At 27.1% G+C, this 57,671-nt stretch carries 53 protein-coding genes and 1 tRNA gene (1 of these 54 running past the window's edge); 14 read left to right on the top strand and 40 right to left on the bottom strand.

What is annotated here, in order from left to right:
* The 6 genes from T386_RS0100275 to T386_RS0100245 form a co-directional block, all read right to left on the bottom strand.
* Positions 1 to 602, bottom strand: the start of a protein-coding gene (locus tag T386_RS0100275; protein ID WP_029513180.1) for an ABC transporter ATP-binding protein. The gene continues 808 nt to the left of window position 1, outside the view; the window shows 602 of its 1,410 coding nt (coding positions 1–602); its start codon is at positions 600 to 602; its stop codon lies beyond the left edge, outside the window.
* Between the two features lie 250 nt (positions 603 to 852).
* Positions 853 to 1,650 carry an MAG0920 family protein gene (locus T386_RS0100270; protein WP_029513179.1) on the bottom strand — a complete coding sequence of 266 codons (798 nt, stop codon included), beginning with the start codon at positions 1,648 to 1,650 and terminating at the stop codon, positions 853 to 855.
* 281 nt (positions 1,651 to 1,931) lie between these two features.
* Entirely contained in the window at positions 1,932 to 2,645 is a 714-nt protein-coding gene (locus T386_RS0100260; protein WP_029513178.1) for an MAG0920 family protein, read from the bottom strand.
* A 111-nt stretch (positions 2,646 to 2,756) separates the two neighbouring features.
* Positions 2,757 to 4,103, bottom strand: coding sequence for a hypothetical protein (locus T386_RS0100255; RefSeq protein WP_029513177.1), 1,347 nt, complete (start codon positions 4,101 to 4,103; stop codon positions 2,757 to 2,759).
* Positions 4,104 to 4,380: 277 nt separating this feature from the next.
* Positions 4,381 to 5,781, bottom strand: a complete 1,401-nt coding sequence (locus tag T386_RS0100250; RefSeq protein ID WP_029513176.1) for an ABC-2 transporter permease — start codon at positions 5,779 to 5,781, stop codon at positions 4,381 to 4,383.
* A gap of 23 nt (positions 5,782 to 5,804) precedes the next feature.
* Positions 5,805 to 6,647, bottom strand: a complete 843-nt coding sequence (locus T386_RS0100245) for an ABC transporter ATP-binding protein (RefSeq protein ID WP_029513175.1) — start codon at positions 6,645 to 6,647, stop codon at positions 5,805 to 5,807.
* A 228-nt stretch (positions 6,648 to 6,875) separates the two neighbouring features.
* Between T386_RS0100245 and T386_RS0100240 the strand changes: the two genes are divergently transcribed.
* The 6 genes from T386_RS0100240 (at position 6,876) to T386_RS04575 (ending at position 14,175) form a co-directional block, all read left to right on the top strand.
* Complete coding sequence (locus T386_RS0100240; RefSeq protein WP_029513174.1) at positions 6,876 to 8,180, top strand: PhnD/SsuA/transferrin family substrate-binding protein; 1,305 nt, start codon at positions 6,876 to 6,878, stop codon at positions 8,178 to 8,180.
* A 17-nt stretch (positions 8,181 to 8,197) separates the two neighbouring features.
* Positions 8,198 to 9,115, top strand: a complete 918-nt coding sequence (phnC, locus tag T386_RS0100235; protein ID WP_084274139.1) for a phosphonate ABC transporter ATP-binding protein — start codon at positions 8,198 to 8,200, stop codon at positions 9,113 to 9,115.
* A complete protein-coding gene (locus T386_RS0100230) occupies positions 9,105 to 11,318 on the top strand; it encodes a PhnE/PtxC family ABC transporter permease (protein ID WP_051622752.1) in 2,214 nt (737 codons plus the stop codon). The genes phnC and T386_RS0100230 overlap by 11 nt, the downstream gene beginning before the upstream one ends.
* Positions 11,319 to 11,428: 110 nt before the next feature.
* Positions 11,429 to 12,430 (top strand): Eco57I restriction-modification methylase domain-containing protein, encoded by a 1,002-nt coding sequence (locus T386_RS0100225; protein WP_029513171.1) that lies wholly within the window; start codon positions 11,429 to 11,431, stop codon positions 12,428 to 12,430.
* A complete protein-coding gene (locus tag T386_RS0100220; protein WP_029513170.1) occupies positions 12,423 to 13,412 on the top strand; it encodes a hypothetical protein in 990 nt (329 codons plus the stop codon). Before T386_RS0100225 ends, T386_RS0100220 begins: the two co-directional genes overlap by 8 nt.
* Before the next feature lie 610 nt (positions 13,413 to 14,022).
* Positions 14,023 to 14,175: a hypothetical protein gene (locus tag T386_RS04575; protein ID WP_169734044.1), complete on the top strand. Its 153-nt coding sequence runs from the start codon at positions 14,023 to 14,025 to the stop codon at positions 14,173 to 14,175.
* Between the two features lie 320 nt (positions 14,176 to 14,495).
* Here the strand turns inward: T386_RS04575 and T386_RS0100210 are convergent, their stop codons facing one another.
* On the bottom strand, positions 14,496 to 16,886 hold the full coding sequence (locus tag T386_RS0100210) for a phosphoketolase family protein (protein WP_029513169.1): 2,391 nt from the start codon (positions 16,884 to 16,886) through the stop codon (positions 14,496 to 14,498).
* A gap of 180 nt (positions 16,887 to 17,066) precedes the next feature.
* Between T386_RS0100210 and T386_RS0100205 the strand changes: the two genes are divergently transcribed.
* On the top strand, positions 17,067 to 17,936 hold the full coding sequence (locus T386_RS0100205; protein ID WP_029513168.1) for a hypothetical protein: 870 nt from the start codon (positions 17,067 to 17,069) through the stop codon (positions 17,934 to 17,936).
* 82 nt (positions 17,937 to 18,018) lie between these two features.
* Here the strand turns inward: T386_RS0100205 and T386_RS0100200 are convergent, their stop codons facing one another.
* From T386_RS0100200 to T386_RS0100155, 10 genes are all read right to left on the bottom strand, one after another.
* Complete coding sequence (locus T386_RS0100200) at positions 18,019 to 18,702, bottom strand: LemA family protein (RefSeq protein WP_029513167.1); 684 nt, start codon at positions 18,700 to 18,702, stop codon at positions 18,019 to 18,021.
* A 33-nt stretch (positions 18,703 to 18,735) separates the two neighbouring features.
* On the bottom strand, positions 18,736 to 20,529 hold the full coding sequence (locus tag T386_RS0100195; protein ID WP_029513166.1) for an MAG1210 family protein: 1,794 nt from the start codon (positions 20,527 to 20,529) through the stop codon (positions 18,736 to 18,738).
* Between the two features lie 118 nt (positions 20,530 to 20,647).
* Positions 20,648 to 21,007: an MG284/MPN403 family protein gene (locus T386_RS0100190; protein ID WP_029513165.1), complete on the bottom strand. Its 360-nt coding sequence runs from the start codon at positions 21,005 to 21,007 to the stop codon at positions 20,648 to 20,650.
* 48 nt (positions 21,008 to 21,055) lie between these two features.
* Positions 21,056 to 22,492, bottom strand: a complete 1,437-nt coding sequence (proS, locus tag T386_RS0100185; RefSeq protein WP_029513164.1) for a proline--tRNA ligase — start codon at positions 22,490 to 22,492, stop codon at positions 21,056 to 21,058.
* A 106-nt stretch (positions 22,493 to 22,598) separates the two neighbouring features.
* A complete protein-coding gene (locus T386_RS0100180; RefSeq protein ID WP_029513163.1) occupies positions 22,599 to 23,657 on the bottom strand; it encodes an aminopeptidase P family protein in 1,059 nt (352 codons plus the stop codon).
* 38 nt (positions 23,658 to 23,695) lie between these two features.
* On the bottom strand, positions 23,696 to 24,568 hold the full coding sequence (gene era, locus T386_RS0100175; RefSeq protein WP_029513162.1) for a GTPase Era: 873 nt from the start codon (positions 24,566 to 24,568) through the stop codon (positions 23,696 to 23,698).
* Positions 24,568 to 24,960 (bottom strand): cytidine deaminase, encoded by a 393-nt coding sequence (cdd, locus tag T386_RS0100170; RefSeq protein ID WP_029513161.1) that lies wholly within the window; start codon positions 24,958 to 24,960, stop codon positions 24,568 to 24,570. Before cdd ends, era begins: the two co-directional genes overlap by 1 nt.
* A gap of 2 nt (positions 24,961 to 24,962) precedes the next feature.
* Positions 24,963 to 25,421, bottom strand: coding sequence for an rRNA maturation RNase YbeY (gene ybeY / locus T386_RS0100165; protein WP_029513160.1), 459 nt, complete (start codon positions 25,419 to 25,421; stop codon positions 24,963 to 24,965).
* Positions 25,422 to 25,464: 43 nt separating this feature from the next.
* The gene (locus T386_RS0100160; RefSeq protein ID WP_029513159.1) at positions 25,465 to 25,857 is read right to left on the bottom strand and encodes an MAG1140 family protein; all 393 of its coding nucleotides are present in this window, start codon (positions 25,855 to 25,857) and stop codon (positions 25,465 to 25,467) included.
* On the bottom strand, positions 25,835 to 27,892 hold the full coding sequence (locus T386_RS0100155) for an Mbov_0121 family peptidase domain-containing ABC transporter (RefSeq protein WP_029513158.1): 2,058 nt from the start codon (positions 27,890 to 27,892) through the stop codon (positions 25,835 to 25,837). Before T386_RS0100155 ends, T386_RS0100160 begins: the two co-directional genes overlap by 23 nt.
* A 177-nt stretch (positions 27,893 to 28,069) precedes the next feature.
* Between T386_RS0100155 and T386_RS0100150 the strand changes: the two genes are divergently transcribed.
* A complete protein-coding gene (locus T386_RS0100150) occupies positions 28,070 to 28,519 on the top strand; it encodes an RpiB/LacA/LacB family sugar-phosphate isomerase (RefSeq protein ID WP_029513157.1) in 450 nt (149 codons plus the stop codon).
* 121 nt (positions 28,520 to 28,640) lie between these two features.
* Here T386_RS0100150 and T386_RS0100145 read toward each other — a convergent pair whose 3' ends face one another.
* From T386_RS0100145 to T386_RS04520, 16 genes are all read right to left on the bottom strand, one after another.
* Positions 28,641 to 29,555: an HpyAIV family type II restriction enzyme gene (locus T386_RS0100145; protein ID WP_029513156.1), complete on the bottom strand. Its 915-nt coding sequence runs from the start codon at positions 29,553 to 29,555 to the stop codon at positions 28,641 to 28,643.
* 5 nt (positions 29,556 to 29,560) lie between these two features.
* Positions 29,561 to 30,475, bottom strand: coding sequence for an alpha/beta fold hydrolase (locus tag T386_RS0100140; RefSeq protein ID WP_235732230.1), 915 nt, complete (start codon positions 30,473 to 30,475; stop codon positions 29,561 to 29,563).
* An 85-nt stretch (positions 30,476 to 30,560) separates the two neighbouring features.
* Positions 30,561 to 31,874 carry a 23S rRNA (uracil(1939)-C(5))-methyltransferase RlmD gene (gene rlmD / locus T386_RS0100135; protein ID WP_029513154.1) on the bottom strand — a complete coding sequence of 438 codons (1,314 nt, stop codon included), beginning with the start codon at positions 31,872 to 31,874 and terminating at the stop codon, positions 30,561 to 30,563.
* A gap of 42 nt (positions 31,875 to 31,916) precedes the next feature.
* A complete protein-coding gene (locus T386_RS0100130; protein ID WP_051622753.1) occupies positions 31,917 to 32,822 on the bottom strand; it encodes an ATP-binding protein in 906 nt (301 codons plus the stop codon).
* 10 nt (positions 32,823 to 32,832) lie between these two features.
* Positions 32,833 to 33,855 (bottom strand): DnaD domain protein, encoded by a 1,023-nt coding sequence (locus tag T386_RS0100125; protein ID WP_029513152.1) that lies wholly within the window; start codon positions 33,853 to 33,855, stop codon positions 32,833 to 32,835.
* Positions 33,856 to 33,903: 48 nt separating this feature from the next.
* The gene (locus tag T386_RS0100120; RefSeq protein WP_029513151.1) at positions 33,904 to 34,476 is read right to left on the bottom strand and encodes a nucleoside/nucleotide kinase family protein; all 573 of its coding nucleotides are present in this window, start codon (positions 34,474 to 34,476) and stop codon (positions 33,904 to 33,906) included.
* Position 34,477: 1 nt separating this feature from the next.
* Complete coding sequence (locus T386_RS0100115; RefSeq protein WP_029513150.1) at positions 34,478 to 34,852, bottom strand: IMPACT family protein; 375 nt, start codon at positions 34,850 to 34,852, stop codon at positions 34,478 to 34,480.
* Between the two features lie 49 nt (positions 34,853 to 34,901).
* Positions 34,902 to 34,977: transfer RNA gene (locus tag T386_RS0100110), tRNA-His, on the bottom strand.
* A 93-nt stretch (positions 34,978 to 35,070) separates the two neighbouring features.
* Entirely contained in the window at positions 35,071 to 35,691 is a 621-nt protein-coding gene (locus tag T386_RS0100105) for a ribonuclease HII (protein WP_029513149.1), read from the bottom strand.
* Positions 35,692 to 35,720: 29 nt separating this feature from the next.
* Positions 35,721 to 36,752, bottom strand: coding sequence for a hypothetical protein (locus T386_RS0100100; protein WP_029513148.1), 1,032 nt, complete (start codon positions 36,750 to 36,752; stop codon positions 35,721 to 35,723).
* A 66-nt stretch (positions 36,753 to 36,818) separates the two neighbouring features.
* Positions 36,819 to 37,736: an RluA family pseudouridine synthase gene (locus T386_RS0100095; RefSeq protein ID WP_029513147.1), complete on the bottom strand. Its 918-nt coding sequence runs from the start codon at positions 37,734 to 37,736 to the stop codon at positions 36,819 to 36,821.
* 41 nt (positions 37,737 to 37,777) lie between these two features.
* Positions 37,778 to 38,440 (bottom strand): chromate transporter, encoded by a 663-nt coding sequence (locus T386_RS0100090; protein ID WP_029513146.1) that lies wholly within the window; start codon positions 38,438 to 38,440, stop codon positions 37,778 to 37,780.
* On the bottom strand, positions 38,440 to 39,087 hold the full coding sequence (locus T386_RS0100085) for a chromate transporter (RefSeq protein ID WP_029513145.1): 648 nt from the start codon (positions 39,085 to 39,087) through the stop codon (positions 38,440 to 38,442). Before T386_RS0100085 ends, T386_RS0100090 begins: the two co-directional genes overlap by 1 nt.
* Positions 39,088 to 39,109: 22 nt before the next feature.
* Positions 39,110 to 39,733, bottom strand: coding sequence for a tRNA (guanosine(46)-N7)-methyltransferase TrmB (gene trmB, locus T386_RS0100080; RefSeq protein ID WP_029513144.1), 624 nt, complete (start codon positions 39,731 to 39,733; stop codon positions 39,110 to 39,112).
* A 59-nt stretch (positions 39,734 to 39,792) separates the two neighbouring features.
* Entirely contained in the window at positions 39,793 to 40,008 is a 216-nt protein-coding gene (locus T386_RS0100075; protein WP_029513143.1) for an MAG6790 family protein, read from the bottom strand.
* A gap of 84 nt (positions 40,009 to 40,092) precedes the next feature.
* Positions 40,093 to 40,563: a hypothetical protein gene (locus T386_RS04520; RefSeq protein ID WP_029513142.1), complete on the bottom strand. Its 471-nt coding sequence runs from the start codon at positions 40,561 to 40,563 to the stop codon at positions 40,093 to 40,095.
* A gap of 330 nt (positions 40,564 to 40,893) precedes the next feature.
* Between T386_RS04520 and T386_RS0100065 the strand changes: the two genes are divergently transcribed.
* From T386_RS0100065 to T386_RS0100055, 3 genes are all read left to right on the top strand, one after another.
* Complete coding sequence (locus T386_RS0100065; RefSeq protein ID WP_029513141.1) at positions 40,894 to 41,475, top strand: DUF402 domain-containing protein; 582 nt, start codon at positions 40,894 to 40,896, stop codon at positions 41,473 to 41,475.
* Positions 41,476 to 41,538: 63 nt separating this feature from the next.
* On the top strand, positions 41,539 to 43,953 hold the full coding sequence (locus T386_RS0100060) for a lipoprotein 17-related variable surface protein (RefSeq protein WP_029513140.1): 2,415 nt from the start codon (positions 41,539 to 41,541) through the stop codon (positions 43,951 to 43,953).
* 50 nt (positions 43,954 to 44,003) lie between these two features.
* Positions 44,004 to 46,691 carry a hypothetical protein gene (locus T386_RS0100055; protein ID WP_029513139.1) on the top strand — a complete coding sequence of 896 codons (2,688 nt, stop codon included), beginning with the start codon at positions 44,004 to 44,006 and terminating at the stop codon, positions 46,689 to 46,691.
* A 72-nt stretch (positions 46,692 to 46,763) separates the two neighbouring features.
* Here T386_RS0100055 and T386_RS0100050 read toward each other — a convergent pair whose 3' ends face one another.
* The 7 genes from T386_RS0100050 to dnaX form a co-directional block, all read right to left on the bottom strand.
* Complete coding sequence (locus T386_RS0100050; RefSeq protein WP_029513138.1) at positions 46,764 to 48,434, bottom strand: MBL fold metallo-hydrolase RNA specificity domain-containing protein; 1,671 nt, start codon at positions 48,432 to 48,434, stop codon at positions 46,764 to 46,766.
* A 90-nt stretch (positions 48,435 to 48,524) separates the two neighbouring features.
* A complete protein-coding gene (gene rsmI / locus T386_RS0100045) occupies positions 48,525 to 49,244 on the bottom strand; it encodes a 16S rRNA (cytidine(1402)-2'-O)-methyltransferase (protein WP_029513137.1) in 720 nt (239 codons plus the stop codon).
* Positions 49,237 to 50,139, bottom strand: coding sequence for a DNA polymerase III subunit delta' (locus T386_RS0100040; RefSeq protein WP_029513136.1), 903 nt, complete (start codon positions 50,137 to 50,139; stop codon positions 49,237 to 49,239). The genes rsmI and T386_RS0100040 overlap by 8 nt, the downstream gene beginning before the upstream one ends.
* Positions 50,139 to 50,786, bottom strand: coding sequence for a dTMP kinase (gene tmk, locus T386_RS0100035; protein ID WP_029513135.1), 648 nt, complete (start codon positions 50,784 to 50,786; stop codon positions 50,139 to 50,141). Before tmk ends, T386_RS0100040 begins: the two co-directional genes overlap by 1 nt.
* Positions 50,787 to 50,801: 15 nt before the next feature.
* Positions 50,802 to 51,389, bottom strand: coding sequence for a toprim domain-containing protein (locus T386_RS0100030; RefSeq protein ID WP_029513134.1), 588 nt, complete (start codon positions 51,387 to 51,389; stop codon positions 50,802 to 50,804).
* 1 nt (position 51,390) lies between these two features.
* Positions 51,391 to 51,681, bottom strand: a complete 291-nt coding sequence (locus T386_RS0100025; RefSeq protein WP_029513133.1) for a YbaB/EbfC family nucleoid-associated protein — start codon at positions 51,679 to 51,681, stop codon at positions 51,391 to 51,393.
* 11 nt (positions 51,682 to 51,692) lie between these two features.
* Positions 51,693 to 53,531 carry a DNA polymerase III subunit gamma/tau gene (gene dnaX, locus T386_RS0100020; protein WP_029513132.1) on the bottom strand — a complete coding sequence of 613 codons (1,839 nt, stop codon included), beginning with the start codon at positions 53,529 to 53,531 and terminating at the stop codon, positions 51,693 to 51,695.
* A gap of 493 nt (positions 53,532 to 54,024) precedes the next feature.
* Here dnaX and gpmI point away from each other — a divergent pair, with 493 nt between their 5' ends.
* The 3 genes from gpmI to T386_RS0100005 form a co-directional block, all read left to right on the top strand.
* Positions 54,025 to 55,521, top strand: a complete 1,497-nt coding sequence (gpmI, locus tag T386_RS0100015; RefSeq protein WP_029513131.1) for a 2,3-bisphosphoglycerate-independent phosphoglycerate mutase — start codon at positions 54,025 to 54,027, stop codon at positions 55,519 to 55,521.
* A 1-nt stretch (position 55,522) separates the two neighbouring features.
* Entirely contained in the window at positions 55,523 to 56,431 is a 909-nt protein-coding gene (locus tag T386_RS0100010; protein ID WP_029513130.1) for a Cof-type HAD-IIB family hydrolase, read from the top strand.
* A gap of 290 nt (positions 56,432 to 56,721) precedes the next feature.
* On the top strand, positions 56,722 to 57,671 hold a 950-nt coding region (locus T386_RS0100005), incomplete at its 3' end, for a hypothetical protein (RefSeq protein ID WP_029513129.1).

The raw sequence follows: 57,671 nt of genomic DNA, 5'->3' as shown, positions 1-57,671 counted from the left end.
CTTTTTAAATATTTATTTTCAAAAGATTCGGTTTGTTGAGCCACATAATTTTCTCAATATGAATAGTTAAAGTCAGATTTATCAAGTCATTTTTGTCTTTTTCTATATGTAATCGTATTTGGCTTTAATTTCTCCATTTCAGCCATATACTTATCTTGCAAAACATCTAACTCTTCCATTTTCTTTTTTGCTAATTGTGCTCATTCTTTTTGCTTTTTAGCAAGCATCTTTTCATATTTAGGATTAACCACTTCCTTATGTACTCTTTTTAAGGGTAAGCCAAATTTAATGTTGCCTTCAACATTTAAATGTGGAAAAAGAGCATAGTCTTGAAAAATAGTTGATAAATCTCTTTTGTGTGGTGGTAAATCTTTAATGTCTAAACCATTAAATTTAATTTCACCACGTGTAGTTTTTTCAAAACCACCAATTAATCTTAATATAGTGGTTTTACCACTACCTGATGGCCCAAGCAAAGTAACAAAGTCACCTCTTTTAATATTTAAATCAATGTTAGCTAGAACAGTTTTGCCATCAAATTCTTTAACAACTTCCTTAAGTTCTACGATATAAGGAAGTTGTTCTTTTTTTTGTTCATACATAAAATCTCCTTAATAGTAAAAATTGTTAATAATTAAAATTATTAAAAAAATATTAAAGGGAGACAACATCATATAAATTTTGAGAATATTCAGTCACAAAAAAAGATAATGAAGGATACCAATCTTCATTAAAATTTAATAATATAAATTTAGCTTTTCAGTCGCTTTCAATAATACTTTTTTTGCTCATTTGAATAGTTATTTTATATTAATTATTAATAATTAATAATCGAAAAAATTATTTTTTATTTTAAAAGAAATTTTTATAAATGTTTGCTCTATTTTTTCATAGTCATGAAAAGTTTTCTTTTTTAAATCTAACACCATTTACTGAAAAATTGTTAAAATTGCTGATAACAAAAAAGTAAAATTCATCGCAAAATTCTTCATAATTTTTGCATGATTTTAATAGTTTGAAAATGAACATAAATGGAAAATTAACCATAGATTGTTCAAATTTAAAACTCTTTTTTTCAAAAATTTTAAATAATTCTTGATTTTCTTCATCAGGTGCGTTTTCTATCAATATCTCGTCTGATAATTTATTATTTTGTTCTTTTCATTTTTTAAGAACTTTTTTAATTTTAAAATATCTATATATTTTTAACATAAAACTATAATTAGCTAACATTATTATTGGAGAAAAATACACGTAAAAATAATCAGTGAAGAAGGTTGCTGTATCAGTGTTTGTATGCTTATTATCTTTTGAATCGGTGAATAAAAGAATATAACCTATAATTCAACAAAGATAAGAAGCTAACGTAAAGATAGAATATACAATGGTTTCAACTTTTCAAAATCTTAATTTCTTGTTAAACATATTAAAATAATTCTGGTTAACCTTCACTTGGTTTTCTTCGTTAATATTGTTCATTAGTAATGGATAATTATTTTTCAATAAATCGTAATATGAATTGATATTATATTTTTTAATAAATCATCACACTGATAAATAAATCGTATCAATTAGGATAAATATTAAACATAATATTGTTAAGAAAAATAATTTATCAAAAATTGTGCTTATACCATTTTCAAACAGCATACTTTATTTCCTTTCTATCCTAAATTATCAAATTTCAACTTATTAGGAAATGTTTTTATATATCGCCGTATTTACTGGTGTATACCTTCATCATATTCCAAACACTTAATTAAAAATTTGTAAATTCTAGCATTTCCTCTAATAATTTTATTTCACCGGTTTCAGTATTTTTAAAATGTAAATTTTTACCGTCAAAGCCCTTTTCTCAATAAGGCTTATCCATAGGTGTTTTTATTAACATTATTCATTTTATATTTTTCACCTAAACTTTTACTAAAAAATTATTTTTTGTTTTTAAAAAAATGTTCATAAATATGCTCTCTATTTTTTCATAACCATGAAAAGTTTTCTTTTTCAAATCTAACACCATTTACAGAAATATTTTGATAATTGCATACAACACAAAAATAAAATTCATTACAAAATTCTTCGTAACTTTTGCATGACTTTAAGATTTTAATAATAGTTTTAAAATTAAAATTATCTAAGGTTCGTTCTAATTTAAAATTATTTTTTACAAAAACTTCAAGCATTTCTTTATTCTCTACATCTGGGGTGTTTTCTATCAATAACTCATCAGGTAATTTATCGTTTTTGTCTTTTCATTCTATAAGGATTTTTTTAATACTAAAAAATGAATATATTTTAAAAATAGTCTTTAAATTATTTGTTATAGTAAAAATAGGTAAAAAACAAAAATAAAGACATGTTTCAACAAAATCATCTATATTAAAACTCGATTGTTGCAACTCTTTCCAATTAATTATAAAAATTGAGATGCAGACAATTAGTAAAATGAAAGAAGCTAAACTTAGAATACTACATATGATGATTTCTTTTTTTCAAAATTTTAATTTAGAGTCAAATATATTGAAACAAATTTTATTTACTTTTCTTTGTTGGTTTTTATTAATGTTATTCATTAATGATGAATAATTATCTTTTAATATTTTTTTATAGGTGATACTATTAACTTTTTTGGACCATAAACACATCAATGACCATAACCCGTCAGCTAGTATGAAAAGCAATCAAAATATTATGGCTATAATTAATTTGCCAAAGGCTGTGAGCGAACCATCTTGAAACAATGTTATACCTCTCTCTTAACCCAAATTATCAAATTTGACTTTGTTAGGAAATGTTTTGATATATCAACCATATTTTCTGCTATATACCTTTAGCAGTTTTCAAGAGCTTAACTCAAAATTTGTATACTTTAGCATTTCCTCTAATGATTTTATTTCGCCAGTTTCAGTATTTTTAAAATGCAAATTCTTACCACCGACGCCACCTTTTCAATAAGGCTTATCCATAGGTGTTTCATTAACTACTATTCATTTAATATTTTTCATATTGCCAATTTGAATTGATATTTGCTCTGTTGCTAACTTCAACTTATCCATTCATTCTTGGAATTTATTATATTCATTTATGCTAGCCGACAGCTTATGAGTATTTATTATTGCACCAAAACTAGATAACAGCGCACTAATACCACTAAATTTAATAGCACGCTCAGTAGTTTTATAGCTAATTGATGATAATGCTTTAAATTTAACATACCCAATTTTTACAGAAAATGAAACTGCTTTTTTTATTACTCATGATGTGGGTTTTGTCTTTCACTCTTTAAAATTATTAATTAATTTTAAAGCTAATGCCTGTTTTTCTTCAAAGCTATTTGTGATTATATCTAATATAGATGACACAGCAGTAAGGGTGGTAGCTGTTACTGTTGCTGCTGTTGCAAATGGTACTGTTGCACCAAAGGTTCAAGGTGCTAATGCATAAAGACCTGCAGCAATAGCACCTGCAGCAACAGCTCCAGCTTTGAAGGCCATTGAGGCTATTCTTAGGTTTTTGATTTTCTTTGCTAGTGGTTGAACATTTTCTTCTATATTTTTTAACAATTCTTCAAACATAGAAATTTCTTGAAAGATGTTTTTGCTATTTTCTGTTCCGTCATCATTTACAGCAAATTTATTTTTTGCATCAGTAACAATTCTTTTGTAATAGCTAGCAAATTGTTTATTTAATTCTTTTTTCTCATTTTTAGAATTTCTTTTTTCTTCTAACAGCTTATTTCTTATTTGTTCGAATAAATTTTTCTTAAAGTCCTCTTTATTTAGCTCAATATTCTTTAGGACTTCATCACTTAATAAATTTGCTTTTTTATATTTATTTATTAAAGCGTCACATAATTGATCTTTTTCTGATTCAGTTATGCTGTTCATTATTTGTTTAGTGGATGTTTTTTCTTTATTTATTTTATTTGTAAGTGAGTCAAAAAGTTCACTATTTTCATTAATAATATTATTGAAAAGCTCTGTTAATTGCTCATTGTTAACATTAGTTTCACTATTAGTGTCATTTTGAGCTTGCACAACCGAAACAGGTGTTAAACTGGTAAATGTGTTTATTTGTTTTAAAATTGAAAATACATTTTTCATATTACTCCTTTATTTAAAAATTTATTTTTATAAGTTAGTTCATATAGTATATTCTTAATTTAAGTTTTTCTGGTTGATATGGAACGTTTTAAAATATTCGCAAGTATGAGAAAATAGCTATTTGACCACATTTTTGGTTATGAAAAATTGAATGAATAATGCATATATAGGTCATACTGTGCTTAAACAAAAGAAACATACACATTATAAAATTTGTGTATGTTTCTTTTCATTTTTAATGCGTTAATCAGTAAATTAAAATCAATATTACGTAAAACTATCTTATGTTTCATCTAAATACTTTTGATGAAACACCAAATAATAAACCACTTCAAATCCATGGAAGAATGTGATTAATAATATTTTCTGTTACTGAACCGATTTTTATGATAGAGCTTTTATTAATGAAGTTAGATGATATTTTTACATAGGACGATGAATAAAAATTCTTCAAAAGTTCATTATTTTTAGCTAGATTTATAATTTCTGTTAAAGACAAATTATTAATATCTTGTGTTTTTTTAAAGTTAGCTAATGCTCTCAGTAATTTTACGTTTTCGTCTGTTTTATTGTTAAATGCGTCTGTTATCATTAGTTCCATAAATTCTTCAAATGATAAAAATTGAATCGTGCTGTATGAGAAATTTTGAGCATTAAAAATTTGGTTAACTTTAAAAATATTGTAATTGTTGTTGATAATTGAAAAACCTGATTCATAAGTACTTAAATTATTAGGCATATTTAAAAGTAATTCTTGCATTTCTTTTTCCTTGCCTTTTAAAAAGATTCCATAACTAGAATTCATAACTTGATGATATTTAACTATTCCAGTTGTATATTCTTTAATACTATTTCATGAATAAGCCATATTATTGCTTGCAGGAGTCAAATCGATTATTTGATTATCAATTGTAACTGTTAGCGAAAGCTCTGATGTACCTAAGAAAGACATAGTATTTTGAACTATTGATGATTTAAAAGGAGAAAGATATCCAATATATCACATAGGTTTAAATTTGGCTATTGATGCTAAGGGCATAACTTGACCTGTAAGAAACATAGAAATAATTAATAATGATGAACCAATGGCTTGCACCATTAATACAGATCTTGAAATTGAAACTAAAAATAATCCTACTGCAAGGCTAACAATTGAAAGTATCACAAAACTATAAATATAACCAAATCATTCAATGTTTTTGAACATTAATTTTAAAGACGGTGCTTTGATTTGCATCTGTTTGCCTAAAAACATATATGAACTTAATACTCTACCATCATTATAATAACGAGGCCCATATACTAATAAAGCTAACAAAAATGTTCACAGTCCTGACAAAATCATAATAATCAAATAATATAGTGCTATAAAAAGTAAAAAATACAGAGGTTTTATTTTTGACGTTCCTATTCTTTTAAATAATGTCGACTTTTTAAATTCAAATAAAGCAGAAGGCAACGATACACAAGCAATTGCTATGGGGCCAATAGTAATAGATGGGCCGATAATATATTCATAGCCATAAATTGTACCTATCATAAATACAAAAATCAATGGATAACCAAAAGAAAAGAAAGGCCCAACAAATGCTTTTCAAAAATGAGTGTTAATTAAAGAAAAAACACCCAAAAAAACATTTTGGTTATGATTAGGCAATTTTAAATTTTCTTTTTTCATATCACCTCCTTTTTTAAATTAAACTAAATGAAGTGTTGTAAGCATTTATTAACAGTTCCAAATTCTTTTACAACATCGTTGATTTTTTCATCATAAACTATATATCCATGGTTTAAAATCACAATTCTATCTGCTAATTCTTCAATTTCATTAATATCATGTGACACTATAATTAAGGTGCTATTGTTAAGTTTGGCAAATTGCTTAATGAATTTTATTAATCGCGATTTTATTTTAATATCTAAACCAGTAGATAATTCATCTAAAATAATAATTTTTGGTTTGTGAATTATCGCCAGCAAGGCATTTAACCTTTGATGTTGCCCACCACTTAAAGCTGATGCTTTACTATTTAAAAATTCATTTATGCCGAATATTTTAATTAATTGTTTTATGCTATTCGCATCCATTTTATTGCCAAATAATAAGTTAATTGATTTAATAATATCTTTAACTGTGAGTCCTTGAGGATAAGAAGAGTCTTGAAATTGAATCCCAACACTGTGATTATTGTTTTCTTTTTCTGAATTAGCATCATCAATCAAATATTTTATAAGTCCACTTGTAGGTTTTTGGATTCCAACTAGCATTTCAACGGCAGTGGTTTTGCCAGCACCATTAGAGCCTAAAAGTGCTATATTTTGATTTTCATAAATAGAAAGTGTTAAATCATTAACTGCTTTTAATTTATTTTTACCTGTTCTAAATTCTTTTACTAAATTCTTTATTTCAACTATTTTATGAAGGTTTTCATATTCTTTTGGCTTAATTCTTGCAAATTCCTTAATTTTTTGCTCGTGCTGAGTCAAAGAATTAGCAAAATTATCTATAAATGAACTTAGTGGATTTTGTTGATTAGTCTTCATACTTATATTATATATTATTAAATTTTGACTGCTATTTTGCAGGTATATTTGAGCTCAAAAAATAGCAATAACTTGAATTATTTTACCCAGCATTTTTTACTAAAATTCACACTAAATTTTGCTTGAAATTTTAAAAAATATGGATCGCTTCTTTTGTTATACTATAACTACATACGATGCGAGTAGAACATAGTATGTATATAAATTAAAGGAAAGAGGATTCATTTTATGACTAAAAGCAAAAAAATTTTAGTGAGTTTAAGTACATTAGTACCAGCACTCACAACTATCCCTATGGTTTTAACCAGTTGCAAGACAACAGAAGGGGGTAAAAAAGTACAAGTTCAATCATATTCAGACCAAGCTCTTAAATTACTATCAGGTGATATTACAGTTGGTGGAGCTTGATCAGATGCTAGACAATTTGCAAAGAAAGATTGAGATAAAATTGCAATAATTGGAGCAACTGACCCAATATCAAATGATGGCGTTCAAGCCAGAGCAAATTTGAAAGCTGATGATATTAGTGCTGTTCAAAATCTATTAATTGAGGCTATTACACAAGCAAATAGTGATAAAAAAACTAAAAAAGAAACTAACTTGACATACAAAGATAAAAATGGTAAATTACAAAGTATGTTTAAAATTTATAACCATGACGGTTATGCAAAAATTGGCTATGATGCTACTATCACAACCAGCGATGGCAAGCAAAAACCAGCATATACCAGTAAACCAGAGGCTGGCGGTGATTACTTTACAATAGATGTATCTAATAAAGTATCGTGAAAAGGAACCACTCCATTCAAGATTCAATTTATTCCTTCATCTGATCCAGCACTTGTTGGTTCAGTAACAAAAGGTTTACAAAAATGAATGAACGCGCAATTAAATAAAGCGGATGGAGAAGCAATCCAAATTACTGTTTCAACAGATTACGAAGCGCTAGGTCAATTCCTAAAAGTTGGAAGACAAGATGTAGGATTTTTACCTGTTGGGACCTGGGCTGATAAATGTCCAGAAACTAAATTCATTTTAACATCAGGTAGAAGAGTGCAAATTGTTGATCCATATGTATCAGTTGATAAAGCAACTACACCAGCATTCAGTGATGAAACACTTCTTGTAAATGCTATAAATAATTATCGTACTTTTAATAAATCAGAAGGTATAGCAGAATTAGATTGAGTTTATATAAATAATGATAAAAATAAAAATCCTAAGGATGTGGCTGATGGATATCCAAAAGAACTTAAGGATAAAGTTGATGAATTAGCTGCTAGTGGTAATTTACCTATTGTTGGTTATTACAGATCATATATTTATGCTAAAAAAGGTTCAGAAATTGAAAAAATAGTTTCTAAAGCATTAAAAGAACAAGGTTCAAATTGAAAATTGAAATGAGAAGAAGTTAAAAAACACATTATTTTTGGTTTCAGTGGAACTACTTCATCAGCTTCATATATTTATCCTGAAAAATGATTTGCAAAACACTTTGAGGGCTTTGAAAGTTTTGTTAAATCATTAGAATAATAGAATTTTAAAAACTTATGGAACAGAAAAATAATATTAAAAACATAGCACCTAAAACAGTGAGCTATACTGATAATTTACACAGCGAAGATTGACCTATTGAATGAATAAATGTTTCTAAGACCTATCCAAATGGAACAAAAGGCTTAATTGATGTTAATTTAAAAATTAATCAAGGCGAATTTGTTGCTATCATTGGACTCTCTGGCGCTGGTAAAACAACCTTGTTAAAAACTATAAATAAAATTAATCCAATTACTGCTGGCACTCTAAAAGTGGGACCTTATGATGTTACTAACTTAAAAGGTAAAACACTAAGAAAATTTAGAACTAAAGTGGGAATTGTTTTCCAAGGTTATAATTTAGTTGAAAATGTGTCAGTTATGCAAAATGTTTTAACTGCTCGCCTTCCACAAATGAACTGATTTAGAGCTTTTTTTGGTTTAGTCAAAAAAGAAGATATCAATATCGCTTATGAATCCTTAGCTAAGGTTAACATTTTGGAAAATGCTTATGATTTAGCTAGAGATCTAAGTGGTGGTCAAATGCAACGTGTTGCACTCGCTCGTACTCTTGCACAACGTCCAAAAATAATCTTAGCTGATGAACCTGTTGGGGCGCTTGACCCCATTATGGCTAAAAGTGTTATGGATGGATTTTTGTTAGTAAATAAATTAGACAATATTACAGTGGTAGCAAACTTACACCATGTTGATTTGGCATTGCAATATGCTGATAGAATTATTGGAGTCAAAAAAGGAAAGATTGTTTTTGATGGAACCTGAGATCGAGTAAACTATCAAGTTTTAAAAGATATATATGGTAATAATCTTGAACAATTTGATGAAGAACAATTTTCTGAAACGCATAGAAAAAGAAAACTGGTTCAGGACGAAGTACTAGAAGAAGTCAAAAAGGCAAAAAATGCAAACTAATAGCCCATCAAGTTTTGATGATAGTAAAACAACAGCTTCTATAAAAGCTAAATTAAATCTATCATTTGAAAAAATTAAAAATTACTTTAATCCCAGTTTTATAGACATAAACGGTCAAAAGGTAACCAAAAAATTTCCTTGAATTAAATTAATAAGCTTTATTTTTACACCCATTATTTTGATATTGCTAATTGTTTGAATGAAGCCTGATTTTCAATTATTTAGACCATTTATTAACTCGCTTAGACATTTTTTTAATATTAATCAAAATGTTAAAATAGGCACACAAGAAATATCACCTTTATACACTTTTAAATGAAGTTTAGAGCTGCTTTGAAAAACAATTGTTTATTCAATATTAGGAACTTTTTTTGGAATTATTATAGCGGTGCCTATATCATTGCTTTGCTCTAAAAATTTCATAAAATCTCCATGGATATATAACCCTATTAGAATGTTTATGTCAATTCTCAGAGCATTTCCCCCATTAGTGCTTGCATATATTTTGTTTTTGGTTGTATCAAAAGACTTAGCCGCAACTATTGCTATTGCACTATTTGTGTGCTCAATAATGACTAAATGATTATATGAAGATCTAGACACCTATGATGTTAGTTCATATTATTCAGCTCAATCTATTGGTAATACTAAAACTATTGCATTCAAAAGTACAATCTTCCCTTATTTAGTTAAAAGAATTGTTTCATATGGATTTTATTCATTTGAAATGGTTGTAAGATTTGCAGCAATTTTAGGTGTGGTTGGTATTACTACAATTGGTTGATTGCTTAATCAATTTACAAATATTCCAGAGAATTTTTCGCACGCATCAATTGTTATTTGAGTATTAGTTAGCTTTATGGTTTTACTAGAGATATTAAATTTTGTTATTAAAAAATATCTTCTAGAAAAGAATCCTAAACGAGCTAAATTAGATACATCAAGGTCCTTAAATAATCAAATTGAAGAAATCAAAAAACAAAAACCAAAAGATTGAATAGCTAAAGTTATTATTGGCCTTATTATTCTAACTTTAATAATAGTTGCTATGGTTCAAATTGACTGAAGTATTGCTAATTCAACAAAACAGAGTTTTTTCGGGCAAGGAGTTAAAAATCTTTTTGCTGATATTGAATGAAGTTTATTCTTTAAATGAAATACTGGCGACAATCCTATCCAATTAGGTTTTGATGCCTTAGCACTTGCTGTGCTTTCTTCTATAATCGGTTTGCTTTTTGCTTTAATTTTTGGCCTACTTGCATCAAAAAATATAGTTAGTATATGGATAGCATATCCTTTTAAATTATTTATTATATTAATCAGAGCAATTCCTGTCTTTACTTTCGGTTTTCTATTTCTTATATTATCAAAAGATTCTATTTTATTTGCTGGAACACTAGCACTAGGAATTCACTCTATTGGTATGCTTGGAAAGCTAATTAATGAGGCAATCGAAAAAATACCTAAACGCGTTTTTGATTCGTTAAATTCATTAGGTTTAAATTGGTGACAAAAAATTAAACTAGGTGTATTTAAGCAAATTATGCCATATGCTATTTCAAATTTCTTGTATCGTATTGAGCTTAATTTTAAATCAACAGTTGAGCTTGGTGTTGTTGGTGCTTGTCCATTTGGTTTTCAAATGTCAGTATATTCACAAGATTATCAACAATGAGGCCGTTTAATGCCTTACTTGATAGTAACTTTAATAATATTGCTTGTCTTAGAACAGATTTCAAATCTATTTAGAAAGAGATTATTGCAAGGCTACTGACTTAGTCAAGAAAATTGAATATTCAAAAAAATAGCTGAATGAAAACTTATAAAAGCACTTTCTGTTGCTAAAACCAATCATATTAGTTTTACTCACTCACAAAAATGAGCTGATTATGCTATTGCTAAATCTAAATTTTTAGCACTAACCACTTTAACATATGCCCAAAATAACCCGGATACTATTATCACTAATGAAATGTATAATGATTTAAAAAATAGACGTCAGCAATATTTAATCTCTATTGAGCAATATAGAGAACAAATAAGTCAAGAAATAAAATCTTTGCGTAAAAACAGTTATTTAAACGCTTTTAGAGAATCAGCTAAACACATAAACAAACTACTGATAATTAAAAGGCATAAAGTAGCTCAAAAATCTGCTTATTATGCAGTACAAAAATATTTCGACTCGTTTGTGGAGTCTTAGTGAAATACAATAGTTTAAAAGGTCTAAGACTGCAGAGTTTTGGATCTTTTTTATTCGCACATTAGTATACAATTTAATGAAACCGTCAAATAAATGCAAGGGATAAATATATGATTAATGAGAAAAAAGTAAAATTAGGTCAATTTTTTACAAAAAGCGCACTATGGCTTAAACCTCAAATTTTAGAATTCATCAATAACAGTAATTGTTCAATAGCTTACGATCCTTTTGCTGGAGCTGGAGATATTTTAAATGTGCTTACTGCTCAGTTTAAATTTAATGAATATGTTGGTTTAGATATTGATGCACACCTTAATTGAAAATTAAATGACTCGTTACTAAATATTCCTTTGGTTGATCATGCCATAATTGTTACTAACCCGCCATATATTGCTAAGCAATCAGCATCAAAGAAAAAAATAGATTTATCTTTATATTTTGGTTCTTCGCCTTATGAGGATATATATTTAATAGCACTAGAAAAAATGCTTGAAAATCATAAATTTGTTGTTGCTATTGTTCCTGAATCTTTCATTAACTCAAATTTTAAACATAAAAACTTATTATCGTCAATTACTATATTAGAAGAAAACCCATTTAATGATACAGAAATACCTGTTTGCGTGGTTTGTTTTGATTCAGTTAACAAGCCACTATCGCAAGTTAAAATTTATAAGAATAACAAGTTAATAAATAACTTTCAATCAATTATAGATGTTAAATTATTGCCCAAACACAATGTCAAAATCAAATTCAATACCTTAGATGGATGACTTGGTCTCAGGGCTGCAGACAGTTCAAATGATGTAAATTTTATTAAGTTCGACTTTAAAGAAAACTTTTCATATAATTGACAAAAGAACATAAAAATCTCATCAAGGCATTATAGTTTAATTGATGTCGATATTCCTAAGGATTTAAGAAGTAAATTCATTGATATCTGCAATCAAAAGATTCAAGAATTAAGATGGAAATCTTCTGATATTATTTTTTCTCCATTTAAAGGCAACACTAAAAATGGTATTAGAAGACGCAGATTGGATTTTAATTTAGCAAGAGCAATTATGGAAAAAGCTTATTTTAAAATTTATAAGGATAAAACACATGAATAATAAAGAATACTTTTTATATAGTCAAAATAATATAGACGGTGCAATAGATAAATTCAAGCAAAAGGGTAAGCTGGTAATATCAGAAAATGCAAATCAAGAACCAACTAGTTTAATGAAATCAAATTCTCAATTAGTTGAGTTTATTACAACTTATAAAATACTTAGCGAAAATTCAGTTAAAAGTGATGAATTAATTAACACAATAATTGATAAGATTATCAACATCATTGAAACAACGGATATGATTAATTATTCATCATTTTGCACCTATTGACAGGTTGTGGGCTATTCATATTCTACATTTGTTGATAAAAAAAGCAAGTTAACTCAAAATAAAAAAAGAGAGATAATAAGAAATCTTTTAGATCTCTATATAAAAAATAGACATAATATCTATTTATATCATGGTTATTCAGATCAGTGTCTACAAGTTCAATCTGATGCAGCAACAAGTAGAAGAAAAGGTAAAACTGGTATTGAAATGATGGAAACTTTATTAACTAAATTAAATTTCATAAAAACTAATACATATGCAGACTTTCATAATAGTCAATTTTGCTATATGCTACCTGATAAAGATGGCATTAATTTATTTAATGAATTTTTAGTTAAAAATAATATTCAATTTACATTTAGAACAAGTTGAGATAATAAAAATCCCGACATGTTAATCAAAATATTTAATGATTATTTTATTATTGAACATAAACTCACAAATGGATTTGGTGGAGCTCAAAATTCTGAAATAAATGAAATTATTCAATTTATTTCTCATAGTGAGAACAGCAATAATTTACATTATGTTTCATGCTTGCAAGGAGATTATTTTCAAAAGCTGAATAACATGGAAAAATGTAATCCAAAGGTAAAAACTCAATATGAAAATATCATTAAAAATCTAAACAAGCACAGACATAATTTTTTTGTTAATGGTGTTGGTTTTAATAAGTTAATTTTAGATTTTGTTAATAGAAAGAATTAATTGTCATATGATGAATATTTTGTAAATGATAAACACTTATCGTTTCCAAGTTTTGAATGCAAAAAATATTAATTTGCCTATAAATCAGGTCTTTTCGTCTTTTGATGTCTAAATTTTACTATCCAAGAGCGCGGTAATATATAATAGTAAAATTTAGTGAAACTAAAATGAGTGCAATTTGTTTGATAATGGAAGGTGAAAATTCTCACAAAAATTAAAAAAATAAAGATCAAATATATTTCTATGCTATTATTATATTAATTAGCTTGGAGCAATGCTTATAAGTAATCGAAAAATAGGCGCGCTTATAGGTTTATATATGTTTTAAATGTCTATTGATACCCTCCTAAGCTCTAGTTCGTCCTAAAAAGAGGTTTTCCTCTTTTTTTGTATAATTATTATAAATTTTTAGATTTGCATTAAATGTATAATATAAACACTGTTTTTTGAAGTAGATTATAAAACTGTTTAATAATTAACAATATAAGTGTAATAAATAATAAAATATTTTAGATACATAGTGTTTAAAAACAAAAAAGACCAAAAAATGGGTCAAACTCAAAAACTCGGGAAAAAATTATTATTTATTACAATAGAAAGTGAATAACATATGTACGAATATAGAATAGAAAGTTGCAGAGTTGCTAATGCAGAGGGATTAATGAATAAAATGGCAAAATATGGATGAAGAGTTATTGCGGTATCCCCAAATATTGCTATGGGTTATGGTTTAGTTATTACCTTTGAAAGATCTACACATTAGATATATAACAACAGCAGTCTAATTGTTTTAATTGTCTTAGATTTCAAAGTTGCTTATCTTTTAGGTCATTTTTTATCATATTATCTGATGTCCAAAAAAATGTTTGTTTGCTTAATATACAAATAAATATGATTTCCAAGTTTTGAATGCAAAAAATATTAATTTGCCTATAAATCAGGCTTTTCCGTCTTTTGCTATTAAATTTTACTATCTTAAATATATGCAATATGATTATCATTTTGGCCGAATAATTAGCTAATAAATGTCTTAAAATAGAATTAAAAAAATATTGACCTAAATCAATATTTTTTTAATGTTATTTATTTTTTAAATGATTCTCATTTTCATTCTTTAACTTCAAGAATATCAGTTCCGTATTCCTTAATGTAATTTTTATGATAGGTAATTTTTTCGTTCATTTTTGCTACTAATGCATCAATTTCATTGTTATTTACAACATCTCTAAGTGCATTTGCGGCATCAATAGTCATATGGAATCTGTCCATTTCACTTAATAAACGAATATCAAATGATGTTGTGATATCCCCATTTTCTCTATAACCGTGTGCGATTAAATTGTGATTATGACGAGTGAAGAAAATGTCTCTTAAAATACCTTCATAACCGTGGAAAGCAAATAAAATTGGTTTGTCTTTGGTAAAGATAGCATCAAATTCGTCATCGCTTAATCCTCTTGGATCAACACTTGGATGTCTTAATTTTAATAAGTCAAGCACATTAACAAATCTTATTTTAAGTTGTGGAAATGCTTCGCGCAAGTATGTAATAGTTGCTAAACCTTCAATAGTTGATTCTGTACCAGAAGCCGCAACTACTAAATCAGGGTCTTCATTAGCTGTTGTATTTGAAGCTCAATCAATAATTTTAAGTCCTTTGTCAACTAATTCTTGAGCCTCTTCCTTTGTAAAGAATTGGTGTCTTGGTTGTTTTGATGAAATGATAAGATTAATTACATTTCTGTCACTAAATGCTTTTTCCATTGTAGCTAATAATGTATTTGTATCAGCAGGAAGATATTCTCTAATTAATTCTGGTCTTTTGTCTGCTAAGTGGCCAATAAGACCTGGATCTTGGTGTGTATAACCGTTATGATCTTGTTGGAATGCATTAGATGTAGCAATAACATTTAATGATGGATAGTCTTTTCTTCAAGGAATGTCCATAGCTTTTTTTACTCATTTCATGTGTTGAGTAAGCATTGAATCAACTACTCTTAAAAATGATTCATATGAAGCAAAAACCCCATGACGACCAGTTAATACATAACCTTCAAGCATACCTTCTGCTTGGTGTTCTGAAAGTTGTGAGTCAATAATTCTACCAGCAGGAGCTAACGCTTCATCAAACTTTTTGTCAATTCTATCAAGTCATTGACGGTTAGTAACCTTAAACATTTCATAAAGTCTGTTTGATTTGTGTTCATCAGGTCCTCAAACTCTGAAGTTTGTTGGATTTAATTTAGATAATTCTCCTAAATATGTACCTAATGTAACCATGTCTTGATTAATAACTGTTCCTGGTGTATCAAAATCAAGTCCATGTTTTCTTCAATCGCCTAATTTAAGAACTTTTGGATTAATACCGCCATTAGTGATAGGGTTCATACCCATTCTCTTTTTGCCCTTAGGTGCGATAGCAGCAATTGCTGAATTTAATTTACCATTTTTATCAAATAATTCTTCAGGTCTGTATGATTTCAATCATTTTTCAAGCGCATCAGCATGTTCCATTTTTTCAGCTGAAACCGGAATAGGAACTTGGTGTGCTCTGAAGCTTCCTTCAATTGCTTCCTTGTTTCATGTTTTAGGCCCAGTTCAACCTTTTGGTGATTTAAGAACAATCATAGGTCATACTGGTCTTTTAGCTTTATCAGCACCTGCTTTTCTAGCTTTGGCTTGATTCTTTTGAATCATTTCAATAGCTTCATCCATAGCATCAGCCATTAGTTGATGCATTGTTTCTGGTTCGTTGCCTTCAACTATAATTGGGAATCAACCAGCTCCTGTAAAGTATTGTGTAATTTCTTCATTTGTTCTACGAGATCATATTGTTGGGTTAGAAATTTTTCCACCATTAACGTGAAGAATTGGCAATACGGCACCATCGTTAGCAGGGTTAATAAAAGAGTTAATGAATCATCCTGCTGATAATGGACCAGTTTCTGATTCACCATCACCAATAACTGCAGCAGCAATCACATCTGGATTATCTAAAATAGCACCAGCAGCATGTGAAAGTGAATATCCTAATTCACCACCTTCATGAATTGATCCTGGACATTCAGGAGCAGCATGACTTGCTGTTCCGCCTGGGAATGAGAAGTATTTAAATAAGTGAGCCATTCCTTTTTCATCTTTTGTTACGTTTGGAAATAGTTCAGTGTATGTACCATCAAGGTATGTGTTTGAGGCAATAACTTGTCCGCCGTGACCTGGGCCACTAATAAAAAACATATTTAAATCGTATTTGTTAATTGCTCTATTTAAATGTGCATAAATAAAGTTTTGGCCTGGAACAGTTCCTCAGTGTCCAATTGGATAAACTTTAACATCATCAGCAGTTAATGGTCTGTTCAACAATGGGTTATTTCTTAAATACATTTGACCAACAGACAAATAGTTGGCAGCTCTTCATCAAGCATCAACTTTTTGTAAGTATTCTTTTGTGTCAAATTCTAAGTTCTTTTTCATATTTCTCCTATCTTATAAAGTTTCTTAATCAATTAAAAAATAAATTTTAATGACATAATATTTCTATTATAAATGAAATATAAAATATAAACCTATATGAATATGTTTAATATATATAATGTGGAAATAATAACTTTAATGATTATTTAAACAAAAATTTTTTAATAATATAATAAATTTATGACGAATAATAAATTAACAATCAAATCAGTTAAAGAAATCCAAGAAATTGAGTATCCAGCAATTGAGTGAAAAAGAAAAATTGCAAGCATACAAAAAAATAGTTCTGCGTCAGTTAGTTCAAGTGTTTTAATATTAAGGGCATCGACGGAATTGCTTAGAGAAATATTTTTATCAAAGGCAGCAGATATTGCAAATTTCGAGGCTCAAAATCAAAAATTACTAACTTTTGATGTAAAAATTGTTAATGCTAAAACGAATCTTGAACAATGTTTTTATACATTATCTTATGAATATTTTGACACTAAATCTGTTGAAAATATTGCATTGCCTATTCAAAAAATACTGTCAGCTGACTTAGAAAATATTAGTGATGATGAGACCAAGGAAATAGCAATGTATTATGACAAAAATGATTGAAAAGATCTTGATATTAATACTCAAAAAGAAATTAAAAAATGATATAAAAATGATATTTTTGCTAGATTTTTTAATGACTGGTCAGAAGTTGTTTTTAACACTTTTGACATAAACGTTTCAAAAGAAGCATTTACTATTTTTGAAAATTCATCAAATTCAAAAGCCAAAATACACGGCATTAAAAACAGTCCATCAATTGTTAAAAACATCATTAAAAAATATGCATTAATAGTAAAAATGCAATCAATATTCGACAGAGCAAAAACTAATGAAGTTAATAACTTATTAAAATTCGCTGATATTCATATAAAAGCTAACTATATGATTTTTGATAATGAAGATGATAAGAAAGAATATTTAAAAGATTGAGTCTTATCTGTTATTTATGGCAAAAAATTAATAGCTAAATATAATCAAACATTATTTAAAAAAGTAATGATGTTTAGATAATTTTCACTTCATGCAAATAAAAACAAAATGTGTTTTCTATAATTCACATTTTGTTTTTTTAATAGCATAAACAAGCATTTGTCTATAGAAAGAAATTTTGTCTTGCTTGGGCTTTAACTTCTGCCGATGCTATAAATGGAATTCTAGTTGTATAGTGTGATCTAGCAGCAACAATTTTTTTCGCAGGTCATTCAAAAATTTCCGAATTTCATTTTAAAACAGCATCATTGTAAATTTCTCTTGCTGCTGTAATTTCTTTTTGCAAGTATGAATTTTGTTCCATAGCTTCAACAATAGTATCTTGTGACTTTAATTCAGGGTATCTTTCTAATTGCACTCTTAGGCCAGCAAATATAGATTGCGATGTTGCTTCAATTTGCGATGCAATTTCAGATCTATTGCTATCGTTGGTGGTAACTCCACCTCTTAAGGCAGCAACAGATTTCATTACATCTTTATCAAGTTCTATTGATTTGTTTACTAACGATGCAGCATTAGTAAGAATTTGAACTCTTTGTTCAAGATAATTATCAATTTGTGATGCACCATGTTGAACTCTTTGTTCCAATTTTTGTAAATATGATTTAGCTTTTATTTTTACAAATATAAATATAAGGCCAGGTAAAATTCCTAAAAGTCATAAAAGAACTTCGAAAAAGATTGAACCTCCGCCTACTGTAACAGGCACTTGTTTATTAATAACATTAACATCTCTGCCTTCTTTTAAAACATTATTTTGTTGTGTTTCGTCAAGTGGATTAGCCATACTGTTCTCCTTAGTATTTAATATATATTTATTTTAAAGAATTTTAACAAAAGTAGATCAGAAACTTTGGCCACTGTCACTGATACTATTTTGATTTAAAAATTCCACATCAATTTCATAATATTTTGATTTTAATATTTCAATGTTATAAGATTTTTCAACTGAAATATATTCATCTCATGGAACTGGTATCATATGAATTTTGCCATTACTGTCAGTCGCTGGTACATATTCAATTCTTGATCTAATCTTGAATCCTTGTGCTGAAATGGCCACTAATTCTTTATTATTTTGTGGCTCTCTTGAAATTATATTAGTTATAACATCAGTATCACTTCAATCAGAAATTCCTTTATTATAAATAGCATAAAATGCAAATTTTTCAAGTTCGGCAAATGATAAATTATCATTTAATTCAATATTTAGCAATTTGTGTTCTTTGTTCATATAAAGTGGAATACACATAATTGGTGCAAAAGTAAAGTAAATCGATTTAAAGAATTTTGAATAATTATTCATAAATTGTTCGTAAATCTTATTAAATAAAAATGATTCGCACGATAATTTATTTTTGAAAATTGTTTGGCTAAATTCTATATGTGCTGGTTCAATTAAATTGACTTTTCCGGCTTTTGTAAAGTCAAAATCATCGCCGTAGCCAATTTCATTGTCTAATAACAATTTAGAAAGTTTTTGTTGAGCAACAGGTGTAAAAAGCATTCTATACTCTTTTTCATCATTACGGTCTGTACAATGCCACAATGCTTCAAAATTTATATTTCCCATAGTTGTAAAACTTCCAGCATTTTTTATAGCAGCATCAGATCTTTTCTTGAATTCTTTTTCCTTCTTTTTATAAAATTTGGCCAGCTCTTTTTCATTTAATTTATTAGTAAATTGAGCATAATGTGTAAAACCTAGGTTTTCTGCATTATCATTCCCATATAATAAAAATGTATCATAAGTAAATCCTGGAAAATCTTTGGTCACTGATGCAGTAAGTGTCTCATAGACCACTCGTGCAACCATTTTACCGTTTGAGTCTCTTACCATTTTTGTAACAGCGACAACTTTTGAGCCCGTATATGTTTTTTCAGTTCAGTTTCATCCTCTTTTTTTAACTAAAATAAATGGGGAACCAAAAAATGAACCTGAGTAAAGACCTCTATATGAGTAATTTTCTATTTTTTTAATTACTGGATCGCCCCCAAAATTTGATAGAAAGTAATTTAATCAATTGTCAGATAAGTATTTATTTAATTTAATATTTGGAATTGTTTCTTGTAATAAATACTCTTTTATTCCTGATTTTGATAGTAAATAGTTTAATGCCTTAGTAGCCTGAGTTGCTTTGTATTTAATATCATAAGCAATCACTCTTTCCTTGTTAAGTATCTTTTCATAGTTTTTCATTTTTTTGTAAAAAATACCGAATGCTAAGGCAAAACTAGTAATAAAAGCAATTATGGTAACTGGACAGCCAATAATAAGTGATTTCCACTTGGAATCGGGAGCACTAATCATATTTAGATAAAAATAATCAACCAATAGAAAAATAAGAATAATAACAGCTAAAATGCCTAGTCCTATAAGGAAGAAAAACAAACCTTTATGTTTTCTCAATAATTTTGAAAAACTATCTACTTTTTTCATTGATTTAATATATTTGTTTTCTAAATCAATACATTCTTGTTTATTAATTTTTGAATTAACAACTTGATTATTAAAATAATTTTCGGCGTTTTTATGAAATTCATCTCTAAGAATTTTGAAATTATCTACTGGATCATAATTCAGAAAAATTTCTTTTGTTAATTTTTTAGTCATAATTACTCCTTACATATTTGCTCTACTTTTTATATAAAATTATAATTAAATATTTGCCTTTTAAGACTATAAAACTGTTAAATTAAAACAGGAGAGGCATCTCTCCTGCATACATTATTTACTCTTCATCTTCAAAATAATAAATTAAAAATTCATTTACAGCATTTTTACGATATTTATAGTAAGTAGTTTTCGAATAAAAATCAGTATATCAAAATGAGTCGTTATCTTTTAAAAATTCATTTTCAAGTAAATGCTTATAATTTTTACTTAATGAACTTAAAACCTTCATAAATTTGTTTGAATAAAATGACTTTATTTGATGATCAATTTTATATCGGCTAGATGTTAATAAAAAGTTCTTTTCATCTATTTTTGCTCTCGCTTGTTCTAATCTGAAAATGGCAGCAACTGCCTTATATTTTTCCAAATCCGTCATTGCGTAATTTAGAGCATTATAAGCCATGAAATTTAACATAATTTCTCCTTAAAAACTATAAAATCATAAAAGAAGTGGTTGCTTCTTTTAATATGCTTTAGCAAAAATTACGTATTTGTTTGTCTTAGATTGACATTGCTTAAAGATACACTTTTGCGGTTCGAGTGGTTTATCAAGATGTCTTGGAATACATCTTGTTGTTGCGCCCGTTTGCTCCTTGATAATTTGTTCTGCTTCATCAGAACAACAAAAAGGCGCAATAACAAATTTTTGCTCTTTAATTTTCACCTGAAAATCTTCATAATTATTAGCATACACTAAATTTTTATCTAATCTTGCTTTTGCACAATCATATAAATTATTATGAATCTTTTTAAGTAATTCAGCAATAAAACTTTTAACTTTTGCTAACTCAACTATTGTCTTTTCTAAGGTGTCTCTGCGGACAATAGTTACACAATTATTATTTATATCCTTAGGCCCAACTTCAATTCTGATTGGAACACCTTGAATTTCAGAATTAGATGCTTTATAACCTGGTGATTTATCAGATGAATCAAGTCTTACTCTAAATTTTTTTTCAAGTTGATGATAAAGATTGAGACAGAAGTTATGTACTTCTGGTTCTTTATTTGCAAATAACTCTAAGATATCTACTTGAATAGGGGCAACTTTTGGCGGAATAATAAGCCCTCTGTTATCACCATGAGTCATAATGATGGCACCTATCATTCTTGTAGAGACACCTCAAGAAGTTTGATAAACAAATTCATCTTCATTTTGAGTATTTTTAAAAATAATTTCAAATTTTTTCGAAAAATTTTGAGCTAAATAATGACTAGTTCCTGCTTGCAACGCTTTGCCGTCTTTCATCATAGCTTCAACTGTATATGTTGAACAAGCGCCAGCAAATTTTTCAAATGGCGTTTTTTTACCCATAATAGTAGGTATAGCTAAGACATTTTTTAAAAACTTAGCATAAATATTGATCATAGTTTTAGTAAATTTTCTGGCTTCAAGAGCGCTATTGTGACATGTATGTCCTTCTTGTCATAAAAATTCTCTGCTTCTTAAGAATGGATTGGTAGTTTTTTCTCAACGAACAACGTTTGCTCATTGATTATAAAGAATAGGTAAATCTTTATGAGAAGTTATAATTTTTTTGAATAAATCAGCAAATAAAACCTCAGAAGTAGGTCTAATATATATTTTTTCATCTAATGTTTTATCACCTACTTTTGTAATAGTTGCTAATTCAGGATTAAAACCAGCGATGTGATCTCTTTCCTTGGCAAATAATTTATCTGGTATAAATAAAGGAAGGTAAACGTTTTTAATTCCTAGTGGTTTAAAAGCAGCATTTAATTCCTTTTGTATGTTTTCTCAAATACCATATGAATTAGGTTTAAAAATAAGTGTCCCTTTAATTGGACCATATTCAATTAATTGTCCTTGTTTTACTACATCAGTATATCATTTTGCAAAATCTTCTTCAAGTGGAGTTATTTTTTCTAATTGTTTCATAATGTTTTTAATTATAAGAAAAATTGAAAAAAACGATGTAAAAATATGCCTAATTCAACACTTTTGAGGAATTAGACATATTTTAAATAGATATGTAAATATTATTTTAGGCCTTAATTGGATTTTCGTTTGGTCTTGAAAAAACATAATGACCTTGATTAGTTACTAGAACATCATCTTCGATTCTTGCTCCGCCAACACCTGGGATATAAATTCCTGGTTCAACAGTAACAATCATTCCTGGTTCAAGAGTGTAATTACTATTTGATCTAACATATGGAAGTTCATGAACGTCAATACCTAAACCATGGCCTGTAGAGTGAACAAAATATGGGCCATATCCTTGTTTTTGAATGTAGTCTCTACATACTTTGTCAACTTCTCATGCTTTGATACCGGGTTTAACTGCTTCACGTCCAAGGCGTGCTGCCTCTTTAACAATATTGAGGATCTTTATTTTTTCAGGATTTTTGCACTTAGACTCTCCACCTAAAATTGATGTTCTTGTTATATCAGCGCTGTAACCTTTGTATAAAGCTCCAAAGTCACATTTTAATAAATCCCCATTTTGTAATACGGCGTCTGTTGGATGATGATGTGGTTCAGCAGAGTTAGCTCCAGTAGCTATAATTTCATCAAAACTTTCTTTATCTGCTCCATTTAATTTCATTAAATAATTTAGTTTAGCAGCAACCTCTTTTTCAGTCATGCCTGGTTTTACTCATTTTAATAATTCATCATAAGCTTTTAATGAAATATTAACTACTTCTTGCATGGTAGCAATCTCTTCTTTTGATTTTTGAATTCTTAATTCCTGTCCATATATTCAACCAATTTTTTCGGGTTTAATCATTTTTGAAAGAATATCAAATTGTTCAAAAGTAATATAATCTTTTTCAAAAACAACATTATTATAGGCTTTTTGGTCAAAAAATTCAACTAATGAATTACCATTAAGCAATCTAATTTCAACATTTTTCGCTTTCTTTGAGCAATATTCAATATATCTGCTATCTACAAAAAGGTATGCAGTATCTTTTTCTATAATGGTATAACCATCTGTTGTTTGAACGCCAGCATATCATAATCTTGTTTGTGGTGCATTTGAAACAATACAATCAATTGGTTTATCTTCAAATAATTTATCTAGTCTAGTTCTATTCATATTTTCCTCATTTATTTTTTCAATAACTAATTTATATTTTAATTATAGCCAAATTTTTTTAATGTCTTTTGATCGTCTACTCATTTATTAGCTACTTTTACTTTAAGATTTAAAACTATTTTGGAATCAAATTGCTTTTGCATTTTAATTCTTGCATTAGTTCCAATTTTTTTAATCATTGATGCACCCTTGCCAATTAAAATGCCTTTTTGGGAATTCTTTTTTACATAAATAAAAGCGTTGATTTCTATTCTCTCATCTGTTTCAATAAAGTCTGAAACTTCAACAGCTATGGAATGGGGCAATTCATCAGTCAATAAATTGATAGCACTTTCTCTAATAATTTCCTTGGCAATAAATCTCATAGACTTATCAGTCACATAATCAGCATCATAAAAAGGCTCACCATCATAAGCAAATTCTTTTACGATTTCTAATAAATCATCAATTGCTTTTGGATATTTGTCAGATACAGATAATATTTTTAAAAAGTTGTATTCTTGCAAATCATCAATTTTTTGCTGAATATCAGATGGCTTCTTAGCTAAATCAATTTTTGAAATAATAGCAATTTTGTTTTTTACATTTGCAATTTTAGAAAGAATTAATTTATCACCCTCTTTAATAGATTCGTTAATTGGGGACACAAATAAAATGCAATCAGTGTCATTAATAGAGTTAAACGCTTCTTTGTTTAAAGATTCTCCCAGTAAGTTTAATGGTTTATGAATGCCAGGAGTATCAACAAACACAATTTGATACTCACTATCGCCATAAATCCCAACAATTTGGTCTCTTGTGGTTTGTGGGACATTAGTAACGATTGAAACATCATACTTCACCAAATTATTTAGCAATGTTGACTTGCCAACATTTGGCCTGCCTAATATACTAACTAAACATATTTTCATTATTGAATTTGATCATTTCTAATTGGTCTAGGAACCAAATCAATTACTTTATCAACCCTATATTTTTCACCAGTATTGTTATATTGATAAATTAGAGCATCATCTTTCATAAATTCAGTCATTACTTGACGGCAACCAGCACATGGTGATATAAAATCTTCGCTATTTGAAATGATATGAATTTCTTTAAATGTTCCAACTTTTGCGCCATATGCTACTGAACCAAATAGAGCTGATCTCTCAGCACACAAACCTGACGGAAAAGCCGCATTTTCAACATTTACGCCATAATGTTCCTTACCACTTTCATCAATAGCAATAGCAGCGACTCTAAATTTTGATCATGGGCAATATGAATATTTTAATAAATCTCTAAGTTTTTTAACATCCATAACTATTCCTCTCTTTTTATTCCAAGTGGAAGAAATATATCATCGACAATTTGATTCATTTCAGTTCTTTCGGTTTCAGTTTCGTGATCATAACCCATTAAATGAACAAGTCCGTGTGTATAAAGATAGCAGTATTCCCTTTTTAATGAATGCCCAAATTCCTTAGCTTGTTCTTCAACTTTTTCATGGCTTATAACTAACTCGCCTAATAATAAAATAGGTAAATCTTTATAAACTTCTCTGTCACCAAAGTCAAAAGATAAAATATCAGTGGCGTAATCCTTGCCTCTATATTGTTTATTTAACTTTTGAATTTTTTGGTTATCAACAATAGACACATCTACATAAACATCTTTGTTTTTTAAATGAAAATACTCTTGTAAATTAGATAGAATTTTTTCATATTCGTCTTTGAAATTGAATGATTTGCCATTTTCAACATTTATATTCACTTGAACCATATAGTTATATATTATATTAAAATTATGAAGTTTTTTTTAATAGCTAAATATTGCCAAACAATAGTTTAAATAAGGTGGTTTGTCCATAAAAAAGATTAGCATCGAGTGTCATATCTTTTTTAATCAAATCATAAAGTTCATAGTTATCAGTTGTTATATCTAACAATGCATTATTTTTCTGAATTGTTATGAAATTTATAAAGATTTCGAAGTTTTTATTGTTAATTTGGAGCATTATTTTTTGACCTTCTTTAAGTGAATAAATTAACTTATTATTGCCTATTAAATGCATCATTTTGTGCTCATCTATATAAAGTTTTATTTTTTCTGTTTTGTCTATTTTATAGATAAAAATGGAAACTAATGTGGCTATTGATATAACTAAAATAATAATTAATCACAATCAAAATCATTTAGATATTTTGGTTAACTTCATTAAAATTTACAACCTTTCCTTTGTTAATATAATTGCTGTTATGACTAATTTCAATATATCTAGCATCATTTTGATATTTTTTAATAGCCTTTCTAAAAATTAATGATGTATCGACATCAATATTTTCAAAAGCCTCATCTAAAATTATTAATTTATACTTCTGACAGAATAATCTTAGTAATAAAATGATTTGCTTTTGACCGCTGGACAAATTACCAGCGTTATTATTTACATGAATATTTAAATTAACATTAACTTTATTTAGCACATCTAACAATTTATATTTGATAATGTTTTTATTCAACTCTTCTAATTTTTCTCTGTTATTATCAGTGATAAAATCAATAATTTTTGTATTTGGAATATAGAAGTTATTACCTATATAAACTATTTTTCTTCTTAGATCTTCAAAATTTATATGTTTAACATTTATACCATTGATTTCATATGTTCCTGTGTAGTTATCAAAGTCGCCTTTTATTAATTTTGCTATTGAACTTTTGCCTGAACCATTGTCTCCTTTAATACATATATTTGAATTAATTTCGCATTTATTAATATTTAAAATATTATTGCCCTCTTCATAGCCAAATTTAATATTTTCTAATTTTATGTTGTCAATTTGATCAATAATTATTCCTTTATCAAATAATTCTTTTTTAGGTAAATTAAACACAAAATTGACTTGATTAACATAGTTTTTCATTAAAGCTTTTGAAGCAAATAGATTAGACATAGATAATAGCGGGTTAATAAAGAACGATATACTAGTTAAAAACATCATCATATCTCCGCTAGTTAATTTATTTCTAATAATTAAAAAAGTAGAAACAAATATAACTATATTCGAAATATTGTTGATAATAGAGTTGTTTAAAAGACCATTATTGTTGTTGTAATTAAATAATATTTGTTCATCCTGTTTTTGCTTTATAGTCCTATTGTATTGTAAAAAATTTAAATGTTCTGTAAAACCATAGTCACTAAAATTTTCTTTTGAGTTGATATAGTCAAGATCTATTTGAACCTTTTCAGATGATATTTGAATAGATTTCATATATCTGTTTTCAATTTTGTATTGATAAATTAAATTAGAAAACAAAATTAATATAGTGATACCAAAAACAATAGCAAATAATAAATAATTGAGTCATATTAACAATAAAGATGAAAAACATAAACTTAAAATTTCACTAATGAATGTGTATCCAAAATTAGCTTGATAATCACTTATATAATGTAGAAAACTTGCCCGTTTAAAAAACTCTGAATTGTTTAATTTAGATAGATTGTTAATAGAAGTATTTCGAAGCTTAGAGAAATACTCTTGATTCAAATTAAGATATATCCTATTGGAAATTTTATTTATCAGATAGCTTTTAAAATATAAATTAATAAATTTAATTAGTGTTAATCAAACAAATAATATAAAAATCGCTATCAGTGCTTTATTTAAAAAGTTTGGCAAAATAAAGTCAAAAACAATTTTGATAAAAAACGTTGAGCTAAATGATAAAACTAAATTTAAAAGAGCGGCAACTAACAATGGATAAATATAACCTCTGTTTGAAATTAAATCTTTAATTTTATTTTCAATTAGGAATTTACCTTTCTTATTTTCAAAACTAATTGGTTCAACAAAAATAACTACATTAGCAAATTGATTTTTTAATTCCTGCTCACTCATTTTAATAAGTGCTCCAAATTCTGAGTCCAAAATATAAAACTTGTTGTTTTTAATTTTTGTTAGTATAACATAGTGCCCAATACCATTTCTATTAAGCAAAAGCACCAGTGGTAAATTTGTTTTGTCTAGTGACAATAAGGCATCAAAATCACCAGTATAAGAATTAATTCTAAGTCCGTGATTGCTAGCAATATTTTTTAGGTTTAATAAACTGATACCATCTTTACCATATGAACAATTAAGTTTAAAATAATTTATATCTATTTCTTTGTGATGAAAAAATTGGATAAATGAATTTAATACATAAAGTCCACAGTCTTTTTGATCTTCTTGTTTTTTGATTTTCATAATTTTAAAAGTTTAATAATTATGAAGTTTAATAAAAGCGATAAAAAATGAGAATAATCGCTGAATATTTTCATTTTTTTATTTTTTATAAATAATGTGAATATTGTTGTTCTATACTGACTAAAATCTTGTTATTATTTATTGATATATTTTAATTATTTTATAAGGAGAAATATTGTGAATAAAAAAGCTACTGTAGCTGTTGCTAGCGACCATGGTGGTTGCGATTTAAAAAATGATATAAAAGACTATATAAAATCAATAGGATATGACGTAGTTGACTTGGGACCAGCTGATGGATCAAAATCTATTTCATATGCTGAACAAGGTCATAAACTAGCAAATTATTTGCTAAATCATAAAGAAGTCTCATTTGGGATCGGTTTATGTGGAACAGGCTTAGGAATTTCATACGCTCTTAATAGACACAAAGGCATTAGAGCAGCACGTGTTGTTACTGTTGAAGATGCTAATTTAGCAAAATTACACAATAATGCTAATGTTCTAGTTATGGGTGGCAGACAAGTTAAGTTAGAAGAAGCCAAAGCAATGATTGATGAATACATAAAAACAGATTATGAAGGTGGAAGACATCAATCAAGAATAGAAGAAATTGACAATTTATAATTAAATGCTTTTTAGCATTTTTTTATTGTTTTATAGGCAAATTAAGAAAATTCAGAAACAAAAAATCAAATAGATCATTTGATTTTTTAACAAAATAAAATAAAGAAAGTTGAAATATTGCCTACTGTTTGTTTCTATTTTCTAATCTCATAGATTCTAACTTAAACTCATCCTCATCAATAGCTTTAAGTTTTATTTCTCTTAAAGCAATAGCCTTAAATAAATTAGAATTTTCATTTGCCTCATTAAACACAGATTTTCTTACATTTATATATGCTGGCGTTGGTGAATTAAGCTTTTCTCATGCTGAATCACTTAATTCCACAAGGGCTTCAAGCGCCTCTTGACTTGTATCTAAATCTGGTAATTCAATAAAATCTAAATAATTTTGTCTCTTAAATTTTTCAATATGCAGCTCTATTTCATCTCAATCTTCACGATGATCAAAATCTCTAAATATTTCAGAAGCATATCTAGCACTATATTTGATGGAATCTTCCTCTTGAACGACACTATTTGAGTGATAATAACTCTCATTTTTTCTAAATTCTGATTCTACGAATCATAAGTAACCTTTAATTGTATAATCTTGATAACCTTGGGCCAAAATTAACAAATTAGATTTAAATTTATCTAATAATTTAATAGATTCTTTTGCAGAATAGACGTCTCTTTTCTTTTGTAAAATTGCATAAATTATTTTATCTTCTTCATTTTGAAATAAATGAGTAAATGAAGCCGTTTGAACAATATAGGTTTCGGGATTGTCTTCAATTGGTTTAGTGATAGAAATTTTATTTTCCATTATTTTATAGCCATATTTGGCAAATAAATTGGAAGCACATGAAGTTAAAAATTTATAATATTTATTTTCTTGTGAACGATAAAAAGCCTGTTCGAGCTTCGTGCGAAAACTTAATGGACTTAAAATTGAATAAAACCTGTATGGTGCTTCAACCAATTTGTAAATAAGTTTTCGAGCATTATTATTAAGCAGCTGTGATTTTAATTCCTGTTCAAATTGTATATATTCCATAATAATTATTCTTCCTTGTCTTGCTCAATATTATTTTCTAATTCATGATAAATTTCTAATGATGCTATATCAGATTCATCATTTAAATTATTATTAACTTCCATAATATTTTTACTAAATGTAATAAATTTATTAAAAAATCAAAAACGTTTTTTAGGGTTAACAATAAGATTTAAAAAACTATTAATTTGTTCAGGAGCTGTTTTAATTGGTGAGTGTGTGCTTCCTATTTTAGCAACCATGCATCCCAAATCGGTTCCATATTTTATAAAATTATCAGTACCTATTATGCCATCTTTATCACCTACTATGAATATTAATTTATTTGCATATTTTTTATATAGTTCATCAAGTTTTTTAAGATATTCAGGTTTTAAAATATATTTTTCTAGAAGGTTATATCATTTTCCTTCGCGTGTGAATGAATTAACTAATTGTTTTCCTTTTTTAGAAAACTTGGCGCCCCATATAAATAATTTTCCAAAAAAGGTTGGTTTACCTTTTTCTGGTCCTATAACACTATTTAATAATTTATAAGATTTATTATTCTCCATAGATGGATTGATAGTTGATAACATAATCGCTTTTTCAACTCTGGGGTCTTTTGCTAGTTCAACTGCAACTCCACCAGACATAGAATGCGCTAGAATTAAAATCTTTTTAGTTTTGATAGAATTCAAAACTAATTGACTAAATTCAATTCAGCTTTCTAATGTGATTTCTTCGGCATCGATAGCTGGTGCAAATTTGCTGCCTGGTAAATTAACAGCAACAATATTGAAATTTTGTTTAAAATCTAACATTTTATTAATAAAATTACTGCTAGAATTAAGCCCATGCAAAAATAGTATTGTCGTGTCTAATTTATTATCAACAACAAAAATAGGCATTTTTTGGTTTCTATATATAATATAATTCATTTTCATATTTTTTAATTTTACATTAATATTATGGAAAATATTATTTATAGGCATTTACAAATAAGGCTATTTTATAGGATAATAATTATTTTATTAATTTTAAAATTGCTACACATTCAATATGATGAGTTTGACAAAACATATCACAAGGTTTCAAATAAACTAGTTCGTATCCATGTCTTTTTAATAAAACACAATCTCTACATAATGTATGTGGATTGCAACTTATATAACCTATTTCTTTTGGACGGAGCGCAACTAATTTTGATAAAAATTTCGAACTCATTCCAGCGCGTGGCGGATCAACTACAACTATATCAATATTATCTTTAACTTTTTCAATAGTTTTTATTACATCGCCTGCTAAAAATTCAACATTTTGAATATTGTTAATTAATGAATTTTCCTTGGCATTTTCAACTGCATCAGTATTAACTTCAAGACCATAAACTTTTTTTGCTTTTTGGGCTAAAAAAAGCGAAATTGTGCCAACGCCTGAATAAGCATCTATTACAGTTTTATTAGCATCAATATTTAGATTATTAATTAATAAATCATATAAATTATATGTTTGAAATGCATTAATTTGAAAAAAGCTATTTCAACTAAATTTGAACTTTAAAGAGCCTATTTTATCTGTTAATGATACGTTCTTTTTATTATATTGGTAAACAATACCTTGGTTTTTAACCATAAAAATATTGACAATATTAGGAAATAAGTGTGTTAAATCTTTAATAAACTTGGTTGGTAAATCAAATGATTCGATGACATCAAAAATTAAAAAGGTATTATTATTTAATGAGCTTTCTCTTATTGTTATATTTTGAATAAGATTATGATTTTTGACAAAACACTTATAATTACCAAGATTTTTATTTAGCCATAGTAAAATTTTTTCCATTGTTTCAGTCACTAATTCATAAGAATATTGTTCAATTAAATCATGTGTGTTTTTTTCATATAACCCTGTTTTAATGGTGCTTCCGACCATTTTACAAAAGACAGAAAACTTATTTCTATACCTTCAAACTTGCTCGCTTGGTAATATTTCTAAAACATTAATATAGTTCAGATTTCTTTTAAACAATTGCAAAACTACATTTTGCTTAAATTTTAATTGATTAGTATAACTGATATTAGCTAGTGCTGTTGCTCCTGATTGCATTAATTTTTGATTCGTAATATCTACTCTTAAGGGCGAATTATTATATCTCTCAATAACACGAGCAAAACTAAAATTTGAGTTGCTTTTTTTTACAATAATTTTTGCTGTTTCATAAGGCAATAAATTATCAACAAAAATCGGATAGTTTTCTATCTTAACTACCCCTAGGCCTTCATATGAATGATCAACAGCTTGGACATTGTCAATAATGCTATGTGCTAAAAACTTCATAAAAATATTTTATAGAATAATGAAAAATATGCTTTCATTTTCTTAACTCATGGTTTGAAGATTTTCATTAATGCAAAACTCATCAAAATTATCACTTATTTCATGAATTAATGACTCGAGTTTAACTTTTTGAGTCATATCATCTTCTATTTTCCTATAATATTGTGCCAACTCAAGTTGGCTAAATGGGCTTAACAATACAGTCATTTTGTTTTTTTGATTTCTATATTGAATTACTTCGTAAAAGAAATCATATTTAAATCAGTTATTGTGCTTTTCAAAACCTAAATCATCGATAATTAAAAAAGATACATTTTTTAATTGATTTAATATTTTATTAATACTTATACTATTGTTGAGTTTAGATTTTAGGAAATTAAATAAATCAGCAAGTCTTATATATGCTGAGGATATACCACGTGATGAAAAACTATTTGCCATAGCACTACCAATATATGTTTTGCCTGTGCCATTAGCGCCATAAATATAAATATTTTTTATTCCGTTTAATGGCTTCTTTTTCTCTAAGAGTTCTCTAACTTCCTTAATTTTAGCCACTAACTTCCTTCTGCCATTAGCAGTAGTTCTCATTTTGCTCAATTTACAATCTATATTAGGATTATTTATATCAGTAAGAATTAAATTAACGCTTCTAATCACATTTCTAGCAAAATTATTTTTGGCTGCTATTTTTTTAATATATAAAATGCCTTTTTTTCTACCTACATTATAAATTCAAGGATAAATATTAGGGCATTCGATAGAGTCTTTGACATTTAAAAAATCAACAATATTATCTAAAATTTCCTCATCACTTATGTTTAAATGTTCAATGAGTTTTCTAATTTTAGGATGAGACTTAATTATTTTCAGTGCCTTAGCTTCAACTTGATCCTGTGTTTTATCTAACAGTTCAACATTGATTTGTGTTTTTTTGCTTTCCTTCATATTGCCCCTTTTAATCATCAATTCAAACATCTTGATTTTGTTCATTTACTATATTAGGATTAGTAGATGAAGATAATGATTTTAAATATGTAGCTTTGTATAATTCTTTTTTAGAAATTGTGCTCCGATTTTTATAACCCATTAAATTGTCTAAATGTTTTTCAATATGTTGAAATGAAAATAATTTTTTATTAATTAAATCTAAGACGATTTTTTTAACATATGAATAATTTATTTTGTCGTTTGTTTCATAAGCGTAGTAAAAGACTAAATTGATACATGAATCACTAAGTCCCTTGCTTCTAGCAAACTTAATCAGATCAACAATATTTCCGGTAGGAATTTGACCCGAAATTTGAGAAAAGAAAAATCTTGAATCTGTTTTTAGGATTGCTTCATATGGATTAGGATATTCAAAGGTATTTAAATCTAATTTCTCTTGAATAAATAAATTAATTTCTTGTGTTTCGCCTCTTGTTGAATCTAGTTCAAAAGGTAACGTATCAGATGAATTATAAGAATCTATTGAATCAGCATGATCCTCGTCTTGGTCAAAAACTTCATCAAATTTAGCTGATGCATCAAGTAAGTATTTTGCTTTAGCTAAATAAGCATTCTTTTCTTTGCCTATTAATCTTTCAAAATTTTGTTGCCCCATAGTTTTAATTAGTTTATTAGCTAACAACAAGTTTTTTCTAAAACCAACACCATCTAATGGTTTTTCCAAAATAAAAACGGTTTTGCGGTTGTATTCATCAATTAAAGTATTCAATAAAGCAACTGACTCTAATTTAATTCTTGCATTATTTAATACTTTTATATCCATATTTAATAGGTATGTAAAACTATCAAAATCAAAGAAATTTGCTTCATGTGTTTCAACATGCGTTAAGTCCCTAAGATACTCATAAAGTAAAATAGCTTCGCTACCTAAAATCGGCGCATAAAATTTGCGGAGGTTCTTTAAATCCACACTGCTAATTGATGCAGAATTCTGCACAGTAAAAAAAGGATAATTTAATGATTTTAACATCGTAAAGCACCTCCTAAATTGATTAAAAAATAATGTCTTAAATCTATTTTATAAATTTGGAGAAATTATTTTTAAAATTAATTCAAATAAGACGTCATTATTGAAGTTATTAGCATAGATATTAACAATAGGAATAGTGCCAAAAAGCGCATTTTTTATTAAAAAAGGGGCATTTTGTGCACTTATTGCTTTTTTTGTGAAGTTATCCACATTCCTTTTTTCTAGATTTTTAGCTCTAATTTTGTCTGGTGTTTCAAGGCAAACAATATTATCAAAAAGTTTAGAAAAGTCAAAGTTTTTTCCTATTATTTTTGGAATTTCAACAAAATCAAATTTTCCTATTTTTAACTTATTAAAAAGTATGGGATAAATGGCTTTTTCTAATAAATCTATATTGTTGGGATTTTGGGAAATTCATGACTTAATTTTGGTTTTTGAAATACCATTTTCATCATTTAAAAAGCTACCAATTTCAGAATTAATTTTCATGTAGCAATCATTATTTTTTAAATAACTATGATTGAAAAAATCATCGCAATTAAAAACCGTAAAACCTTTTTGAATTAATTTATTACTAAAAAAAGTTTTACCAACGGCAATTTTCCCTATAATAGCAATCATTCTAGCTCCCTTTTTTAGATTCTATATACTTATCTATGATTAAATGAGCGCTTTTACTATATGCTCTAATTAAACCACCAGCACCTAATTTAATACCGCCAAAATATCTAATGACAAAGACTACAATATTATTAATATTTTTGATTTCAATAGCTTTGCCAATAGGGCGACCTGCTGTTCCACTTGGCTCGCCATCATCATTAAAGCCTGAATTCTGTGAAGAGTTTTCAAAAAAAGTATAAGCATAGCAAATATGTCTAGCTTTTTTGTGTTCTTTTTTTAATTGCTCATTAAGAGTTTGAATTTCCTCTCTTGAATTTATTTCATAAATATAGCTATAAAATTTAGACTTTTTAATTTCATACAATTCAGGCATTAGATTCATAACTTAATTTTACTTATTATTTAAAAAGAAATAAAAAAAATGGGGCGGACGAAGGGATTCGAACCCTCGCATGACGGGACCACAACCCGCTGTGTTAACCGCTTCACCACATCCGCCAAATAATTAGCAAAATTATTATATAGAAAAATATTTTTTTCTATATATAAAAAATAACTCTAACTAATTTAAATAAGCTAAATTTTTTATTTCTATTTTTTTAATTTTGCATTATAAACAGCAAGCGCCTTAGCAACATTTTTATAAGTTAGTCTATGTTCGGGGCATATACCATATCGTTCAATCATAGCATTATGTTTTTGAGTGCAATAACCTTTATGGCTTTTAAAATCATAAACTGAATATTTCGAATCGATCTGATTCATATATCTATCTCTTGAAACCTTAGCTAAAATCGAAGCACATGCTACGTTAAAACTAATAGAATCTCCTTTTACTAAATTAATCTGTGGGATAGATAAATTGTCAATATGCTCAAAGTCTGTAATTACTAAATCAGGCTTGTTAGCAAGGTTATAAAGGCATTTGAGCATTCCATCTCTTGAAGCCTTTTTAGGATTATTTTTATCAACATAACTAGCAGGCAGTGTAATAATTTGATACTCAATTGCATTATTTATGATTTCATTGTAAAGACATTCTCTTAGTTTTGGGCTGATTTTTTTAGAATCATTTATTAAATCATTGTGATAATCTTTTGGCATTATTACACAAGCTACTACCAGCGGTCCAGCACAACAGCCTCTGCCAGCTTCATCAAGTCCTGCTATAAGTTTATAATTAGCACATTTAATAGATTCAAAGTTGAGCATAAATCTCCTATATGTATAAAGAAAATGAGCTAGTTTTGCTCATCTTTTTTATTGTTTTCATTGTCTTTATCTAAATCAAAAGTTGGTTCTTTAGGTTCAACAACAACTTCATCATCAGGTTTTTTGTTCTCTTTTACTGAGGTATCTTCTTGCTCTTTTTTAGCTTTTTGTCTGTCGAGAATATCTAAAATAAGATTAACCAATGTTGCTTTTTCCATATTACGATAACCTGAAATATAAAGTTTTTCAGCAGCATTATAAATTTTTTCATTTGGTAAATTCATTAACTTTTCATAATTAGATTTTCGTTGATTTGCTTGCTCTGATACTTCATCATCAGCTTTTTCTTTTTTAACTTCGCTCGTATTCTCAGTTCCAAAATTAAATGTGCTTTGCGAAACACCACTCATATTAAAAGCCTGTTCAATATTTTTAAACAATTCTTTAAGTTCAGGATTTTCATTTATTTGTTGTTGAGCATCTATCATTTTTTGAATATTTACATAAGCAAACTTGATCAATACATATTTTCTAATAAATATAAAATAAGCTAAGGATAAAATAATTGTTGATAAGGTTTCAAAAACTAATTGAATAGTATTATATTGATCATAACCAGCAACTCCTGATGATTTTATGACATTTGATAGCCCAAAGAAAGTCATAACTGTTTGAAAAATATGAAAAATCAAAATCACAAAATAAACAGTAACTGGTCAAGTATAAATCTTAGAAAAATTCTTTTTTCTATAACCTTTGACCACAGAAGCAATCATAAAGCCTAAGACTATTAGTGTAGTTAAGCCAAAAGCATAATTAACAATTATTCCAATTAATCTAGCATTAATTGATAATTCTTTATTTGGTATATTTGAATTTATATTTATATAATTTTTAATTGATTCAATATAAACAAGCGCTAATGTTGCATTTACAATAAATGTTAGTGCAAATAATAAAAACGAAACAAAGGTCACTATAAAAATTGGTCTAAATGTCGTTTTTTCATGTTTCCACAAATCATCAAAACTTGTTTCAAATCTAAAGTTTCTATTAAACATTGATTCTCCTTAATATATTCATAAGATTATTTATATTATATTTATATTATTAATTTATTTTTTAATTTATTTTAATGAGCTTAATGAACTAAAATCAAAATCAGCAACTTCAAATTTTTTTGGCACATCAGCATAAACTTCAATTAGTTTATTAGTAATGGGGTGATTAAAACTTAATTTATAAGCGTGCAATCTTTGGTTAAATTCATCAACTTTTTTGCCATACAATGGGTCTCCATAAACTGGATGCTTAATATACGCTAGATGGACTCTAATTTGGTGTGTCCTACCCGTTTCTAATTCACATCTTACTAATGAATAAGGTTCATTATCTATGTAAAAACTTTTCAATTGATAAATATATGTAATTGCTTCTTTACCGTCTTTATGAACTGACATCGACTTGCGATCCTTGAGATCTCTTTGAATTGGTAAGTTGACCTTTGTTATTTTATTTTCCAAAATCCCCTTACAAATAGCAATATATGAACGATGTATCTCATGATTTTTAAGCATTTTAGTAAGCTTATTATGAACATCATTATTTTTTGCAATGATTAAAAGTCCACTTGTATCTTTATCAATTCTATGAACGATCCCAAGTCTTAATAATCCATTTACATCTGATAAATTATTTTTGAAATGATGCATGAGACCATTAACTAATGTATCATTAACGTGTCCAGGCGCAGGATGAACTACAAGACCTGATGGTTTATTAACAATGATTAAATCATCATCTTCATAAACAGTATTAATTTCCATCTCAATTGCTTTAATATTACTTTCTTTTTCCAGCAATTTCATGACTGTTATAATCATGCCTTCTCTCACCATATAATTTGCCTTTCGTACAAATTTATGATCATTAATATAAACTGCTTCTTGCTCGATTAATGCTTTTGCATCATTACGCGAAATTTCACTATTATCACTAATATATTTATCAATTCTTTCTTTGTATTTAACTTCTAATTGAATCATAACTATGTAATTATATTAAATAAATATGAATGGCTTCATTTTTAAACTCATGGACTGAAAACTAATAAAGCTATGCCTATGTTAAATATAATTAATGGCAAAACAGGGAACTTTTTATAATATAAGATTGCTGAAATCGCCACAGTAAAAATAACGTAAATTATTAAAATAGGAATTCTGTGACCTGAAAAGAAAACTGACTTTTTACTATCGATATTTCATTTAGCATATTCTTTAATTGAATCGTTGAAAATAATTTGTGGAAGCATAATTCCTATTAATAATTGTAATATTAATGCTCCGATAATGCCGACAATAACTGGGTTCATAATTTTCATTAATGACTGTAAAAAAGGCGAATTTTGCTTTTTTGCAATAAGTTTCATTGCACCATACATAACCAAAATTGGTACCAACACAAATACTAAATATGTAATAAAACAAAACAAGAAACCTCATCATTGATTATGTCCAACTAAATAACCAGTAGCAAAAGCTAGCTTGGTTGAAAATACGCCAGGAGTAGCATTGCTAATTGTAAAAAGGTTTGATATCATTTGATTATCAATACCTGTATGAAAATGCGAATTTAAAAAAGTTCATAATCATTTAAAAATTGGCATAAAAATTTGCCCACCGCCAAAAACAGAAAAACTCACAAAAGTAATTAATGCTAAGGTTGTCAATAATAATAAAAAGGTCATTATTTTTCCTCCTTATTATTAAGCAAATCGGAATTTTTATTTACTTGGTTTTTATTAATTTTTCTTTTGACAAAAAAGATAATTGCAAAAGAAATAATTATAAAAGCCATAATAATAATTGGCATATTATATGGAGCAGGCACAAATAGTGTAAAAATTAAAGTTAATAAAAATAAACAAGACCAGATTTGTGCTCTTAGTACTCTGGTACCTTTTTTTACATAATTGAAAATAAAAACAACTAGTGACCCAATAATTGTTGAGATAACCGCAACTTCAATAGTAAATAAATATTGTAATGGTAAATATTGAGCAAAATAAAATAATGTAAAGGCAAAAATAACATGTGGAAGAATACCAAAAAATACGACAATTGTTGCTTTTCAAAAATTTAAAGTTTTGAACGAAATATAGCTCAGTGCTTGTATAACAGATGCTCCTGGAAGCATATTAGTCAATATAACATTTTCTTCAAATTCTTTTTCTGTTAATCAATGGTATTTATCAACAGAATATCTTTTAAAAATAGGCAGTAAAGCATTTCCGCCACCAAAACCTATAAATGATGAAAAAATAATAAATCATAAGACATTAAAAAAAGTAGGCTTCTTTTTATCCTGCGACTTCAATTTTTTTTCTTTATTCATAATTCATTATTATAATAATTTTTTAATTATTATTCGTTTTTCTAGCAAAAATGAAATTAATGTTTTTGCCTTTTGATGACCACTTTTTTTCATAGCCTGTTTGAAAATTATAAGCATTAAATTTTGATGAATGTAAGTCATTGCCACACACTATAATTTCTCAATTATTGTTTTGCAAGCTTTCTAACGAGTAATTGTAAAAATCATCATTATCAGTTTTTATTTTTAGTATTCCGTCGTTAGATAAAATAAGTTTATATTTATTTAAAAAAAGGCTATGCGTTAGTCTTCTTTTTTCATGTCTAGCTTTTGGTCATGGATCACTAAAAGTTAATCATATCTCATCACATTGTCCAGTAAATATTTCATCAATTTTTGAAGCATCAGCCAATAAAATAGAGAAATTAGTAAGTTTATATTCGTCTGCTTTTTTTATACATTTAGCAGCAACAGTTGCATATTTTTCTAAACCAATAAATTGCTTATCTCTGCAATAATTAGCCATTTCAACGAGCATTTCCCCCTTGCCCATACCTATCTCAACAACTGTTTTAGTATTCAATTTTATTTTTTGATCGTTATATTTAATTAAATAGTTAGAAGCATTTAATTTATCAATAGCGTTGTTGTCATATCTCAATCTCATGATTTTTATTTTAACAAAAAACAGCAGAAAATAATCTGCTGTTCAAACATATAAGGTGGTTAAACCACTTTTAATATTGTTTCTTTGGATTTATGTTTTCCTTTAAGTGAGTCTCTTTCAACGTGAATAATTTCAACTTTTTCATTACCGCTTGTGTGAAGACCACTTTTTTGTTTACGACGATATCCAAGAACTGCTGCCTCTATATCCTCAAGAGAATTGGCTTCAGCAATAACCTCTTGGTTAACTATTAATTTCGCTTTATATTTGTACATAAATCTCCTTGGTAGACAAACAAATTGCCTACTAATTAAATTATAGTAAATACTGCATTTAATTTGGATAAAATGGTTGGAAATCTATGTGTTTTTATTATTTTCATCCAAATTATTATCAGCAATATTTTTCATTTTCTCTGAAATTATCATCTCGATTTCTTTATTTTTAATTTGTTTTTGTTCCTCAATATCATCATTTTCAGTTTTATTGTTCTTAGTTAATTTGTTTAAATAGACTCAATATTTAATACATCAAAAAGCTCCGTAAGACATTATGTATATTCCAAACAATATTTTTGATCTATAAAGCGGATGGCAGCAACTTTTCTTAAATTTTAAATAAAAGATAATAACTAAAATTAAACATATTGAAAAGATAATAATCGATGAAATCACCAATGAAAGTAATACTTCGCTGATAATTCTATTTTCAAAATTAATTATTAGCCAAGGAAATATTGCTGATATAAACATAATTTGCATTATGACTGACACTATTCATGTTATGCCTAACACAATTGATATTTTTTTATTATATATTGTTTGCTTCATAATAAAATAATACTAAAATAAACTATTAAATATTTAATATTATTTGAATAGGAGTTTTTTAATAAAGAATATATATAAAAAAATGATTTTTACTAATTTGTTTGTTTTATAGGTAAAAAATGAAAATTTTATCTGCTAATAGTTTTTGTTTTTTAAATTATAATTTATATGTAAAAATATACATGCGTTGTTTTTAAAATTTCTTTCAATATTACTTATTAATCTCTTTATCTCAGCTGTATTTTTTTATTTACTTCGTATTGATTTATTTATTTTAAAAGCATCCCATAGAGGGAGGTTGGTTTGTCTGAAATAAAAAAAGACAAAAAAATGATCTTTCCAGTGGAGGGATCTATTATTAACATACAAGCATATAAATATGATGGAACTTTATATCGACAGTGAAATGGTGTGAAAGTATTAAGAAACACTGCCAAACATTATGTTCTTTTGATTCATAAAACAAAAGTTAGCGAGCAATTAGAACATAATTGAGTATATAGAGATTATGTTCTGTGATTTATGCCAAAATATTCTATGTTTAATGCTTTAATTTTGCTAAAGCCAAGTAGACAAAATTATTCATATATTAATGTAGCTTCTCATCCAATATATGAAGACAATACAATCAAATTTATTGATTTTGACCTTGATATTAAGGCATATCCTGCAACTGATGTCTCAATAGTAGATAGTGATGAATTCAAACAAAATTCTAAATTGTATAATTACCCACAAATTTTAAAAAAAATGATTGTTGACGCTACACAAGAAGTTGTAAACAAATATGAAAAACAAGAGTATTTTTTTAATAGCGATATTATTGATTACTACATTGCTCTTGCTAAAAAGGATAAATCAATATCCAAAAATTTCAGAGAATCGAAACACAAAAAATACTACAATTTATAAATTTTAAATTTTATAACTAACAATTCAAGAATTTAAATAATAGATAGCATAAAAGGAGTTATGATGAAACCAAAAAAATCGTTGTGAACATTAAATTTATTAGCTATTGCACCTGCTCTTATACCAGCAGGATTAATTAGTGCTGGGTGCAGTAGTAGCAAAATAAGTCATATTAAATCTGTTGATTTATCTTTTAAGAGTCCTGAGTTATTTACTAAAACAGAAATAACAAAAAACGGTATTCAAAAATTAATTGATCATTTAAAACAAAATCATGCAAATGGGTATTCTATTAAGTTTATAAATTTTGTCAAAAATGCCGATAAAACAGCCGAAGACAGACAAAAATTAAAAGTTGAATTTGATATATACAAAGATGGTATGTTAGTTTTAAAAAAAGCATCATGAACAATAAAGAATTTAAAAGATTACAAGAAAAAATGAACATCAAATGAATTAGAAAGACTATATAAATCTATTAAAAATAAAAATAATCTTGTAGCACTTGCAGATAAGAATGTTTTACCATCACAAGCAATATTTAAAATAAATAATTTGTTTGAAAACAAAGATCCTAAAATTAAATTGTCGATTGCTGAGAGAAAAAATAATGACCTAGAAGGTAAAATTTATTTAAAATTACTAATGTCTAATGAAGATGATTCTAATCCTTTTACTATTAATGAACTTATTGAATTTACTGGCTTTAAAAAAAGCAGCGGACAAAATAACAACACTCACAATGATAATAATAAGAAAATAGATCTTAATAAAATAGCATCTGAATTAACGCCTGCTGATTTAGAATTTAAAGATCAAAATTTTATATTACCTTCTAAATATGATCTAGATGCTATATCAATAGATAATAATTCACCTTTTAAGAGCAAATACCCCAACATTGAAATAGTTGTTTCTAATTCAGATGATAATGACCAAGAAGGTATTGCTGAAATATCATTTAAACTTCGTGATACAAAAAATCCACAAAATATATCAAAATCTCATAAACTTGCAATTTCTGGTTTTATGTCATTGAATAAATTGAATACATTGGCTCAAAGGATTCAAACATCTGACTTAAATATTTCTAATAGCAAACAATTGCTTCCTTCTAAATACAATAAAGAAATAGAATTGCAAAAAAATAGCACAATATTGCTTGAAAATCCTAATGTTAGAATTGTTATTATAGAGCAAACAAATGATGATGTTAATGGAATAAAGATATTACAAATTAAATTATTAGATGAAAAAAATCAAATTGAATCAACAACAAATTCTACATTAAATATAGATAATTTTTATTCTAAGACTAAATTTGAAAGTTTATTAAATAACATTAGTGCTGATGATATAGATATCACCCCTAATGCAAATGAATTTGCATCGTTGCCTAATAATCTAAATTTTAAAGCCAATTCTTCATTAATTCAGTTAAATAATAATATGAAGCTTGTTCCAAAAGATGTAGAAATTGATGACAATAATGGTATAGTAAAATTTAACGTAGAGCTATATGACACATTAAATGAAATAAGTACTAGTTCTAAAAAGAGCATTACAATCGAAGGTTTTTTCAATAAAAACGAATTTACAAAATTAGCAAAGAACATTAGTTTCGAGCATTTATCATTTGGTGTGGATAAATCTAACCTGCCAAATTATTATTTAATTAAAAATCTAAAATTAAAAGACAATGCTCCTATTATTCAAAAGTTTTCTAATGCTAAAATTTCTATGCCTACTACACAAATTTCACAAAATTCAAATACAAAATTATCAATATTTAATGAATTTAACAATTTCCGTGTTGAAGATATAAATGTGAACCTTTATAAAAATATTTTTACAAATGATATAGAAAATGTTATAAAAAGCCTCACGATAAATGATTTCGTTATTAATAACTGAAAAAATGGAAGTAAACTGCCAGAAAAATATAAAAACAATGATATTTTATTAAAAAACGAAATATTAAATAAATATCTATCATTAACAGTAACTTCAAAATATATAAATAAGGACGCTCAAAACGACAACACAGCCAGAATTGAGTTTTTATTTGAAAATAAACAAAATAATATTAGTATTAAAAAACAATTTGATTTTCCATGGTTCTTTTCAGCACAAAAATATAATAGTCTAGTTAAGTTAATCAATCAAGATAATATTATTTTGCCTGATTATTTACATGAATTCCATAGTCAATCATCTATAAGATTGCACGGATCACTATTGAAACAAGAATATCCAAACTCAGTATTATACGCATCTATTAAAAACATAGAAAAAGGTGAAACATTCTTTAATTGAAGATACCGTGATACTTACACATACACAGTAGAAATTTATATTATTGATGAAATTTCAACATACATATCAAACTTAAAAATATATTGTGTAATTTATTTTATGGAATATATCAAAGATGAACCAGTAAGATACAAGAGAATTTCAAGTTTTGAAGTGAGATAGGTATTCAAACACATCAACGCTAAAATATAAATTGAGGAGGTTTATTAAAAATGATTAATAAAAGAAAACTTTTAACACTAATACCAGCCGTCACATCTGTTGTAGTTCCCACTTCGATTATTAGTGCCGGTTGTAATAAAAAACGCGATATTATAGATTCTCTAAAATTGGAATTTAAAACTCCACACTTATTTACAAAAAAAGAAATTATAGATTCTGGTATTAGTAATTTTAAAAATTATGTAATACAAAATCACAAAAATGACTATACACTTGAATTTTTAGAATTTGTCAAAAGTCCCAATAAAACTGCCCAAGAAAGAAAAACTCTTACAGTTAGATTTAACATTTTAAAAAATAATAAAATTATTAGTAAGGGTTCAACCTGATATGATGACAAACTCAAAGATTATGAAGATAATTGGACCGTTGAAGAGTTGGAACAGTTATATAATAGCATTGATAATAAAAATAGTTGAGTAACTATTGCTAATAAAAATGTGCTTCCATCACAAGCAGAACTTACAGTAAATAATCTATTAAGTCATAAACAACCAAAAATTAATGTGTCAATAGTCGAAAGATCAAATGATGATTCAAATGGAAAAATCACATATAAATTATTAATTGCATCAGAAAAAGGTTCAGCAAAATTTGTAGTAAATAAATTATTTAATTTAGAAGGCTTTCAATCAAATCAACATGAAATCGAAAAGTCTAAAGACCTTGAAAAACTTAATAAAATTGCAAAAGAATTAACTGCTGATGATCTTCTAATTTCTAATAAGGAATATTGGCTCCCTTCTAAATATGAAGGTGGTATAGTTCTTGCTGAAAATTCTGCTTTTAAATCTAAAAATCCTTCGTTGATTCCGATTTTCAAAATTACTGATTTTGATGATCAAAAAGGAACCATTGAAATAACTTATACTATTCAAGACCTAAAAAAACCAGGGATAATTTCCAACCGTCAAAAACTTTTAATTTCTGGTTTTATGTCTACTGAAAATTTAGATAATTTAGTTAATAAAATAACATTAAAAGATTTAGATATAACTGTTAATAGTGAATTATTGCCTTCAAGGTATAATACAGAAATTAAACTTAAACCAGATAGTGAAATTTTAAAATCCAATCCTAATATTAGGGCATCTGTTAGAAAAACTGATGATGATAATTTAGGATCAGCTTCATTAGAAATTAAATTAGAAGATAAACTAAATATGACTGTATCTTCAAATTATGTTACTTTAAATGTAGATGGTTTTTATTCAATAAATCAATTTGAAAATCTTACTGAAGGTTTAAGTGTTGATGATATTGACGCAACAATTGATGCAAATAAATTACCTTATATACCTAAAGATTTAAAAATAAAAACTAATTCACAATTATTAAGTAAAAACAAAAATATCAATATTATTGTTGAAAATGTTACATTAAATGAAGATGATGGTTTTATGACCGGAGATTTTAAACTCGTTGATACTCTAAACAATATAACAACCAATTCGTTTAAAAATCTAAAAATAGATGGTTTCTTTTCAAAAAATAAACTTATGGCTCTTTTAAATAAATTAACAGCTGATGATATTGATATTCAACCTGATATTAATCAAAACCCATATTTGCCTGATAATATTAAATTGAAAGAAAGTTCTTCAATACTATCTGAAAATGGTAATTTAGTACTTAAAATATCAAATGTAAGAATTGATGCAGGCGATGGCAAAGTTGGCTTTGATGCATCATTATATGATTCTCTTAATGATATAACAACTAATTCATCGGTTTATAAAGAAATTGTCGGATTCTTTAGTACTAATAGATTCAACGAACTTGCTAAACAAATTAGATATGAAAATCTTGCTTTCGATTTAGATAAATCTAATTTGCCTCACTACTATCGCGTTAAAAACTTAAAAATATCTGACTCTTCTATTGCACTTTTAACTAATCATCCAAAATCAAAGATAAAATTAGTTTCAGGTAATGTTTCTAAAAATGCAAAGTTAGAATACCAAATAACTAATGAAGCAACTGGCTATACAAGTAAAACAATACAACTAGATATTTATAAGCAAGTATTGAATAAAGATATCAATGATTTAACTCAAAATCTATCTGTTAATAACTTTGTACTAAATGGATGAAGTAAAGGCACTAAGTTAGCTGAAAATTATAAAAATGGCGACTTGATATTTACAAATGAAATAAGAAATAAATATCCAAATATTAGATTAACCTCAAAATTTATAAGAAAAAATACACAAAACAATGACTATACAGCAGATATAAAATTCACATTAAAAAATACTGATTATAATATTGAAACAAGTAAAACTATTTCAGTGTCATATTTCTTTTCACCAAATAAATTTGAAACTGATGTTAAAAAAATAGTTGTCGATGAACTCAAATTTTCGGAAAATTCACAAGACTATGGTGGTTATGATTTTATTTCATGAAATCTTAACAATAAACCATGAGTATTGATTCACTATCCGTATGCTAAAATAAATATAACGAGTAAACAACATCAGACTATACGTGATGGCTTTGGATTTAGATATCGACATATGTTTGCAATTGGGTTAGAAGTTATAGATCAAACATCTCAATACACTTCAAAAACAAAAATAGGTATGAGTTTTGAATTTAAACTCCGGGGTGATGATTTGACATTTTTAAACAAGCCAATTTCAGATTTAAAAATAAATCAATTTATTATACAATAATAAAATTAATAAAAAATCAAGCATCGCTTGATTTTATTTTTTTGACTGTTTTACAGGCAAATTATGAAAACACTATGATGAAACTAATGTAACAACCACAATTGGTTCTTTGCTAAATGTTTTAAAAATTTTCTTTCTAATTGCTTGTCTACAACTATTTTGAAAGTCTCTAATTCCATCAAATTTTTTTGTATCAATTAAATTTAAAATAGTTGATTTAATCAATTCAAATGCTTCTTTTTTTTCATCTTTGGTAATTACACCAACTGTATTGATTTGTAATTTCCCTATTATTTGTTTCTTGCTTGCATTATATCTAGCTGAGACTAAAACAACACCTTCGCGACCTAAAACTTCTCTTTCATTAATAACTTCTGTGCTAATATCTCCCACGCCAAAGCCATCAACAATAATGTCTCCTATTTCTTTAATTTTACCCCGATAAGAAATCAATTTATCATTATCAAAGTGTACAACTTGTCCATTTTGAAGTAATAATATATTTTTAGGATTAAACTCGCATGAACTAATTATGTGTCTTTGAGAATCTTGTAAATATCTGTATAAACCTTGCACTGGAATTATGTATTCTGGTTTTAAAACACTAATTAATTTTGTTAAATCTTCACGAGCTGGGTGGTGCCTATGGAATTCAAAATTTGATAATTCAGTAATTTTTGGGGTCACTCTAGCAATATCATCAAGAGCAACTGCTTCAATACCTTCAAGACCATTAATTGCTGGAGCAATCATAATAACTGTATCAGTTGGTCTCAGTTTCAAATACACATCATTATTGTCAGTAATTCTTAAAAAACGAGAATGAAGTCTTTCTTTAGTTCCTGTTACTAAAATTACAGCATTTTTTGTCTTGTTTGCATATTTGTAATCAATGATTTTAGGAATTTTTAAATCTGGCTTAACGGTTTTAATTAATGCTAAAACTTCGCCATATGTTTTTCCGTATGTCACAACTGGTCTTTTAGCTTCATAAGCATATTCTAATATTTGGCTAATAGCAAACATTTCTTCATCATATGCACCAATGATTATTCTTTCATCTGGTTTAGCACTAAAAAATGCTTCTTTAACATTTTTGGGCAACATGATTTTATCAGCAGCTCGACCATTGTAATTAGATTTACCAGCGTCAACAATTAATGCTTTAATTTTCCTTTTAGCAAAGAATTTTTTAGGCATCTGTGCTATATCAAGATTTCCATAAATCCCTAGATCTGCTTCAACAAAATTAAACATAAACAAATAATCACCATTTGGAGTAATAAAATCTAAACCTAAATGACCTGGCATTGAACCAGCAAGCTCAATAGGATTAACAAAAATATCTCCTATTTTGGTTGGTTTTTCTAAAATATTAACCTTAATTTTTGATGCATCAATTTTATATTTGCTTAATCTGTCAAGAATCAAGATTTTATTGAATTTAGATGTATAAACTGGAATATTAGGAATTTTCATTAATAATCAAGGTAGTGCACTAAATGATTCATTTTTAACATCTGTAATAAAAACTGCTTGAATTGCTTTTCTGTTTTTAATCAAATAATCAAAATTAGGAATTAATGTATCTATTTTATTCGCTGAATTAATAGGAATTTTAGCTCCACAATTAATAATGTAAATTTTTTTGTCCTCAGCATTATTATTATATGTTTCTAAAATATAACAATTCTTTCCGTTTTCATCTAACCCACCAAGGGCAAAAATATTAATATGACTCATATTTTCCTCCAAAAAAATTATTATATGAAATATAAAAAATTAATTATTTTGTATTTTATCATAATATAAATAGATACTAATTTATATAAATTATTTAACTTTTGAAAATTCAATATATTTGTTTACTTTTACTTTTTTGATTTCTTTAATTTTAGCTACTAGTGTAAATTCACCCTTAGTAGAGCTATTGTGTAATTGATTGATTACTTCTTGTGGCGTTCCACAATAAAACTGCTCATATATTTTCGTCATTTCACGAGCCAAAAATAATTCAATTTGATCTTTTCAAATTGATTCTATTTCCAATAAAAATTTTTCGATTTTATTTGTGGCAACATAAAAAACATACGAATGTTCGCTCTTAAATTCTTTAATTTGATTTAATCTTTGATTCTCTTTTTCCTTAGGAAAACCTAAATAAATAAAAGTATTTGAAAGTCCGCTTAGTGCAAAAGCTGTAATTGCAGCATTAACACCTGGAATAATTTCAATAGGAATATCATTTTTTCTAGCTAATTTAATTAATTCAAACCCTGGATCATTTACAAGAGGCATACCAGCATCTGAAACTAATGCTAAGTTGATATCATCTTTTGTGAGCATTTCAACAATTCCCTTAGCTGAGTCTTTTTCGTTGTCTTTGTTATGCACAATCATTTTCATTTTAATGTTGTAATAGTTTAAAAGTTTAGCAGTTACGCGAGTATCTTCACAGGCTACAATATCAACAAATTTTAAAGTTTCAACTGCTCTATAAGTTATATCAGCAAGATTGCCTATTGGCGTTCCAACGATAAAAATTTTACTCATAAGCCCCCATTATTTTAGTTAATAATCTCTCAGCTTGCAAAAAATAATTTTCATTAGTTTCCACACTTCTTAAAAAGTCTTCTATGGCTTTAAAAATGGCGAAAAAGTCAATTTTTACACCTATTAATTTTTTAGCTAATTTTTTCATATTTGGATTCATAATTACTTTTTTGCTTCATGTTAAAGTGAAAAGGAATTTAAGGCATAAAATTAAAAATAAAAATGTTTCTTTTTTATCTTTTTTACAAAATTGAGTTAAGAATATATATAAATAATATTTATTTTTTAAACTCAATAAAATGGTTTGAACTAACTCCTGTACTAAATCATATGATTCTGGTTTTAGCAATTCCTTAGCTTGTGATATATCAGCAAAAATATAGCTATAAAACTTAGCTTGCTCTTCATTATAACCATTTTGCATAAGCTCTTTTTCAAGTTCTGTATACGATGGTGATTTAATATGAATTACAACTGATCTCGACAAAATAGTTGGCAAAACCAATTTAATTCGATTAGTAGTCAATAAAAAGACTGTTTTACTGCTTGGTTCTTCAATGCTTTTGAGCATGGCATTCAATGCATTACTCGATGCATTATCTATGTTTCTTAATACGATTATTTTGTATGTATTTTCGCTAAAAGGTGACAGAGAACTTGATTCCAAAACAGAAGTAATTTTTTCCTTAGACAAAGTGTCTTTTAAATATAAAACATTAGCAGGTAATGTGTTTTCATCTAGCGACTGAATGTTAGAATTATTTAACTTATTAATAAAATATAAAACTGATTCATCAACATTTATTTTAGGACTAGCGCACAATAAATAACAATGGCTAATTTTGTTTTGTTCAAGAGAATTGTGTAAAATTTTTTCTAAATTTTTATCTATCATTAGTTTTGGTCTCATCAATCTTTAAATTTCTTGTTTTTAAATAATTTATCAAGCACATCATCAAGAATTTTTGGAATAGTTTGTCAGCCATCTATTACAATAAACCTCTTGGGTTCGTCCTTTATTAATTGATTATAAGCATCAATAACTTTTTTATGAAAATTTAAATTCTCTGAATCTAATCTATCAACCACAACTCTTGAAACATTTCTACGATATTCGCTTTGTTCAGGTGTTATTTTTAAATAAATTGTGATGTCTGGAATTGTATTATCAATAACTAATTCTGTAATTTGTTTAACTAATTGAAGGCCTAATCCTCTCGCTACACCTTGGTATGCATAAAAACTATCAATGTATCTATCACATAAAACCAATTTGTTTTCTTTTAAAGCAGGTAAAATAACTTTTTCCACATGGATTCTTCTACTTGCTGTGTAAAGAAGAGCCTCAGCTAATGGCGATAAATTAGATTCATTATCTAAAATAATTGCTCTAATTTTTTCTGCCTCTTTTATATCCTTACCACCAGGTTCTCTGGTTAAAATATATTTAAGATTTGGTTTTAGTTCGATTAATTTTTTAATTAATTCATAAATGATAGTAGTTTTACCGCTGCCATCAGATCCTTCAAAAGTTATAAACATATTATTCTCCGTTAGTTATTTTGTTCTATTTTCAATGGCTTGCTTAATAGTAAAACCATCAATATATTCAATATTTGAATTAATAGGTAAGCCTATTGCCGCTCTCGTTGATTTTATTTTATTTTCATCAAAAATTTGAATAAGTTGTGTCGTTGTAAGCTCACCTTCAAGTGTAGGACTTAGTACTATAATCGCTTCTTTAATATTTTTATTTTTAGCAAAAGTTAATAAATGTGAATAATTAAAATCAGCATTTTGATCTTTTGGCTTCATACTCATTAAATAAGGCAATACATAAAAATAACCGTTAAAAAAGTCTAAATCATAAATTTTTTTAACGCTTTGCACATTTTCAACCACCATCAAAATATTTCATAAATCTGCTCGATCACAATTTACACATTTGCCATTTTCTTCTATAAAATTACACTTTTGGCAAGATTTTAATTTTGATTTAGCTTCTTTAATCTGATCTATTATGGCTACTATTTTTTGATCACTAACTGTTAGCAAATAGTTAGCTAATTTTTCAGCTTGCTTTTTAGTAATGCTGGGTATTGATGATAAAGTTTTAGTTAATTCATCAATGGTTTTAATTTTCATATTAAAAACCTAAACCGCCAGGCATTGCTGGCATAATAGCTGCTAATTCATTGTCAATTGTTTCAAAAAGTTCATTAATAACTAAGAGTATTACATCTTGAAGTATTTCAGGATCTTCAGGGTCTAATAAATCTTTATCTTCTATTTCAATTGAAGTAATTTTTTTGCTTCCTTTGGCACTAACATGAACACCATGTTTTGAAAAACTAAACTCTCGTTCCATAAATTCTTCTTGTTTTTCTTGAAGTTCTTTTTGCATTTTTTGCATTTTTCTAATCATATTTTGATCCATATTTTCTCCTATTATTTAATATTTTTTAATAAATCAAATAGTTGCTTGTTAGCACTAGGTTCTTTTTCGATAATAACATCACCTAATGGTTTAACTTGACTTCTTGCTACTTCAAAATTGGTTTGTATATCTGTAAGTGCTTTAAGACCAATTGCTTTATATTGTTCTTTTTCAAACAATAATAAATGCTTATAGCTTCCAAAGTGGTTTTTTAAAAATTCCTGAATATTTTGTTTATAACAATTTTTTTGTAAATAATTTAGTGCCTGAATATCATTTGATGAAAAAACCAAATAATTTGTGCCAGCTGCTTTAATTGAAACTCTTGAAAGAGCTTTAATTAAATCATCATACGAACCATTTTTATTTTCTTTTAACGAAGAGGTTATGTAATTAAATGTTGACGTGTATGTTCTCAACAGTGACGAATCAGCAAGAACAAGCGCATCGTATAATTGTTCATCAGTGAAAATTGATTTAAATTCTGTTAAATTTTCATATGTTTTATCAAATTTAGGCACTACTTGAATTAATGAATTGTCTTCTTCATCGACATCTTTTAAATCTATTTCCGAAGTGTCGATGATGCCATCATCAACATAATTATCATCAGTATTAATCATTGAATTAGTTAAGATATCATCTTGTACTAAATCATTAATTGTTGTATCAATATTTGACTCGACAAATAATTCTTGCGTTTGATTTAAAACTGTCTCAACATTTTTATGTTTTTTATTATCTAGTTTTGAATCATTCATAATTGGTTTCTCCTTTTGATTTTTTTCATTAGCAGATTTTATTAAGTAAAGTTCTATTAATTGAAAAGGGTCGCTGTTGAAATAATATAAATCTTTAATGAGTTTGTAAATATTTTCTGAAATGGCTAAGGCATATGGCATATCTATTTTTAATAACTTCATTTCATCTAAATCTATTATTTCTAATAATTTAGCATTTTCTGACTTATGATAAATTATATAGTCTTTAATAACTTGCAATAAACCTTCAACGAATTGGCTTGACTCACAGCCGGCATTTCTAAGTTCATCTAATAGTAATATTGCTTCCTTAACATTGCCTTCATAAAGTAAATTCACCATTTTTATTAGATTATCATTAGACACTACACCAAAAGCATACATAATATCAGCCAACTTTAAATTACCGTTTCCGTATGCTATTGCCTGATCTAAAATTGATAAAGCATCACGCATTCCACCAGTTGCTAATCTAGCAATATAATTTATTGCCTTAGGTTCATATTTAATTTTTTCAGCTTGTAAAACATCAACAATTTGCTTAGCTAAAATATCATTAGTAATCTTCCTAAAATTGAATCTTTGAACTCTTGATAATATAGTTAAAGGTATCTTTTGTGCATCTGTTGTGGCCAGAATGAAAACAGCATGAGCAGGTGGTTCCTCAAGAGTTTTTAATAAAGCATTAAAAGCACCTTTGGAAAGCATATGAACTTCATCAATGATATAAATTTTATAATTTCCAACCGAAGGTAAATGCTGAATTTTCTCCCTTAACTCTCTTATAGAATCAACACCATTATTAGAAGCAGCATCCATTTCTATGATATCTATACTTTGATTAACAGTACTAGCACACATATCACATAACTTTGTATAATCATCATTGTTATGATAGCAATTAATAATGCTTGCAAAGATTTTAGCCACTGATGTTTTACCAACACCTCTTGGGCCATTGAATAAATAAGCATGACTAATTTTTCTAGTTTTAATGATGTTTTTTAAAGTTTTAATAATGTGGTCTTGGCCTTTAACATCATCAAAATTTCGTGGTCTATATTTCCTATACAGTGCTTTATAATCCATATGGCCCCTTTCATTAAATTTCTATTAATATTAATACTTAATATCATGTATCAATATTATAACTATTATATAGACAACAGCAATTATAAATATTAGGATTTTTACGCTTACATGTGGTAAAAATCTTTAATTGTTTCATTTAAAAAATTTGATCATTAGCTAAATTATTTTTTTAAAATTCATATAGAGAAACTAATTTTAAATAAATTTAAAAATAATTAGTTTTTTTCTTTTTCGCCTTTAAAACAGCAAAAATAGAAAAATTTCTTTTAAAAAGACTAACATTGATTTTTTAGATTTAGATCGCAGATAAACTAAAAAAGTTAGTTTTTAATAATAGAAATAAATGAATGTTTTTCCTTTTTTAATATGTATGACACATATGAAAATATAACCACTATTAATACTTAATTTGAATTTATATATAGGTATTGTTTTTTTATTAATATAAAATTTTAATATTTATTAGATTTGCTGTATTTTCGGAGGAAAAATGAAAAAAACTATTTTGATGATAATTGACGGTCTTGGCCTAAGAAATGAGACACAAGGCAACGGTTTTAAATTAGCTAAAACACCAACATTTGATAAACTTTTTAAAGAGTATCCTAACTCTATAATTCAAGCTAGTGGCGAATATGTAGGATTGCCTGATGGCCAAATGGGAAATTCGGAAGTTGGGCATTTAAACATTGGAGCAGGAACTGTTGTATACACTGGTCTAACATTAATTAATAAAGCTTTAAAAGATGGAACTTTTGAAAAAAATAAAGTTTTTAATGAAGTTTTTGCAGATGTAAAAAACAAAAATTCAACACTTCATTTAATTGGACTACTAAGTCCAGGAGGTGTTCATTCGTTAGAAGACCATTTGTTTAAATTAATTGATATGGCTTATAATTTTGGCATTAAAAATTTATCTGTTCATGCAATTGGAGATGGGCGTGATGTAGCTCCTAAATCCATTTTAAATTCGCTTCATAAATTACAAGAACAATGCAATAAATATGGTTATAAAATAGCCACTATTGGCGGCAGATTCTATGGTATGGATCGTGATAAAATGTTTGATAGAGTTGAAAAACATTATGATGCTGTATTAGGCCATTCTAAGAATACATTTGATAACGTTATTGACTATGTGCAATCGCAATATGATGCTAACATCAGCGATGAATTTTTCATTCCAGCATGTAATAATCATGCAAATTTTATTAAAGACAATGATTCAATTATTTTCTTCAATTTCCGTCCTGATAGAGCAAGACAATTAACTCATTTATTTGTGCATTCAAATCTTTATCCTAATAAAGCAAAAAATCAAGTTAAGATTTCTAAATTTGCCTCAATGATGAAATATGAAGGTATTGATACGCTTGTTGCTTTTAACGAAATGGAAATTACAATGCCTATTGGTAGAGTGCTTGAAAAAGCCGGAAAATCACAATTAAGACTTGCTGAAACTCAAAAATATGCTCATGTTACTTACTTTATGGATGGTGGTGTTGATGTTGAATTCAAGAATTCTAAAAGAATTATGGTTCCTTCATTAACAGTTGAAAGCTATGCTGATGCGCCACATATGTCTGCTGAGGGTATTACTAATGAATTGCTTGCTAATTGTTTAAATTATGATGTTACAATAATGAATTATGCTAACCCTGATATGGTTGGACACACCGGTAATTTAAAATCAACTATCGAGGCTGTGGCATTTTTAGACAGTCAAATTAAAAGAGTTATTGATTTTGCTCAAAAAAATAATATAACTGTATTCATAACTGCTGACCATGGCAATGCTGAAATTACCGAAGATACTAATGGCAATCCAGCTACAAAACATACATCAAGTCCAGTAATGTTAATTTGTAGTGATAAAAATGTCAAATTAAGTAATGGTAAATTAGCTAATATTGCACCAACAGTGCTTGAATATATAGGCATCCCACGTCCAAAAGAAATGGACGAGCCATCACTTTTAAGGAAATAAAATGAAAATAAAAAGAATTATATTTAGTGATGTTGACGGCACCATCCATACCTATCCTGATAAGAAATCAATGCCTGATACAAAAGTGGATATATTAAATGCTGTTAATAATGATAATGTGAAATTTGTCTTAAACACTGGCAATCCACTCTTACCTAAATTGATTTCAATGGCTAAGGAACTAAATTCAGAATATATTATTTGTGCTAATGGTGCAGCTATATATGATGTTAAAAATGAACATTATATATATGAATCAAAATTTGAGCCTAAAACTGTTGTTAAAATTTTTGACATAATAAAAAATGCTAATCAAACATCATGTTTCTTTGGAAAACTTGGATACCATCTAGTAACAAATGATCAAAAATCAGCAGAATTTTTAACTGAATTTTTTGAATTTTCAAATTGAGAAGATGAAAAAAATCAACCGAAGGAAAATATATACAAGATTGAAATTTATCCTGATTTAAAAATGAAAGAATGACTTGTAAAACAACTAAAATCATTAGATGATAAGATTGATTTAGCTGTTATGGAACATCATATTGAAATAACCCCGCAAAACATAAATAAAGGTACAGGCGCGTTGTGATTATGTAGTTATTTAGAAGCTGATCCTGCATATTGTATGAGTATTGGTGATAGCAATAATGATTTATCAATGCTTTCTGTAATCGGCTTTTCTTATGCTATGGATAATGGTTCTTATGATGTTAAGAAAACAGCAAAATATTACACAAGCGATGTATTACAAAATGGTTTAGGTGAAGCAATTAAAGATTATATTTTTAGAACAAAAATTGATATTTTAAAACAAGAGAACATAGATAAAGCACAAAAACGAGCTATTAAAGAAGACAAAAACCAATTTTACAGAGAAAAAGCAAAACAAGAAAAAAGCAGTTAATTTTTTACTAATTAATCTGTTTTATAGATAAATATTAAAAATAGACAAAGTGATAAGACTTTGTTTTTTAATACTATTTTTATATGAAAAACTTGAAAATTGCCGATTTTTAGCATTTTTTAGTGTAAAAAAGCAATAAAACATGAAAGAAAATAATTAATTTATTTTTCTTTTTAGTTTGTTTTATAGTAAAAAAATAAAAATATAAGTAAATTATTAATAAAAATGTAACATAAATATAAATTTATTTATAATATTTATTATAAATATTATTTAAGAAAGGATTATTTATGGGCAAAACACAAACATTTTCATTTAACTCAAATAATAGTAGAAATAAAAAAAATAACGAATATAAAAAACCATTTTTTAGATGAAAATCATGACTTCAATATATGAATTTAAAGAAAATTTGAGGCATTTTGGGGCTTTGATTCTCATTATCAGTTATTTTTTTATCAGCATTTGGGGTTTCAATTTGGCAAATTATTGCTAATGCTGCGCCTGTGTTTAATACCGGAATAGTTATAGCGTTCATTTTATTAGCAATTATTGTCCTACCGATCGGTCTATCGTTTTTATTTTGAGGGATTTTTAAAATAGTTTTATGAACCGCTAAAAGAACTGATGTTTTATACATAGCTCAAAAACTACTTCTTACTGCTATTTGTTTAAATTTCTTCTTTATTTTCTTTCTAGCATCAATAAACAAAAAAGAAGATAATTTAAGTGATACTAAAAACTTTAACATTAGAAAACAAAAACAAACCAATACATATAATTACAACCCTACTTATGGTAATGAAACTAGAACATTCTCACTTACATCACAATTTACAGCTGAAAATGACCAAAGTGCAACCAAACACTACACAACTGAAAGCCAATCATCAACATCAAAATCTAATTTATATGACACTTCATATCAACAAAATCAACAAACAAAACCTACTAATTCTCAATCTGGTTTCCAACAACCAACTCAAATATTTGATATAAATCCTCAAGCTCAACCACAACAACCAACTCAGTCGGTTCAATCTCAATCTAATAGCCAACCACAAAATACTCAAACATTTAACACTAGTGCACAACCACAACAACCCGTGCCCCCAAGAAATCCACAACCTAATTTCCAACAACCTCAAGCTCAACCACAACAAAACACACAAGCATTTAATATTGGAATGAATCAACCGCAAAGACCAATGGGACCTCAACAACCTATGCCACCAAGAGG

Origin of the sequence: Mycoplasmopsis primatum ATCC 25948, assembly GCF_000702785.1 — a bacterium.
Classification (GTDB): Bacteria; Bacillota_I; Bacilli_A; order Mycoplasmatales; family Metamycoplasmataceae; genus Mycoplasmopsis; species Mycoplasmopsis primatum.
Note: the sequence above shows the minus strand (reverse complement) of the source record. Positions and strands in the feature narration are given on the sequence as shown.